Source organism: Flagellimonas crocea (assembly GCF_033441595.1).
GTDB classification, from domain to species: Bacteria; Bacteroidota; Bacteroidia; order Flavobacteriales; family Flavobacteriaceae; genus Flagellimonas; species Flagellimonas crocea.
Genome location: NZ_JAUZVX010000001.1, coordinates 719485 through 777155 on the forward strand (window position 1 = coordinate 719485; position 57671 = coordinate 777155).

Annotated in this window: 58 protein-coding genes and 1 other RNA gene (2 of these 59 only partly in view); 33 read left to right on the forward strand and 26 right to left on the reverse strand. The window is 42.7% G+C overall.

What is annotated here, in order from left to right; translation table 11 throughout:
- Nucleotides 1-290, reverse strand: the 5' portion of a protein-coding gene (locus tag SD449_RS03305) for a nuclear transport factor 2 family protein (protein WP_318308718.1). 190 nt of this gene lie to the left of the window's left edge; only the first 290 of its 480 coding nucleotides appear in the window; its start codon is at nucleotides 288-290; the stop codon falls past the left edge of the window.
- Nucleotides 291-359: 69 nt separating this feature from the next.
- Between SD449_RS03305 and panB the strand changes: the two genes are divergently transcribed.
- Together panB and SD449_RS03315 are read left to right on the forward strand one after the other, a co-directional pair.
- Nucleotides 360-1178: a 3-methyl-2-oxobutanoate hydroxymethyltransferase gene (panB, locus tag SD449_RS03310; protein WP_318308719.1), complete on the forward strand. Its 819-nt coding sequence runs from the start codon at nucleotides 360-362 to the stop codon at nucleotides 1176-1178.
- Nucleotides 1179-1198: 20 nt separating this feature from the next.
- Entirely contained in the window at nucleotides 1199-1903 is a 705-nt protein-coding gene (locus tag SD449_RS03315; protein ID WP_318309188.1) for an RluA family pseudouridine synthase, read from the forward strand.
- On the opposite strand, the gene SD449_RS03320 is transcribed toward SD449_RS03315, so the two are convergent.
- Complete coding sequence (locus tag SD449_RS03320) at nucleotides 1893-3437, reverse strand: hypothetical protein (protein ID WP_318308721.1); 1545 nt, start codon at nucleotides 3435-3437, stop codon at nucleotides 1893-1895. The genes SD449_RS03315 and SD449_RS03320 overlap by 11 nt on opposite strands.
- Before the next feature lie 147 nt (nucleotides 3438-3584).
- On the opposite strand from SD449_RS03320, the gene SD449_RS03325 reads away from it, so the two are divergent.
- Both SD449_RS03325 and leuB read left to right on the forward strand, forming a co-directional pair.
- Entirely contained in the window at nucleotides 3585-4757 is a 1173-nt protein-coding gene (locus SD449_RS03325) for a 2-isopropylmalate synthase (RefSeq protein WP_318308723.1), read from the forward strand.
- Between the two features lie 14 nt (nucleotides 4758-4771).
- On the forward strand, nucleotides 4772-5890 hold the full coding sequence (gene leuB / locus SD449_RS03330; protein WP_318308725.1) for a 3-isopropylmalate dehydrogenase: 1119 nt from the start codon (nucleotides 4772-4774) through the stop codon (nucleotides 5888-5890).
- Here the strand turns inward: leuB and SD449_RS03335 are convergent.
- On the reverse strand, nucleotides 5883-7136 hold the full coding sequence (locus tag SD449_RS03335; RefSeq protein ID WP_318308726.1) for a peroxiredoxin family protein: 1254 nt from the start codon (nucleotides 7134-7136) through the stop codon (nucleotides 5883-5885). The two genes, leuB and SD449_RS03335, sit on opposite strands and share 8 nt — an antisense overlap.
- Nucleotides 7137-7264: 128 nt before the next feature.
- Here SD449_RS03335 and pheT point away from each other — a divergent pair, with 128 nt between their 5' ends.
- The gene (gene pheT, locus SD449_RS03340; RefSeq protein WP_318308727.1) at nucleotides 7265-9676 is read left to right on the forward strand and encodes a phenylalanine--tRNA ligase subunit beta; all 2412 of its coding nucleotides are present in this window, start codon (nucleotides 7265-7267) and stop codon (nucleotides 9674-9676) included.
- On the opposite strand, the gene SD449_RS03345 is transcribed toward pheT, so the two are convergent.
- Nucleotides 9677-10204, reverse strand: a complete 528-nt coding sequence (locus SD449_RS03345) for a fasciclin domain-containing protein (RefSeq protein ID WP_318308729.1) — start codon at nucleotides 10202-10204, stop codon at nucleotides 9677-9679.
- A gap of 209 nt (nucleotides 10205-10413) precedes the next feature.
- Here SD449_RS03345 and SD449_RS03350 point away from each other — a divergent pair, with 209 nt between their 5' ends.
- Entirely contained in the window at nucleotides 10414-11133 is a 720-nt protein-coding gene (locus SD449_RS03350; RefSeq protein ID WP_318308731.1) for a hypothetical protein, read from the forward strand.
- On the opposite strand, the gene SD449_RS03355 is transcribed toward SD449_RS03350, so the two are convergent.
- Nucleotides 11130-12758, reverse strand: coding sequence for an ABC-F family ATP-binding cassette domain-containing protein (locus SD449_RS03355; protein ID WP_318308733.1), 1629 nt, complete (start codon nucleotides 12756-12758; stop codon nucleotides 11130-11132). The two genes, SD449_RS03350 and SD449_RS03355, sit on opposite strands and share 4 nt — an antisense overlap.
- A 172-nt stretch (nucleotides 12759-12930) precedes the next feature.
- Here SD449_RS03355 and SD449_RS03360 point away from each other — a divergent pair, with 172 nt between their 5' ends.
- On the forward strand, nucleotides 12931-14319 hold the full coding sequence (locus SD449_RS03360) for a TlpA family protein disulfide reductase (protein WP_318308734.1): 1389 nt from the start codon (nucleotides 12931-12933) through the stop codon (nucleotides 14317-14319).
- 53 nt (nucleotides 14320-14372) lie between these two features.
- Here SD449_RS03360 and fsa read toward each other — a convergent pair whose 3' ends face one another.
- The 3 genes from fsa to ffs form a co-directional block, all read right to left on the reverse strand.
- Nucleotides 14373-15029, reverse strand: coding sequence for a fructose-6-phosphate aldolase (gene fsa / locus SD449_RS03365; RefSeq protein ID WP_318308735.1), 657 nt, complete (start codon nucleotides 15027-15029; stop codon nucleotides 14373-14375).
- A 38-nt stretch (nucleotides 15030-15067) separates the two neighbouring features.
- On the reverse strand, nucleotides 15068-15877 hold the full coding sequence (locus SD449_RS03370) for an SDR family oxidoreductase (RefSeq protein WP_318308736.1): 810 nt from the start codon (nucleotides 15875-15877) through the stop codon (nucleotides 15068-15070).
- A 24-nt stretch (nucleotides 15878-15901) separates the two neighbouring features.
- An RNA gene (gene ffs, locus SD449_RS03375) (signal recognition particle sRNA small type) lies at nucleotides 15902-16000 on the reverse strand.
- Between the two features lie 98 nt (nucleotides 16001-16098).
- On the opposite strand from ffs, the gene SD449_RS03380 reads away from it, so the two are divergent.
- The 8 genes from SD449_RS03380 (at nucleotide 16099) to SD449_RS03415 (ending at nucleotide 22957) form a co-directional block, all read left to right on the forward strand.
- Nucleotides 16099-17142, forward strand: a complete 1044-nt coding sequence (locus SD449_RS03380; protein ID WP_318308737.1) for a glutaminyl-peptide cyclotransferase — start codon at nucleotides 16099-16101, stop codon at nucleotides 17140-17142.
- Nucleotides 17142-17531, forward strand: a complete 390-nt coding sequence (locus tag SD449_RS03385; protein WP_318308738.1) for an acyl-CoA thioesterase — start codon at nucleotides 17142-17144, stop codon at nucleotides 17529-17531. Before SD449_RS03380 ends, SD449_RS03385 begins: the two co-directional genes overlap by 1 nt.
- 431 nt (nucleotides 17532-17962) lie before the next feature.
- Nucleotides 17963-18697 (forward strand): LytR/AlgR family response regulator transcription factor, encoded by a 735-nt coding sequence (locus SD449_RS03390; protein WP_318308739.1) that lies wholly within the window; start codon nucleotides 17963-17965, stop codon nucleotides 18695-18697.
- Between the two features lie 138 nt (nucleotides 18698-18835).
- Entirely contained in the window at nucleotides 18836-19006 is a 171-nt protein-coding gene (locus SD449_RS03395) for a hypothetical protein (RefSeq protein WP_318308740.1), read from the forward strand.
- Nucleotides 19007-19029: 23 nt separating this feature from the next.
- Nucleotides 19030-19257, forward strand: coding sequence for a hypothetical protein (locus SD449_RS03400; RefSeq protein WP_318308741.1), 228 nt, complete (start codon nucleotides 19030-19032; stop codon nucleotides 19255-19257).
- A gap of 81 nt (nucleotides 19258-19338) precedes the next feature.
- Nucleotides 19339-21423, forward strand: a complete 2085-nt coding sequence (locus tag SD449_RS03405) for a tetratricopeptide repeat-containing sensor histidine kinase (RefSeq protein ID WP_318308743.1) — start codon at nucleotides 19339-19341, stop codon at nucleotides 21421-21423.
- 28 nt (nucleotides 21424-21451) lie between these two features.
- Nucleotides 21452-22120: a response regulator gene (locus SD449_RS03410; protein ID WP_318308745.1), complete on the forward strand. Its 669-nt coding sequence runs from the start codon at nucleotides 21452-21454 to the stop codon at nucleotides 22118-22120.
- A gap of 174 nt (nucleotides 22121-22294) precedes the next feature.
- Nucleotides 22295-22957 carry a hypothetical protein gene (locus tag SD449_RS03415; RefSeq protein ID WP_318308747.1) on the forward strand — a complete coding sequence of 221 codons (663 nt, stop codon included), beginning with the start codon at nucleotides 22295-22297 and terminating at the stop codon, nucleotides 22955-22957.
- A gap of 18 nt (nucleotides 22958-22975) precedes the next feature.
- Here the strand turns inward: SD449_RS03415 and glyA are convergent, their stop codons facing one another.
- Nucleotides 22976-24250, reverse strand: coding sequence for a serine hydroxymethyltransferase (glyA, locus tag SD449_RS03420; protein WP_318308748.1), 1275 nt, complete (start codon nucleotides 24248-24250; stop codon nucleotides 22976-22978).
- Nucleotides 24251-24500: 250 nt separating this feature from the next.
- Here glyA and SD449_RS03425 point away from each other — a divergent pair, with 250 nt between their 5' ends.
- Nucleotides 24501-25685 (forward strand): hypothetical protein, encoded by a 1185-nt coding sequence (locus SD449_RS03425; protein ID WP_318308749.1) that lies wholly within the window; start codon nucleotides 24501-24503, stop codon nucleotides 25683-25685.
- A 77-nt stretch (nucleotides 25686-25762) separates the two neighbouring features.
- Here SD449_RS03425 and ytxJ read toward each other — a convergent pair whose 3' ends face one another.
- The gene (ytxJ, locus tag SD449_RS03430) at nucleotides 25763-26146 is read right to left on the reverse strand and encodes a bacillithiol system redox-active protein YtxJ (RefSeq protein ID WP_207033206.1); all 384 of its coding nucleotides are present in this window, start codon (nucleotides 26144-26146) and stop codon (nucleotides 25763-25765) included.
- Between the two features lie 143 nt (nucleotides 26147-26289).
- On the opposite strand from ytxJ, the gene clpB reads away from it, so the two are divergent.
- The 5 genes from clpB to SD449_RS03455 all read left to right on the forward strand — a co-directional run bounded on the left by clpB (nucleotide 26290) and on the right by SD449_RS03455 (nucleotide 32626).
- Nucleotides 26290-28890, forward strand: coding sequence for an ATP-dependent chaperone ClpB (clpB, locus tag SD449_RS03435; RefSeq protein WP_207033205.1), 2601 nt, complete (start codon nucleotides 26290-26292; stop codon nucleotides 28888-28890).
- A 158-nt stretch (nucleotides 28891-29048) separates the two neighbouring features.
- A complete protein-coding gene (locus SD449_RS03440) occupies nucleotides 29049-30362 on the forward strand; it encodes a gluconate:H+ symporter (protein WP_318308752.1) in 1314 nt (437 codons plus the stop codon).
- A gap of 11 nt (nucleotides 30363-30373) precedes the next feature.
- A complete protein-coding gene (locus SD449_RS03445; protein ID WP_318308753.1) occupies nucleotides 30374-30838 on the forward strand; it encodes a RidA family protein in 465 nt (154 codons plus the stop codon).
- Between the two features lie 8 nt (nucleotides 30839-30846).
- Complete coding sequence (locus SD449_RS03450; RefSeq protein ID WP_318308755.1) at nucleotides 30847-31911, forward strand: dipeptidase; 1065 nt, start codon at nucleotides 30847-30849, stop codon at nucleotides 31909-31911.
- 118 nt (nucleotides 31912-32029) lie between these two features.
- Nucleotides 32030-32626: a TetR/AcrR family transcriptional regulator gene (locus SD449_RS03455; RefSeq protein ID WP_318308757.1), complete on the forward strand. Its 597-nt coding sequence runs from the start codon at nucleotides 32030-32032 to the stop codon at nucleotides 32624-32626.
- A 130-nt stretch (nucleotides 32627-32756) separates the two neighbouring features.
- Here SD449_RS03455 and SD449_RS03460 read toward each other — a convergent pair whose 3' ends face one another.
- Nucleotides 32757-34160: a PorP/SprF family type IX secretion system membrane protein gene (locus tag SD449_RS03460; RefSeq protein ID WP_318308759.1), complete on the reverse strand. Its 1404-nt coding sequence runs from the start codon at nucleotides 34158-34160 to the stop codon at nucleotides 32757-32759.
- Between the two features lie 71 nt (nucleotides 34161-34231).
- Between SD449_RS03460 and SD449_RS03465 the strand changes: the two genes are divergently transcribed.
- On the forward strand, nucleotides 34232-34756 hold the full coding sequence (locus SD449_RS03465) for a SixA phosphatase family protein (protein ID WP_318308760.1): 525 nt from the start codon (nucleotides 34232-34234) through the stop codon (nucleotides 34754-34756).
- 1 nt (nucleotide 34757) lies between these two features.
- Here the strand turns inward: SD449_RS03465 and SD449_RS03470 are convergent, their stop codons facing one another.
- Entirely contained in the window at nucleotides 34758-35495 is a 738-nt protein-coding gene (locus SD449_RS03470; protein WP_318308761.1) for a DUF6503 family protein, read from the reverse strand.
- A gap of 80 nt (nucleotides 35496-35575) precedes the next feature.
- Between SD449_RS03470 and smpB the strand changes: the two genes are divergently transcribed.
- Nucleotides 35576-36037 (forward strand): SsrA-binding protein SmpB, encoded by a 462-nt coding sequence (smpB, locus tag SD449_RS03475; protein WP_318308762.1) that lies wholly within the window; start codon nucleotides 35576-35578, stop codon nucleotides 36035-36037.
- On the opposite strand, the gene SD449_RS03480 is transcribed toward smpB, so the two are convergent.
- Nucleotides 36034-36675, reverse strand: coding sequence for a protein-L-isoaspartate(D-aspartate) O-methyltransferase (locus SD449_RS03480; RefSeq protein WP_318308764.1), 642 nt, complete (start codon nucleotides 36673-36675; stop codon nucleotides 36034-36036). The two genes, smpB and SD449_RS03480, sit on opposite strands and share 4 nt — an antisense overlap.
- Before the next feature lie 113 nt (nucleotides 36676-36788).
- On the opposite strand from SD449_RS03480, the gene SD449_RS03485 reads away from it, so the two are divergent.
- The 8 genes from SD449_RS03485 (at nucleotide 36789) to SD449_RS03520 (ending at nucleotide 44377) form a co-directional block, all read left to right on the forward strand.
- Nucleotides 36789-37754: a Gfo/Idh/MocA family protein gene (locus SD449_RS03485; protein WP_207033334.1), complete on the forward strand. Its 966-nt coding sequence runs from the start codon at nucleotides 36789-36791 to the stop codon at nucleotides 37752-37754.
- 53 nt (nucleotides 37755-37807) lie between these two features.
- Complete coding sequence (locus tag SD449_RS03490; protein WP_318308767.1) at nucleotides 37808-38695, forward strand: 3-hydroxyacyl-CoA dehydrogenase family protein; 888 nt, start codon at nucleotides 37808-37810, stop codon at nucleotides 38693-38695.
- A 179-nt stretch (nucleotides 38696-38874) separates the two neighbouring features.
- Complete coding sequence (locus tag SD449_RS03495) at nucleotides 38875-40110, forward strand: DUF1015 domain-containing protein (protein WP_318308769.1); 1236 nt, start codon at nucleotides 38875-38877, stop codon at nucleotides 40108-40110.
- A gap of 6 nt (nucleotides 40111-40116) precedes the next feature.
- On the forward strand, nucleotides 40117-40776 hold the full coding sequence (locus SD449_RS03500) for a YggS family pyridoxal phosphate-dependent enzyme (protein ID WP_318308771.1): 660 nt from the start codon (nucleotides 40117-40119) through the stop codon (nucleotides 40774-40776).
- A gap of 13 nt (nucleotides 40777-40789) precedes the next feature.
- Nucleotides 40790-42121, forward strand: a complete 1332-nt coding sequence (locus SD449_RS03505) for an exonuclease domain-containing protein (RefSeq protein ID WP_318308772.1) — start codon at nucleotides 40790-40792, stop codon at nucleotides 42119-42121.
- Between the two features lie 3 nt (nucleotides 42122-42124).
- Complete coding sequence (locus SD449_RS03510; RefSeq protein WP_318308774.1) at nucleotides 42125-42973, forward strand: ion transporter; 849 nt, start codon at nucleotides 42125-42127, stop codon at nucleotides 42971-42973.
- The gene (gene miaA / locus SD449_RS03515) at nucleotides 42970-43893 is read left to right on the forward strand and encodes a tRNA (adenosine(37)-N6)-dimethylallyltransferase MiaA (RefSeq protein ID WP_318308776.1); all 924 of its coding nucleotides are present in this window, start codon (nucleotides 42970-42972) and stop codon (nucleotides 43891-43893) included. The genes SD449_RS03510 and miaA overlap by 4 nt, the downstream gene beginning before the upstream one ends.
- Nucleotides 43886-44377 (forward strand): gluconokinase, encoded by a 492-nt coding sequence (locus tag SD449_RS03520; RefSeq protein ID WP_318308778.1) that lies wholly within the window; start codon nucleotides 43886-43888, stop codon nucleotides 44375-44377. The genes miaA and SD449_RS03520 overlap by 8 nt, the downstream gene beginning before the upstream one ends.
- A gap of 67 nt (nucleotides 44378-44444) precedes the next feature.
- On the opposite strand, the gene SD449_RS03525 is transcribed toward SD449_RS03520, so the two are convergent.
- The 13 genes from SD449_RS03525 to SD449_RS03585 all read right to left on the reverse strand — a co-directional run bounded on the left by SD449_RS03525 (nucleotide 44445) and on the right by SD449_RS03585 (nucleotide 56832).
- The gene (locus tag SD449_RS03525) at nucleotides 44445-45161 is read right to left on the reverse strand and encodes a response regulator transcription factor (RefSeq protein ID WP_166248288.1); all 717 of its coding nucleotides are present in this window, start codon (nucleotides 45159-45161) and stop codon (nucleotides 44445-44447) included.
- 8 nt (nucleotides 45162-45169) lie between these two features.
- A complete protein-coding gene (locus SD449_RS03530) occupies nucleotides 45170-46753 on the reverse strand; it encodes a sensor histidine kinase (RefSeq protein WP_318308781.1) in 1584 nt (527 codons plus the stop codon).
- Nucleotides 46754-46817: 64 nt separating this feature from the next.
- Nucleotides 46818-47411 carry a dephospho-CoA kinase gene (gene coaE / locus SD449_RS03535; protein WP_318308783.1) on the reverse strand — a complete coding sequence of 198 codons (594 nt, stop codon included), beginning with the start codon at nucleotides 47409-47411 and terminating at the stop codon, nucleotides 46818-46820.
- Complete coding sequence (locus tag SD449_RS03540; protein WP_318308785.1) at nucleotides 47408-48364, reverse strand: CdaR family protein; 957 nt, start codon at nucleotides 48362-48364, stop codon at nucleotides 47408-47410. Before SD449_RS03540 ends, coaE begins: the two co-directional genes overlap by 4 nt.
- 3 nt (nucleotides 48365-48367) lie before the next feature.
- Entirely contained in the window at nucleotides 48368-49375 is a 1008-nt protein-coding gene (locus SD449_RS03545) for a glycosyltransferase (RefSeq protein ID WP_318309190.1), read from the reverse strand.
- Nucleotides 49376-49430: 55 nt separating this feature from the next.
- Entirely contained in the window at nucleotides 49431-50243 is an 813-nt protein-coding gene (locus tag SD449_RS03550; protein WP_318308787.1) for an enoyl-ACP reductase FabI, read from the reverse strand.
- Nucleotides 50244-50316: 73 nt separating this feature from the next.
- A complete protein-coding gene (recN, locus tag SD449_RS03555) occupies nucleotides 50317-51969 on the reverse strand; it encodes a DNA repair protein RecN (RefSeq protein WP_318308788.1) in 1653 nt (550 codons plus the stop codon).
- A 46-nt stretch (nucleotides 51970-52015) separates the two neighbouring features.
- A complete protein-coding gene (gene porD, locus SD449_RS03560) occupies nucleotides 52016-52906 on the reverse strand; it encodes a type IX secretion system protein PorD (RefSeq protein ID WP_318308790.1) in 891 nt (296 codons plus the stop codon).
- Entirely contained in the window at nucleotides 52899-54104 is a 1206-nt protein-coding gene (gene coaBC / locus SD449_RS03565; RefSeq protein ID WP_318308792.1) for a bifunctional phosphopantothenoylcysteine decarboxylase/phosphopantothenate--cysteine ligase CoaBC, read from the reverse strand. The genes porD and coaBC overlap by 8 nt, the downstream gene beginning before the upstream one ends.
- 3 nt (nucleotides 54105-54107) lie before the next feature.
- On the reverse strand, nucleotides 54108-54434 hold the full coding sequence (locus SD449_RS03570; protein WP_318308793.1) for a DNA-directed RNA polymerase subunit omega: 327 nt from the start codon (nucleotides 54432-54434) through the stop codon (nucleotides 54108-54110).
- 24 nt (nucleotides 54435-54458) lie between these two features.
- Entirely contained in the window at nucleotides 54459-55295 is an 837-nt protein-coding gene (locus tag SD449_RS03575) for an outer membrane protein assembly factor BamD (protein ID WP_404828013.1), read from the reverse strand.
- A gap of 106 nt (nucleotides 55296-55401) precedes the next feature.
- Nucleotides 55402-56292: a 4-hydroxy-tetrahydrodipicolinate synthase gene (gene dapA / locus SD449_RS03580; protein WP_318308796.1), complete on the reverse strand. Its 891-nt coding sequence runs from the start codon at nucleotides 56290-56292 to the stop codon at nucleotides 55402-55404.
- A 6-nt stretch (nucleotides 56293-56298) separates the two neighbouring features.
- Nucleotides 56299-56832, reverse strand: coding sequence for a DUF6913 domain-containing protein (locus tag SD449_RS03585; protein WP_318308797.1), 534 nt, complete (start codon nucleotides 56830-56832; stop codon nucleotides 56299-56301).
- A gap of 112 nt (nucleotides 56833-56944) precedes the next feature.
- Between SD449_RS03585 and SD449_RS03590 the strand changes: the two genes are divergently transcribed.
- Both SD449_RS03590 and SD449_RS03595 read left to right on the forward strand, forming a co-directional pair.
- Nucleotides 56945-57661 (forward strand): 5'-nucleotidase, encoded by a 717-nt coding sequence (locus SD449_RS03590; RefSeq protein ID WP_318308799.1) that lies wholly within the window; start codon nucleotides 56945-56947, stop codon nucleotides 57659-57661.
- Nucleotides 57662-57671: the beginning of a metallophosphatase gene (locus SD449_RS03595; protein WP_318308800.1), read on the forward strand. 902 nt of this gene lie beyond the right edge of the window; the window shows 10 of its 912 coding nt (coding positions 1-10); it begins with the start codon at nucleotides 57662-57664; its stop codon lies beyond the right edge, outside the window.

Here is a 57671-nt window from a genome sequence, read left to right on the forward strand (position 1 = left end):
TCGAACTCCACCGATTCGGGTATGCCCACAATGGATTTTAAAAATTTCGAGAATTCTTCGGTTTTGAAAAGTGTCTTGCCTTCTGGGTTTCTTCCCGTGGTCTGTAGTACAATTTCATCTGCAACCGTATTTTTGATGATGGTGGAGTCTTGTTTGTGAAATCCATCAAAAAAAGTTTCGATAACTTGTTTGACCTCATTTTTGGCTTCTTCGTTTGAAGCATTTGGACCTTGGGCGTATCCAAACATACCCAAAGTGGACAACACTACGCAACAGAACAGTTTTCTCATTTGATTAGTTTTTTGATCAAAGCCTAAATTAAACAAATCTGCTTACTTTTAGCATCAAATACAATTTCGATGTCAACAGCTAAAAAAGAATATAAAAGGGTGACCGTAAAATCGTTGGTGGACATGAAAAAGCGTGGTGAAAAAATCAGCATGCTTACTTCCTACGATTATTCCATGGCCAAAATTGTGGATGGCGCCAATGTGGACGCCATTTTGGTCGGTGATTCCGCCAGTAACGTCATGGCAGGACATGAGACCACATTGCCCATTACCTTGGATCAAATGATCTATCATGCCACCTCTGTGGTCAGGGCGGCCAAAAGGGCCTTGGTAGTGGTGGATATTCCGTTTGGAAGTTATCAGGGCGACTCCAAGGAAGCTTTACGCTCCGCTATACGAATCATGAAAGAAAGTGGTGCTCATGCCGTAAAAGTTGAGGGCGGAGAAGAAATCAAAATATCCATTAGTCGAATTTTGGAAGCAGGAATTCCCGTAATGGGTCACCTGGGCCTTACCCCACAATCTATCTACAAATTTGGAACCTATACAGTTCGTGCCAAAGAAGAAGAGGAAGCCGAAAAATTGAAGTCAGATGCCAAATTATTGGAGGAACTGGGCTGTTTTGCCATTGTTTTGGAGAAAATCCCTGCAAAATTGGCCAAAGAAGTCGCCGAAAGCGTCTCTATTCCCATTATTGGAATCGGTGCGGGTAATCATGTGGACGGACAGGTATTGGTTGTGCACGATATGTTGGGCATGACCCACGAGTTCCATCCCAGATTCTTGAGAAGGTATCTCAACTTATATGATGAGATGAGCAATGCCGTTTCACAATATGTAAATGATGTAAAAAGCCAGGATTTTCCAAATGATGAGGAATCTTATTAAATCCCAATCAGCAATTGCCAATCAACAATAATCAACACTCTACCCCCTCCAATCTTCAGGTTCTGTTTGAAGACAACCACCTAATTGTAGTCAATAAGCGCGTAGGTGATATTGTACAAGGTGATAAAACAGGTGATGATCCCCTAAGCGAAGTGGTAAAGCAGTATCTGAAAGAAAAACACAACAAGCCAGGCAATGTGTACTTGGGCGTAGTGCACCGATTGGACCGCCCTACTTCGGGGATTGTGCTATTTTCCAAGACATCCAAAGCGCTGCCCCGTCTCAATAAAATGTTTGCCCAAGGGGATACCAAAAAATTATATTGGGCAGTTGTAAAAAATGCACCCCCGCAAGAAAGCGGGACTTTGACCCATTGGCTGGTACGCAACCCGAAACAGAATAAATCGTATGCCCACGAAAAGGAGGTTCCCGATAGCAAAAAAGCGGTTTTGGACTATAAAATCATAAAAAAGCTTGACAATTATTTTTTGCTGGAAATTGATTTGAAAACGGGCAGGCACCATCAAATCAGGGCGCAGCTGGCAGCTATAGGCTGTACCATAAAAGGAGATTTAAAATATGGTGCCGACCGCAGCAATAAGGATGGCGGCATCCACCTACATGCCCGAAGCTTGGAAATAATGCATCCTGTTCAAAAAGAACCCATGTCGTTTTTGGCGCCACCACCCAAGGACCCCGTTTGGAATGTTTGTCTTAGCGAGTAAGTGCCAATGCCTTTTCCCTGATTATTTCGGAAACAGGTTTGTTCTGTAGATGACTTTCCAACCAGGAAAGGATGTCCAAATATAAGAACGCCCGTTTTTCGTAGGGATGGTTCTCGTATTTTTTCAACTCGTTGTACAACTTCTGGAATTCTCCTTTTAGGTCTGTCGGATAAATGTCGCCAAGATTCCTGAGGAACTTGATCATCTCCTTTTGCACCTCGTGCAAGTCGTTCATTTTCAACAAGAACTTATACGTGCTTTTAAGCTGGACTTCCAAATGGTAATCCATTCCAGCTTCGTAATGCGCTACAAGGCTCAATACCCTGGCAAAACACATGAGATCTTCGCGCATCTTCAACTTTTTGTTGGAGATGATCTTTTTGAGGTAAGCGATACAGTTTTTATTGTCCCCGTTACCAAAATACAGACATGCAATTTTATAGTAGAGTAACATTACATGATGCTCATCAATCTGCTGTTTGTGCTTTTTGATGCCATATTCGATGATATTAACCAAGTAGATGCCCTTATCAAACGTACCTTCCAAAAAGTGAAGGTTCAATTTGTTGGTGTTGATGTACAAAAAAGCCAGGGAGCTGATGTTGTCATTTTTGGGAAACTTTTCGTCCTGTACCTGTGCTTCCAAACGTTCCAAGGTTTCCCTGAACTGAGAGGAATATTTAACAAAGAAGAGGGATTCCAACAAATAATGGTTGCCTTTTAAAAAGAACACCGGATTTAACGGAATCATATGTTCGTTCTCATAGAAAAGGTCCACCCACTTGCTGGCATATTTGTAGGCTGACAAAAAGTCCTGAATCAAAAGGCTGTACCACAAATGGGCCTTGTACAACCATAATTTTTCCCTAAAGCCTAAGGTCTCAATATCATATTTGGGTAAATGTTCCTCAAAATAGCTTTTGACCTTTTGCAAATCCTCATCACTACGTACATAACCCACTTTCAGCATCATCCCATACAATTGAAGGGAAAGATTGGAAAGTTTGCTCGTCATTACATTCTGTGCGGAGAGCTCCTTGGCCTCCACGGCCAGCTCGTCCGCCCTATCGGGTATACTTCGGGTGATATATTGTGTTTCGATGACTTTTTCCAGCTCAACGATTTCATAGGCAACGTTCTTCTCCTCGTTTTCAATGGCAAAGCTCTTGGCCTTTTCCAAAATCTTCAAACTCTGTTTGTACAATCCCTTTTGATACAGAATGGTGGCAAAGTCCAGTTGCTCCCTGATCTGAATGCGCACGTTCTGGTTTACGGGGTTCAATCGTAAGCTTACCAAAATTTGTTTGTACAGGTGTGCCTTGAGGTTGGAAAGCTGGGATTTTTTTACGATGCCGCTATCCAAAATTTGCTTTTCATCGTACTTCCGCATCTTATCCAACAGGTTAAAAAGAGCCAAAAATTTTGCATCTGTATTCACCCCCAAGCGGCCTACATACAATTTAAATTGGCGCTTTTCCGATTTGGAAAGCGATTTCACCAAAACAAACAAAGCATCATTATGGGCATTTGTCATCGTAAAAAATATTATTTAAAACATTGTATTTCAATTATTTATATGATTGAAAAAGCGGTTAAACGTTGTAACAGGTTTCAACCCACCTTTCATCTTCAGCCTTCCTTCCCTATTTTCGTGAGTCACAGAAAAAAACAGGTTGAAGTAATGGGTAAAGATAAGGTAGAAATTTTTGACACAACACTTAGAGATGGAGAACAGGTACCGGGCTGTAAACTGGATACCGAACAAAAATTGATCATTGCCGAACGACTGGACGAACTTGGAGTTGATGTGATCGAGGCAGGGTTCCCCATATCAAGTCCAGGTGATTTCAAATCGGTGAACGAAATCGCAAAATTGGTCAAAAATGCAACAGTATGTGGTTTGACCCGAGCAGTTAAAAAGGACATCGAAGTAGCTGCTGAAGCTATAAAAAACGCCAGAAGACCAAGAATACATACTGGAATTGGAACTTCCGAATCACACATCAAATACAAGTTCAATTCTACCCAGGACAAAATAATAGAACGTGCCGTTGAAGCCGTTGCATATGCCAAAACATTTGTGGAAGATGTTGAGTTTTATGCCGAAGACGCCGGACGTACAGACAACGAATTTTTAGCACGAATCTGTGAGGCGGTGGTGAAAGCTGGCGCAACCGTGCTCAACATTCCAGATACCACCGGTTACTGTCTCCCCGAAGAGTACGGTGCCAAAATGAAATATTTGAAGGAAAATGTAAAAGGGATCGATAGAGCGATTCTTTCCTGTCATTGCCACAACGATTTGGGGCTGGCCACAGCAAACTCCATTGCTGGTGTGGTAAACGGTGCCAGACAAATTGAATGTACCATAAACGGTATCGGTGAACGAGCTGGGAACACTTCCTTGGAAGAGGTGGTAATGATCATGAGACAACACCCACACTTGAACTTGGACACCAACATTAACAGTAAATTACTTTGGGACACCAGCACCATGGTTTCCCAAAAAATGGGAATGCCGGTCCAGCCCAATAAAGCTATTGTGGGGTCCAACGCATTTGCCCATAGTTCGGGTATTCACCAAGATGGGGTAATCAAACAACGGGAAACCTACGAAATCATCGACCCTAAAGATGTTGGCGTTAGTGAATCCTCTATTGTTTTGACAGCCAGAAGTGGACGTGCTGCCTTGGCCTACAGAGCTAAAAAAGTAGGTTACGAACTCACAAAACTGCAATTGGACACGGTGTATGAAAACTTCTTGAAATACGCGGATGTGAAAAAGGAAATTTTGGATGAAGATATCCACGAAATCGTGGAAACCAGTAATATTGGTATGAAAAACTTGGCGTAGACTACGATTACTTTATGACTTTAAAAATTGCTTTGCTTCCTGGAGATGGCGTTGGACCTGAAGTGTTGGCCCAGGCAGTGAAATGTTTGGAAGCGGTCGAAGAAACCTGCAATCAACACTTTATTTATAAAGAGGCCCATGTGGGTGCCATTGCCATTGACAAAAAAGGTGTGCCCCTGCCCGACTCCACTTTAAAATTATGTAAGGAATCCGATGCCGTACTGTTCGGTGCCATCGGAGATCCAAAATACGACAATGATCCAGAGGCCAAGGTAAGGCCCGAACAAGGTCTTCTGCAATTGAGAAGGGAACTTGGATTGTTTGCAAACATACGGCCTGTACTTTCCCATCCGTCGCTGCTGGACAAATCACCGTTGAAGAAAAAAGTAATCTCCGGCACCGATTTTGTAATTTACCGGGAACTTACGGGAGGTATATATTTTGGCGAAAAGAAATTGAACGAAGAAGGCACAGTGGCTTCCGATCTATGTGAATATTCGGAATACGAAATAAGCAGGATAGCCCATTTGGCTTTTAAGGCTGCCAAAAACAGGAAAAAGAAACTTACCCTTGTGGATAAGGCCAATGTACTGGAGTCCTCGCGGCTTTGGCGCAAAGTGGTCTCCAAAATAGGTGAAAGTTATCCGGAGGTTGCCCTGGACTTTTTGTTCGTGGACAACGCTGCAATGCAGATCATCCTTAATCCAAAACAGTTCGATGTTATTTTGACGGAGAATATGTTCGGTGATATCATTTCGGACGAAGGCAGTGTTATCGGTGGTTCCATCGGCCTTTTGGCTTCGGCATCCATAGGTGATGAAAATGCCCTGTTCGAGCCCATACACGGGTCGTACCCACAAGCCAAGGGCAAGGACATAGCCAACCCCATTGCCTCTATTCTATCAGCTGCCATGCTCTTGGAACATTTTGGTATGAACGAAGAGGCCATGGCCATAAAAAAGGCGGTGGACAAATCATTGAAAAAAGGTGTTGTTACCCCAGACCTAAGGGAAAATAGTCAATACGGTACCAATCAGGTCGGAGATTTTATTGCCAATAATATCGTGGATATTGAAGATGATTTCCTAATGAACGATGAAAACATCGATTTGGGCAAATCGACCATTATTTAGCATTATCCGCAGTTCCGGTTTCCTCTGAGGTCAATTCCTCGATGGTTTTATTGAATTTTTTCTTGAACTCTATAAACTTGTCACCAGTTGCAGGCCCGTTGAATCCCGTGTGGATTTTACGTACCTCACCGCTCTTATCAATATAAATGGTAGTGGGATATGATAAAATATGATTGAGCATCGGCAGTTTTTCATTGGCCTTTTGTTTATTCGATGTACCATACTGGGCCAAGAGAATAGGATAAGGAACATTTTCCCGTTCTTTTAGTCTTTGTATTCCCTCAAAAGCCTTCTCCTCGGTTTTGGCATATTCAAATGCCAGCCCCACAAAAGCTATATCCAAATCCGGGTTGTTCTTTAAAAAGTCAACATAAAATCGTGTTTCGTCCAAACAATTGGTGCACCAGGTTCCCATAATCTGGACAAGAACCACCTTATCCTTGAACATTGGGTCCTGTAAACTTACCATTTCACCATTTGCATTGGGAAAAGAAAAGTCGAACTTGTCATACCCTTCCCTTAAAAAAGTTAGTTGATCGGAATCCGGCAGCTCAAATGCTTCGTTCCTCGCCCCCATAAATTCTTGTACCGCGTGCCTGCCCGAATAAAACTTACCATCCAACGTGCTATCCGTTACCTGGGCCAAAAACAAGAAAACATGCGACCCATCAAACGCAGAAAGCTTTAAGCTGTCACCAGTGACCACCCCATCCAAATAGCGGTAATCTCCCGTTTTGGTCCTAAAAGTACCTTTCACGTTGTTGCCGCTCTGCATAAAAATTCCCTTGGCAGGATATTCTCCATTGGTATTCACATTAAAATAGGTTTCCCAAATACCGGAAATGTTTACATCGGCGTCCTTACTTACATCAAAACGGTCCTGTTTACCGTGGGTGGCCCTAAAAGGAACTGATCGCTCCTTACTTTCCTCAATAAATTCTCCTATAATCTCATTTTCGGTGTAAGTACCGGCAATATGGCCTTCAAAAATCGGCATCCGTATATCTATGGAATCCCCTTTGAAGGTAAACTCATCAATCGTGACCTCTTCCTCCCCGTTGTAGGCCTTCATCACATAACTTCCATCGGCATTTTGGGAAAGTGTAAATTGAAAAGGCAGCTGTTGGGATTCGGAAACTTCCATTTTCGCCAACCAATCCCCGGTGGACAACTGTTCCCTCCCCATGTTTTTGCAAGAAACAACCATGAAAAATAACCCTATCGCTGCGATACCTATTCTGTTCATAAAGTGAAGATTTTACTTAAATGTAGGAAATAGAATCCAAAACAAACCAATCCCTCCTTTTTAACGTCGTTATAATCGTTGAATCTGTTCCCCTATTGTTATATATTTGTGCCCTCTAAAATTGGGGTATGAAGATTTCTTATAACTGGTTGAAGCAATTTTTGCAAATTGATTGGGATTCTCAAAAAACAGGTGAACTTTTAACAGATTTGGGCCTTGAAGTTGAGGGAATATCACAATTTGAATCAGTTAAGGGTGGATTGAAAGGTATTGTAGTCGGACATGTGCTGACTTGCGAAAGTCACCCAAATGCGGACAGGCTAAAGCTTACCACGGTCGATATTGGACAGGAGGAGCCTTTACAGATTGTTTGTGGTGCGCCCAACGTAGCAGCTGGACAAAAAGTTCCCGTGGCAACGGTAGGTACCACACTTTACACCAAAGAAGGCGAGGCTTGGATGATCAAAAAAGGAAAGATCCGCGGCGAAGTAAGTCAGGGAATGATCTGTGCCGAAGATGAAATAGGCCTTGGTGATAGCCACGATGGGATTATGGTCCTGAACGCGGAACTGGAGCCCGGGACACCATGTTCCAAGGTTTTTGAAATTGAGAATGATGAGGTTTTCGAAATAGGCCTTACCCCTAACCGCGCAGATGCCATGAGCCATTTTGGTGTGGCACGCGACCTAAAGGCCGGTTTGGAACAAAAAGAGATCCAAAAGGAATTGGTGACCCCATCGACCAGTAACTTTTCCATAGACAACAGATCCTTAAAGATTGATGTGGAAGTGATGGAGAACGATTTGGCACCAAGATATTGCGGGGTTACCATCAGCAACCTGATTGTTCAGGAATCGCCGGATTGGCTAAAAAATCGTTTAAAGTCCATTGGTTTGGCACCCATTAACAATGTGGTCGATGTTACCAACTACGTACTCCACGAATTGGGACAGCCGTTGCACGCGTTTGATGCCGCAAAGGTCAAAGGCAGTAAGGTAGAGGTCAAAACCTTGCCGACAGGAACCAAATTCACCACATTGGATGGAGTAGAAAGGGAATTGCACGAAGATGACCTTATGATCTGTGATGCCGACAGCCCCATGTGTATCGCGGGAGTTTTTGGAGGCCTCCATTCCGGAGTTACAGAGCATACGACCTCCATATTCTTGGAAAGCGCCTATTTTGACTCGGTTTCCATAAGAAAAACCGCAAAAAGACACGGACTCAATACCGATGCATCCTTCCGTTTTGAAAGAGGCATCGATATCAATATGACCAAATATGCCCTTAAAAGGGCCGCGCTTTTGATACGGGAAATTGCGGGAGGCTATATCAGTTCTGAAATCGTTGACCTGTTCCCTAAAAAGCCGCAAGAAAGACAGGTTTTCTTGACGTTCAACAAAATCAACTCATTGATCGGGCAGGAAATCCCAAGAGATACGATAAAATCGATCTTGTCTTCGTTGGAAATACGCATCAACAACGTGACCGAATCAGGTTTGGGCCTTACCATTCCAACGTATCGGGTGGATGTTACCCGAGAAGTCGATGTCATCGAAGAGATTCTACGAGTTTACGGATATAACAACATCGATTTCAAGGAAAAACTAAACGCGTCTATTGCCAAGTCGTCCAGATTTGAAAATCACAGGATCCAAGATGTTATCGGTAATACCTTGGCGGCCAAAGGTTTCTTTGAAATAATGACCAATAGTCTTGTTTCCGCGGATATTACCTCTAGTGATTCCAGTGCGGTTCAAATGCTAAATCCATTGAGTTCCGACCTTTCGGTGCTGAGAACATCCATGTTGCACTCCGGGCTTCAAACCGTCAGCTATAACCACAATAGGCAGAAAATAGACCTGAAACTGTTTGAATTCGGTAAAACCTATCACAAATTGGATGGCCAGTACAGTGAAAAAAGACATTTGTCCATTTTTATATCCGGAGACCGCAACCAAAGCAGTTGGGCCATTGCTTCTAGAAAATCTGAGTTCTTCTATCTAAAAGGTATCGTGGAGAATGTTTTTGAGCGTTTGGGACTTCGTGATATGGACACCAAACCTTTATCCGATGCTGATTTTGCGGAAGGAATGTCCTACGTGAAAGATGATACCGTTTTGGCGTCATTAGGTCTGGTAAGCAAGAACGCTCTAAAAAGATTTGACATTAAACAAGAGGTCTTTTATGCCGATTTGGACTGGGACGGAATTCTAGAACTCATCAGCACCACAAATGTATCTTTCAAGGAAATACCCAAGTTCCCGGAAGTGACCAGGGATTTTGCTTTGTTACTGGATGACTCCGTGTCTTTCCAAAAAGTGTACGATATTGCCTGGAACACAGAGAAAAAGTTGCTCAAGAAAGTAAATTTATTCGATGTGTATACCGGTAAAAATCTTCCTGAGGGCAAAAAATCCTATGCGGTCAGTTTTACCTTGATGGATGAAAAGAAAACCTTGACGGACAAACAAATCGATAAGATCATGGGCAAACTATTGGCCCAGTATCAAAGTGAATTGGGAGCGGAACTTCGCTAATTACATTTGCGTGGGCAGGATAACACTGTCAATTTCGTGCACAACGCCCTCATTTTCCAGGTTAAGATCGGCTGCGGTGATTCTTGCCGTATTACCAACAGGGTCGGTGAGCACAATGTCATAACCATCCAAGTGTGCCGTCAACTTTTTGCCCTGTACGGTCGTGAAGCTGGCTTTGCCATTGCCCCTTCCAATCGCGCGCAACATACGTGATGCTGTCAATTGGCCCGCCACAATGTGGTAGGACAATAAAGATTTTAGGGCACTTTTGTCCTCCGCCTGTATAAGCTCTGCAATTTTATTATTCGAAAATTTTTCAAAAGCCGCATCCGAAGGCGCAAAAATGGTAAAAGGTCCGGATTTTTGTAGCAATATGCCCAACTCTGTGGCGTTTACTGCACTCAACAAGATTTTATGATTGTCCAACTGGCCTGTGTAGGTAAGGGCATTGGAAGTGTTTTGGGATTTGGCGCATATGGAAAATGCAAAGAAAAGACCTAACAAGATTTTGGTTACGGGGGTGTTCATGTGGTTGATCAAATTTAGGGCTTGAGCTTTAGTATGATTATACGATTAACTACCAAAAACTTCGATAAGATACATCTTTTTTGATGACATCTGTGCTTATTTCCGCTTCCAAAATTTCATTTAACAAAAACTTAACATTGTGTTTTTATGACAAATGTCAGTATCGAAAATTCAAATCCTTAAATTTGAGTAGATTACTAAAAAAAAGCATGATTTTGAAAGGAACCAACATTGAGCAAAAGCTACGAACCATCAAGAAAAAGAGAGGGAACGGTGATGAAATTTTAGCTGAAGTCGAGCGCATATTGAAGGAGGATTCCCGCAAAGAAAAGGCAATCTCCCATGAACTCGCTAGAAAAAATGGGGCCCTCTCCAACGATTTTCAATTTGAACTCTTGGAAAGTGATAAAATCTATCACATTGATCAAATCAAAGAAATTTGTATCGATTATAGACTTCGCTTTTTGGACAGTTCCTATTTTAAGGGCAAGATTCCACAGTCGGCCATTTCAAAAATCAAACATTTGGAGGCCGCACATGACATCACAATCAATGGGTTCAAGATCATGGCCCCGTCCAAATTGTTCAAATTGGAAGATAAGGACGATCCTTTGCTCTTTGCTCCCATCGGAAACGATTATTTCTACTTGATACACAAGTGGGGCAATGACCTGCACCCCATGCGCAGATTGTTTGCATGGCCCTTTAAAAATGTGGCCAATTTAGCCCTTGTGGTACTTTTGGCAAGCTATTTGGTCACGCTTATGGTACCCGAAGGTTTGTTCTCCAAAAAGAGCTCCACCGCAGAATTTTGGATCATTTACTTTTTTATGTTCAAGAGTATCGCCTCCATTGTAATTTTCTACGGATTTGCACTCGGTAAAAACTTTAACCCCGTTATTTGGAAAAGCAAATATTTTAATGCCTAGGCGGTAACGGCGTACATTTTATCACGTTGTTCCTTGATGGACTTATCGGACATGTAGTCGTCAAAGCTCAAATAGCGATCAATGGCGCCACTTGGGGTCAGCTCTATGATTCTGTTGGCCACGGTGTTCACAAACTCGTGGTCGTGCGTGGTAAGCAAAATGGTTCCCTTAAAATTCTTCAACGAGTTGTTGAACGCGGTAATACTTTCCAAATCCAAATGGTTGGTGGGTTCGTCCAACATAAGAACGTTGGCGCGGAGCATCATCATTCGGCTAAGCATACAACGGACTTTTTCCCCTCCGGAAAGTACGGTACATTTTTTAAGGGCCTCTTCTCCACTGAACAGCATTTTCCCCAAAAATCCACGAATGTAAACTTCCTCTCTTTCTTCTTCGGTCTTTGCCCATTGGCGCAACCAGTCCACAAGGTTTACGTTATCTTGGAAAAATGATGAGTTATCCGCCGGCAAATACGATTGCGTGGTGGTCACTCCCCATTGGAACTTACCGCTGTCCGGCTTTATTTTATCGGCAATGATATCGTAGAAGGCCGTAGTGGCACGTGAATCCTTGGACAGGATGGCCACTTTATCGCCTTTGGCCAAATTGATGTTCACATCTTTGAACAACAGCTCGCCATCTTCCGAGGTGGCCGTAAGTTTTTCTACGTTCAAGATTTGGTCCCCGGCTTCACGCTCACGGTCAAATATAATGGCAGGGTACCTCCTACTTGATGGTTTGATATCTTCCACTTTAAGCTTGTCCAGCATTTTTTTACGTGAGGTGGCCTGCTTGCTTTTTGCAACGTTGGCACTGAACCTTAGAATAAACTCTTGAAGTTCCTTGGCCTTTTCCTCGGCCTTTTTGTTCTGTTGGGCTCTTTGTCGCGCCGCTAATTGGCTGCTCTCGTACCAAAAGGTATAGTTCCCGGAGAACAAGTTTATTTTTCCAAAATCGATATCGGCAATAGTAGTACATACGGCATCCAAAAAGTGCCTATCGTGGGAAACTACGATTACGGTATTGTCGTAGTTCGCCAAGAAATTCTCCAACCAGTTGATGGTCTCATAATCCAGGTCGTTGGTAGGCTCATCCATGATCAGCACATCCGGATTTCCGAACAGTGCCTGTGCCAAAAGAACCCGAACCTTCAATTTGGAATCCATATCGCCCATATTGGTATAGTGCAGATCCTCTGTAATACCAAGGTTGGAAAGCATGGCTGCTGCATCACTATCGGCGTTCCATCCGTTCATTTCTTCGAACTGTACCTGAAGCTCCCCTATTTTTTCGGCATTCTCGTCCGTATAATCTGCATAAAGTGCATCGATTTCTTTCTTGATCTTAAAAAGCGGTTGGTTTCCCATCACCACGGTTTCCAAGACCGGATACTCATCATAGGCATTGTGGTTCTGCTCCAAAATGGACATCCTTTTTCCAGGCTCCAAATGTACATGGCCCGAAGTTGGGTCCATCTGACCGGACAATATTTTTAAAAATGTGGATTTTCCGGCTCCGTTGGCGCCAATAATTCCATAACAATTGCCATAGGCAAAGGTTACGTTAACCTCATCGAACAAAACTCTTTTGCCAAACTGTACGGATAAATTCGATACTGATAACATGCAACTATCTTTAATTTTTGGCAAAAATAGCTAAATACGATTCGTAATTCTAATTTAAGCGCGCATATTTAAACGATGGAAAATCACCGTTTAACAACATTTAACTAGCCCTTAACAAGTTTAGCTTACAGGGTTGCTTATTTTTGGTAGTCAAATGAATCGTTCCCTGTATATGGTAAGATTTTTACTCGGCCTCACCTTAACATCTTTTATTGTATCGTGCTCTGATTCTCCAGAAAACGGTTCCTCTGTATTTTTCGGTGGCGAAATTGTAAATCCGACCAGCGATTATGTGGTGCTTTATCACAATGATACTTATGTGGACTCCGTAAAGCTCGATGACAAAAATAGGTTCGCCTTTACTTTGGAAAACATTGATGATGGGCTTTATCATTTTGACCATACCCCGGAACTTCAATATGTATATTTAAGCAAAGGCGACAGTCTTTTGGCAAGATTGAACACCGTTGAGTTTGATGAATCCCTTGTATACTCAGGAAAGGGAAGCGAGATAAACAACTTTTTAATGGAGGTTTTCTTGGAATATGAAAGGGAAAAACCTTTGGTAAAGAGCTATTACGGCCTCGCCCCTGAGATTTTCAGTAAAAAAATTGATTCCTTACATTCACTCAAGGTAAAAATGCTGAACGAGTTGAATGTGGATGGAGAACTTTCTCCGAGCTCGCTCGCCATGGCAAAGGCCTCCGTGGATTACAACACCTATATCAATAAAGAAAAATATCCCTTCTACCACAAAAAGGAAACCGGAGAGGAAACTCTTCATAAGCTTCCGGATTCCTTCTATAGTTTTTGGAAAAACATAGATGTAGATAATAAGGAACTCACCTATTTGAAGCCATATTTTGATTTTATGAAATGGCATGTCGGCAACCTATCCTACATGACCTGCCTGGAAAACTGCTCCGACAATAAAAAACCGGTAAACGATCGCCTGCATTTCAACAACCATAAGCTGGCCCTGGTAGATAGCATAATCGTAGAGGAAGAGCTCAGGAACAATCTATTCAGGAACGTGGCCGTGGACTATTTAATCTGGGAACATCATCCCGATGAGGAATCCATTGCGTTCATCGATAAGTTCAAAACGCTATCCACCAATCCAGAACACAAGGAGGAAATTGACCTGCTGTACAATGGCATCAAAAATTTACAGCCCAATACCGCCGTTCCTGATATCAACGTGAAGGATTTTGGGGACAATTATATTTCTTTGAGAGATTTGGCGAACGATAAGGAAAATACCGTATTCTATTTTTGGACCGCTGCCCAGAAAAAACACTTTATCAACGTAAGCAAGCATATTGCCCTACTGGAAAAGAAACACCCCAATCACAATTTTGTAGGCATCAACCTTAGGACCAGCCACGCTCAGTGGAAACAGCTCATGGAAGAGTATAAACTTGACAAGAGCAAACATTTCTACGGAGAGGATTTTAAACAGCTTCAGATGGCCATGATTATTGACGGACTCAACAAATGCGTTATTGCGAAGGACACTGTTGTGGTCGATGGCTTCGCCAACCTTTACACTTCTTTATAAAAAAAGCCCCGAATTTTCATTCAGGGCCTTTGTATTTCAATTCGGTACCGAGTTTAGGAATTTCCTTTTTTGTAATCTTCCAAAAACTTCGCCAATCCAATATCGGTCAATGGGTGCTTCAACAATCCATCAATGGATGACAATGGTCCTGTCATAACATCTGCCCCAAGTTTGGCACAATCGATCACGTGCATGGTGTGACGGATGGATGCGGCCAATATTTCAGTTTCGAACCCGTAGTTATCGTAGATCAAACGGATCTCGGCGATCAAGTTGAGACCGTCGGTGGAAATATCGTCCAATCTCCCCAAGAAAGGAGATACGTAGGAGGCTCCCGCTTTGGCGGCCAATAACGCCTGACCTGGTGAGAATACCAAAGTACAGTTGGTACGAATGCCCTTATCCGAAAAATATTTCAATGCTTTTACACCATCCTTGATCATAGGGACCTTCACCACAATTTGCTCGTGCAGTTCGGCCAGTTCCTCTCCTTCTTTGACCATTCCATCAAAATCGGTGGCCACTACTTCGGCAGAAACATCGCCATCCACAATATTGCAGATATCCACATAGTGTTTTAAAATATTATCCTTTCCTGTAATACCTTCTTTCGCCATTAGGGAAGGGTTGGTGGTCACGCCATCCAACACGCCCAGTTCTTGGGCTTCCTTAATTTGGTCAAGGTTGGCAGTATCAATAAAAAACTTCATTTCTAAGTATTTATAATGGTTTGCTAATAAGTGTAAAATTACAACTTATAATGGTTGAGGAGCAATTTTTCGTAGACTTTGTCCGGTAAAATCTTCTTTAACCTAAGGGAAAACTTTTGTAAAAATGCCCCGACCGGATTATGCACCCTAGGTTTTCTCTGATTGATGATCCTGTAAACGGCCTCGGCCACTTGGATCGGGTCTCCCCCACTATCTACATCCTCATCTATTCCTTTTAGGGTTTGACCATACTTTTCTTCGTAGGCAGAACCCTTGATCACGGGCGAATGGTACCTGCCCGAAGCTATATTTGTGGCAAAATCACCGGGGGCCACATTGGTTATGGTAATCCCAAAATCCTTGGTTTCCATCCGCAGGGCTTCGGTAATAAGTCCCAAAGCACCTTTGGTGGCTGAGTAGAAACCGCGAAAGGGCAATCCCATATAGCCTGCAATAGAGGTAATGTTGATGATGGCTCCACTTCCCTGCTTGCGCATTTGAGGTAAAACGGCCTTAATTACATGTACGGGACCATGAAAATTGGTATCAAAAACATGGAGAATCTCTTCGTGAGGGGTTTCTTCAATGGGCCCTGTGATGCCCACGCCCGCATTGTTGATCAATACATCCAATCTGCCTTCTTTGGAAATAACATGGGAAACCGCTTTTTGAATGCTCTCTACATGCTTCACATCCAATTGGATAAGCTCAAAATCCTTAAAGTTTGGATAGTTTTTTGGATTGCGGGTTGTACCATAAACGGTAAATCCCTTTTGGGTCAAATAGTTTCCGATGGATTTACCAATACCTGAAGAACCGCCGGTGATCAGTACAATTTTTTTATCCATGATCATCTGATTTTTGGGTACAAAAAAAGGCAAGCTACCTACATCGCACCGCTACGACCACATACCCTTGCTGCGTTCCCGCCCTGGGGGATTCTGCAGGAGCTGGTCGTGTAGGACTTGCCGGTTGCAAATATACGACCTTTTAAATTTGTGACAATCCCAATTCATTCTTAATTTCGGAGTTTTACGATCAACGATTTATGATACAAGCATTACGAACAATGGGCAAACTTTTTTCCATAACCGGCGCACTGCTCTTCTTTTTGGCCTGTGGCGGAAGTGCAGACCCCGCCAAACATTTTTCCATTCAACTGGAAAACAAATCCATACAGCAAAACCAACAAGTGGGTGTCGCACTGAACAATAAAAAGGATATCGAGATCTCGGACCTGCAGTATTATATCGACGGAAAGGAAATGCCCGTTGAAAATGGCAAATTGACCATGGACCTGCCCACATTGGGCAACAAGACCTTGGTCGCCAAATTCAATATCGAGGAACATGTCGTGGAGGTGGAAAAAGATTTTAGGTTGCTGGCGGATGCCGCCCCAGAAGTTTATACGTATGAAATTATAAACAGCTATCCCCACGATACCGGTGCCTACACCCAAGGTTTGGAGTTTCACAACGGCACCTTGTATGAGAGTACAGGTAAAAAGGGTGCCTCAACGGTTCGAAGAGTAAATTTTGAAACCGGCGAAGTGCTTCAGCGAATAGATATGGATGCTTCCGTATTTGGGGAAGGCATCACTATAATGGACGATAAATTGTACCAACTTACGTGGCAGAGCGGTATGGGCTATGTGTACAATATTTCCAATCTGGAAAAAATAAAGAACTTTACCTATGGTAAAAGCCGCGAAGGATGGGGGCTCTGTAATGATGGCAAAAAGATCTTTAAGAGCGACGGCACCGAAAAAATTTGGTTTTTGGATCCAGAAACCTTGGAAGAACAAGGATATATAGAAACGGCCACCAACAAATCCATATTCAACCGTGCCAACGAACTGGAATATGTGAACGGTAAAATATATGCCAATGTATACCAGAAAGAGAGCATGATGATCATTGATGCTTCATCCGGTGCCATTGAAGGGGTCATCAACTTTGGAGGACTAAAGAGCAAAGTGAACAAGGGTCCTGAATGGGACGAGGGAAATTCGGTACTGAACGGAGTGGCCTATCATCCTGAACGGGAAACATTCTTTGTGACAGGTAAAAACTGGGACAAGGTTTTCGAGGTGAAAATCCTTAAAAAGGACTGATGAAGGACTATACCGAAGTTTTTGATGTTGTACCCGAGGATCTGGACGAACTGAACCATGTCAACAACATTAGATATGTGGAATGGATCCAGGATATTTCCAAAAAACACTGGACGAAGGCCACTACCGACGAAATCAGGAAATCGCTCATCTGGGTGGTCCGGAACCATAATATTACCTATCACAAGTCAGCACTATTGGGCGATACCATAAAATTGCACACCTATATCCAGAGCAATCAAGGGCCCATTTCCATACGTGTGGTGGAAATACGGGACAACGCTACGGACGAAATCCTGGTAAAGGCCATCACCGAATGGTGCCTTTTGGATGCAAAATCCCTTCGTCCCAAAAGAGTTCCCAAAGAGGTTGAGGCTATTTTTATGTAGTTCCAAAGCGGTCCACAGCGCCTTAAAACCTGTTTTTTTCTTCTTTGTTGGCCACTTCCCGTGCAGTTCGTCGAATATTGAGCCAAAAATCCAAAAAGCGGAGAGCAAAATTTTGATGCATTCCACACATGTCGTATTATAGTGGTAGACCAAACCAAATTTTAACCAACCAAACACAAACTTACCATTCCTGACACACAATGTTTTTCTTAATTCCGCAGTTCAAAAGCTTTGGCTTTTTTGCGGGTTATGTTCTGTAATTGACCGCCTTGAAAATCTTTGAAAGGGTGGGTAGAAATTTCGTTTTAACGATTTTTTATGGAAAATTGTAAGAAAATAACCCGTTTTAGGAAGAAACCCCTAGTTTTTTTAAGGGAAAACTGCAATGAGATTTTTTTGTGCGTTAGTAACTTGCATTCAGCAAATTGCACATGGAATACACGTACAACATTATCGACTCGAATGCGTCCTCAAAGCTTCAGTTACAGCTTTATTTGGAGGAGTATGAAGATTTGGTATGTGCAGGGGTGGATGTCAACGCTACGGCGGGACTAAATTCCATATTAAAATACAATCCGGACCTGGTGCTGATCAACCTTGGGGAAAATGGCATGGACTACTTCCAAATGGTGATGGAACTCAACCAATACATGCAGAGCCTTCCCCTAATAATAGGTTATGCCAAATCAAAAAAGTATGCCTACAATGCCATTAAGAGCGGCTTTTTTGATTATTGGATCTTGCCGCACAATGAATTTGATATCAGAAAAACCATACTGCGGTTAAGAAAACTGCACCCCAAACAGGATTCCCCGTCCACCATTTGCCTTAAATCCTACAAGGATTATCGCTATTTGGACACCAAGAACATTCTTTACCTGAAATCCGACAACAACACCACCGATTTTTTTATGAAAGATGGTAGTGTGATCAGTGCATTCAAGACATTAAAGTCATTCGAGGGAAAATTGCCCAAGGATTTTATCCGCGTGCACCAGAGCTACATTCTCAACAGCAGGTATGTTTCCCGTATCAATTATGGCAAGTCCATTTGTAGCCTCAACTGTGGAGAGGAAGAGGAACTGCCCTTTTCCAAAACCTATAAGGACAAGATCGACCAGCTGAAAGAAAAGCTCTCCAAAACGGCCACAAAGGCACTTAATTAGCAAAATTCTTGCAGATTTCCGTAAAATTCTTGCAGATAGGGTACGTACACTAACCCCTCTCCAAAAAAACGCCCAACATCCGAAATGCCTGATACTTTAGCAGTATAAACCTAATATTTATACTTAACACCCCCTATTATGAAAAAAGTACTTAGCATTTTCGCTTTAGCATTATTGACCACTGGATTCTACTCCTGTGAAACCGAGACCGATGTACAAGACACAGAGGCCATGTTCCAACAACTGCAATTGGACGAGAGCGCAACTGATGGTGAAATCATCAATCCTGATGACCGTGGAGACGATTAACAGGTTATACAAATAAGTCTTTAATGAAAGAAATTTTACAGAATAGCACCTTATATGTTCTTCTATTTTTTTGTTTATTCTTAGGCCATGGAGATGAAATAAGGATACCTAAAGAATCTGAAAATTATAAGAAATCAAATGGCTTCTCATCATCAAAAAAACCTGATTTTGAACAAAGAATACGGTTAGGAATTGACAACAAAATATTGAATAGGTTGGACGACAGCTTTAATGACCAGCGTGTTCTGTAGAAACTCCATATAACAGAGCCTCAAATTTCAACGAATTTGGGGCTTTTTTGTTAACTTGGTTATACATTAACCATTATTATTTTGAAGAACAGAGCCTACATATTTATTCTTATGCTTCTATGGGGATGTACAAAGCAGAACAAGCACAATGAATCCATTTCCAATCCCCAAATAGATTCGATTCAGCAATTGGTCAATTTGGTGAAAACAGCAAAGGAATTGTCTATTGAGGACCAAATTACCTACTTAAAAATTGCCGAAACCCAATTGAATGGTATTGAAAATGATTCCATTCAATTAGATGAATTGTCCAAAATATCCTTGGCCTATAAAAGAATCGGGGATTCCATAGGGTTTCGAAAATCCAATGCGGTATTGCGTGATAACTCGAAGGAAAAAAAGCTGAACCAAACATTGGGATACTCCAATTGGGATTTAGCTGCTTTTCTGCAATCCAATGGTGTTTTGGACAGTGCATTCTACTATTACAATAAGGCTTTGGATAACTTTGAGCAATTACCTGTAGATTCCACTTCTAAATCCTTAAAAGCAAGAATGTTATATAATATGTCCAGAATACAGGATTCTTATAAGGATTATTTGGGAGGTGAAATCAGCACTACCACCGCCATAGAAATCTTTGATGATCTGGGCGACGATTACAGGCTCTATAATTGTTACAATGTGTTGGGTGTTTTGGCCAGCGGTATGGGAGACCCAAAAAAAGCTAGGGAATCCTACGAGAAAGCCAGAGAATACCTAAACAAATCCAATGTTTCCAATAAAACACAACTGGGTTGGTTGAACCAAAACAATATTGCAAGTATATATTTGAACAGTGAAGATTTTGAAAAGGCAAAAGAAGCCTATTCGGTCTTACTCACTGACAAAGACTTGGAAGAAAAATCACCAGGCATCTATGAAAAAGCACTTGGAAGTCTGGCTTATTCTTTTTTAAAAGCTGATGGTAACATTGAAAAGGCCGAAGAGCTTATCGATGAAGCTTTTGAGGTCAATTCCGAATCAGGAGATTTACAGGATAGGGCCCGGCTCAATTATTTCTATTCTGAAATTTTGGCCGCCAAAGGCGATACCACTAAGGCCATTGCACAGGCGAAAGAGTCTTACGCCATTGCTACGGAAACCTATAACAACGACCGCTCTCTGGATGCGCTACGTTTGCTGAACACATTGGACCCCAAAAATTCGAACAACTATTTTAGCGAATACTACCAGCTCAATGAGGCCATCAAAGAAGAAGAACGCACCAAAAGGGACAAATTTGCTCGAATCCGAATGGAAACGGACGATATTATCGAGGAAAACCAGATCTTAATGAAGGAAAAGGAATTGTGGGCGGGTGCCTTTTTGCTCATCATCCTGTTTAGTATCACGGCCATGGTCATCATTTCCCTATATGTGAGCAACAACCGTTTAAAATTCAAACAAAAGCAGCAGGAGAGCAATCAAGAAATTTACAACCTCATGCTCTCCCAGCAAGGTAAGTTTGAAGAAGGCAAGCAATTGGAGCAAAAGCGTATCTCGGAGGAACTTCATGATGGTATCCTGGGCGAGATGCTGGGCATCCGTTTGATATTGGGAGGGCTCAACGAACGTGAAGACCAAGCCTCCGTGGAACAACGGGCGACCCTCATTGAAAAACTCAGGGATGTTGAAGAGGAAATACGCACCATTTCCCATGAACTGAACCATTCGTCCTATGAAAAATTTCATAATTTTATCGTATCGCTGGAAAATATGATCGACGGCATCCAAAAATCCTCAGGTATTTCCTGCACCTTTACCTACGACAGCAAGGTGCCTTGGGACAACCTGTTGGGCGATATAAAGATCAATGCCTACCGTATCATTCAAGAAGCACTTAAAAACTGTGTGAAACACGCAAAGAGCAAAAATGTATCCATTTCGTTCCAAACCATGGATGACAAATTGAAACTTATTATTCAAGACGATGGTGTAGGATTTGACACCTCTAGAAAAAAGAAAGGTATCGGCCTTAAAAATATTATATCCAGGGTCAAAAAAATAAAGGGCGCTTTGGATATAACGAGCCAGCTAGGAAAAGGGACCGCTATAAACGTGACCATTCCCGCCAAGTACGTGGAAGCCAAAATTCCCGAAGAAACAAATGTTTTAAATGCTTAATCCCCCAAACATACTAATAGAACCTACAATGAAAACACTGAGAATACTCGCAATTGATGATCATGAGATGACCATGCTCGGGTACAAGTTCATACTCGAGGGCATGAAGTTCGATGACCACAATATAATTGTGGACACAGCCACCTCGTATGAGGCCGGAAAAAAACTTATAGAGGATTCCGTCAACACCTTTGCCTACGATATTTTGTTCTTGGACGTGCAATTGTTTGCACCGAACGAGGATCAACCGTATACCGGGGAGGACCTAGGATTGCTCGCCAGAAAAATTGTACCGGAAAGCAAAATAGTTTTCATGTCCTCTTTTAGTGATAATTTTAGGATCAACAGTATTTTAAAATCAGTGGATCCCGATGGGTATTTGGTAAAAACGGACATTGACCCCAAAACCTTGGAAGATGCGGTGAAGACCATAATGACCGACCCGCCCTATTATTCCTCCAAGGCACTTGGGGCCATCAGAAAAAAGATGGCCAACGATATTGAGATTGACGAAAAGGACAAACAAATACTCTATCATCTTTCCAAGGGAACCAAAAACAAGGACCTAGAGAAATTCATAAGGCTTTCCCCCTCCTCCATCGAGAACAGAAAACGACATTTGAAAACCTTGTTCGGAACAGAAAACGAGAACGATCTTGCCTTGATATTGGCCGCAAAGAATAGGGGCTTTATTTAGGCGAAACACTTTGGGAAATACTTCAACATTCCTTTTGTAGGCTTTTTAAACCAATTGAATCCTACAAATCCTACAAACAAGGGAAAAACCCCAGAATTTTTAAGGGTAAACTACAATGCTGTCCAAAAGATTCGTCCTAACTTTATGTTGAAAGAAAATTAGAATTCAATAAACATGGCGTTCTCGGATGAATACAATAGTAAACGAAACCCTCGAGGCCCAAAAGTTTTTGAGGCCACAGAGGGTTTGGACGATTTCCTTAAAGCTTTGGAAAGATATTTTTTTGCCACCGCCAAGCTGCGTTGCAAACAAGATATCATAGAAAATAGGCTAAATTTGATCGTAGAGCTTGATTTCAATTTTGGAATAGCCGATTGTCTCAGACATTTTAACAATGGAGATTGGAGCAGTGATGGTTTTACCCAAGAAAGCGGAGAAGACATTTCACTGTCCGTGACCAACGCTTTGGACAGCTTGAACGAAAAAAGTACCTACCCCGCCGATATTATGGAAATATCGATGCATTTTACGGATACATCGATCATAATTTCCAGACTGTACCACAAAAGTATTTCGGAGCACATCGGCAATATATTAACGACGCTAAGCCGACACTTCATTTATTTCACCAAAGGATTGACCGAAATGCCCTATGAGATATTTGTGCCCGTTTTTGAGGACATATCCTTGGAAATAAGCTCCGTCAAAATCAATACAAACTATAGTTACTTTAATTATTGGGGACTTTATTTTGACAAAGGCCCAGAGCACGAAGCATTGATCTATTCACTTGAAAAGAAGAAATTATACGAAGAGAATATTTTTCTCTTGGAATAACTTACCCCCTAGCAATTACTAAGCACTGAACAGAGGTCGCGATTTCATCAAATCGTTGACCTTTTGTTTTATTTGGGCCACTTTGTCCTGGTTCTCGGGATCGGTGATGATCTCATCGATAAAACCAACAATCGTCTCCATGTCGCTCTCTTTTAGACCCCGTGTAGTTATCGCAGAGGTCCCAAAACGTATCCCGGAAGTGATGAAAGGCGATTTGTCATCAAAAGGGACCATGTTTTTATTGGCCGTGATATCCGCTTGCTCCAACACCTTTTCGGCATCTTTACCGGTAATGTCCTTGTTCCGCAGATCGATCAACATCATGTGGTTGTCCGTTCCACCGGAAATTACTTTGTAATCCCTATCCATAAAAGCCTTGGCCATAGCTTCGGCGTTCTTTTTCACCTGAACCATATAATGAAGAAAATCATCGGAAAGCGCCTCGCCAAAAGCAACCGCCTTGGCCGCAATAATATGCTCCAATGGACCTCCTTGGTTTCCTGGGAATACAGCCAAATCCAAAAGGGCGGACATTTTCCGCAAGTTTCCGTTCTTCAGTTTGATACCGAACGGGTTATCAAAATCCTCTCCCATCAAAATCAATCCACCGCGTGGGCCACGTAGCGTCTTGTGGGTAGTAGTGGTAACAATATGGCAATGTGGTATGGGATCGCTCAAAATTCCTTTGGCAATCAACCCAGATGGATGCGAAATATCCGCCAACAAAATCGCTCCGACACTATCGGCAATCTCGCGAAAACGTTTAAAATCCATATCCCTGGAATATGCAGAAGCACCCGCAATGATCAATTTGGGTTTTTCCTTGTCCGCAATCTCTTGGATTTTATCATAGTTCAACAAACCTGTTTCCTCATCCACTCCATAAAAAACGGGATTGTACAATTTTCCGGAGAAATTCACGGGCGAACCGTGCGTCAAGTGTCCCCCATGCGATAAATCGAAACCTAAAATTTTATCTCCCGCGTTAAGACAGGCATGATAAACGGAAGCATTGGCCTGAGAACCCGAATGTGGCTGAACGTTGGCATAAACTGCCCCAAAAAGTTCCTTGGCACGGTCTATCGCCAATTGTTCCACTTGGTCCACCACTTCGCAACCTCCATAATAGCGCTTCCCTGGGTATCCCTCAGCGTATTTATTGGTAAGAACAGAGCCGGCGGCTTCCATTACTTGTGGACTTACAAAATTCTCGGAAGCTATCAATTCTATCCCGTGAGTCTGTCTTTCCTTTTCTTGCGCTATCAGTTCAAAAACTTTATGGTCTCGTTGCATTTGCCCTTTGTTTGATTTAAGGGTGTAAAATTACAAATTGAACATGGATTTATCCGTAAAAAAAAGGAAGTACCCTTGAATTTTATCAAACAGAAATTAACAATTATGTGAAAAACAAAACCTTTGGAAGACCAATATATATCTAGGCTTTACGAAGAAATATACTAGCAGACTTTCTTTTTCGTTTATAGATTGTGGATTTTTGGCACAGCTATTGAATTCCCAAATACAACCAATAAAGTTGACCAGTATGAAAAAACTTTTACTCTTAACCGCGATTTTAGTCTTTGCCGCATGTGGCGGTGTCAAAAAGACGCAGGAAGCCATTAACACAGGAAATTATTCGGCCGCAATGAACAAGGCCATAAAAAACCTGGCAGAAAACAAGACCAAGAAAGGGCATCAGGAATACATTATCCTTTTGGAAGAAGCATTTGCCAAAAATACCGCTAGGGAACAGCAGGAAATTGCTTTTCTTCAAAATGATGGGAACCCGGCCAACTTGGAGACCATCTACAACAAATACCTGCAGCTAAAACAAATCCAACAACGGATCAGGCCATTGCTGCCATTGTACATTAACGATGAACGAAGAAACGCCGAGTTCAATTTTGTGGACTACGACAACAGCATTTTGAACACTAAGGATGATCTTTCCGAACATCTGTACCAAAACGCTTCCAATCTGTTGGCATCGGCCAAATACAAAGCGGATTACAGAGCTGCCTATGATGATCTGAAATATTTACAGGAAATAAATCCGGGGTATAGGGAAACAGTATCCAAAATGGATGAAGCCTATAATAAAGGACTGGAATTCGTAAGGGTGGATATCTCCAACCAAACACAGCAGATCATTCCAGAGCGTTTGGAATCCGAACTTTTGGATTTTAATGCCTTTGGCATCGATAATTTTTGGCTGCAATACCATACCAGTCCATTGGCCAATGTAAAATATGATTACGCGATGAACCTTGATTTTATGGAAATCAACGTGTCGCCGGAAAGGATCAACGAAACACAAGTGATCAAGGAAAGACAGATCAAAGATGGCTGGGAATATCTTTTGGACCAAGAAGGCAATGTGGTAAAGGACAGTTTAGGCAATAAGATAAAAATTGACAAAATGCGCACGGTAACCTGTAAATTGTTTCAGTTTACACAGACCAAAACCGCACAAATCGGCGCTAAGGTTAGTTTCACGGATTTACGGAACGGGCAGGTAATCAACTCCTACCCTTTATCCAGTGAGTTCTTGTTCGAACATATTTTCGCCAATTACCAAGGTGATAAAAGAGCTTTGGAAGACGATTTAATGTTGTACCTGAACGCAAGGGAAGTACCTTTCCCTTCCAACGAACAAATGGTCTACGATGCAGGTGAGGACCTTAAACTTCGGCTGAAGAGCATCGTCTCAAAATATCAATTTAACTAAAAGATTGTGTCACATCGAGCTTAGTCGAGAACTTAAAACATCTCGACTGCGCTCGAACTGACATGAACTTCTTTTTTTTATAAATACTTTGTAAAGTCCATTTCCGAAATGGCCCCGTGCGAAGTGTGAAAAACCACCTCCCCGTTTTTGATTACCAATAATTGGGGTGACTCGTGCCTAACCTCAAATTTATCCGCTATGGTGTTGGACACATCCCTGTGGTTCTGTATCGTTAAAAAATATAGGTCAACATCCGTTTCCATATCAAAAGAATCGGTGAACATACCCAAAACCATCCTACTGATTCCACAAGTACTGGAATGCTTGTAGATGACTTGGGATTTGTTTTTTGATTTTTTCACGATTTCCTCCAATTGGGCAACGGATTCCAATGTAATCCAAGGCAATGCTTTCTTTTCCTTTTTCTCTTTCTTTCCGAAGACGCTGTCAAATATTCCCATAATACAAATTTACAGGATAAGTCGGGAGCGACCAAAAAGCTTACAACTGACGAAATGTCTTGCTATTGTTGGTTTTTCAAGACATTTTGACCGTAAACCTGTATTGGTAGGATTGTTGACATTCCTTTAGAAAAACAACAGCAATGAACTTTAATAATTTTACCATAAAATCACAGGAAGCCATTCAAAGGGCCCAGCAATTGGCCCAAGAATTTGGGCATCAACAAATAGAAAACGAACACTTGTTCAAGGCCATCGCCGAGGTCGATGAAAACGTGCTGCCTTTCATTTTGAAAAAATTGAACGTCAATACCAATCTCATCAACCAAATATTGGACAAGGAACTGCAGAGCTTTTCAAAAGTATCGGGAGGGGAAATCATGCTTTCCAGAGAAGCTGGAAAAACCGTCAACGAAGCGAGCATCGTGGCCAAAAACATGGGCGATGAATACGTTTCCGTTGAACACCTATTATTGGCCATTTTCAAATCCAAAAGTAAAATCGCCCAAATCCTAAAGGATCAGGGAGTGACCGAAAAAGATTTGAAAGCAGCCATTGAAGAACTACGCAAAGGCGGTAAGGTGACTTCACAAAGCGCAGAGGAAACCTATAACTCCTTGGATAAATATGCGAATAACCTCAACCAAATGGCCGATAGTGGCAAATTGGACCCCGTAATCGGTCGGGACGAGGAAATCCGTAGGGTTTTGCAGATTTTGTCCAGACGCACCAAGAACAACCCCATGTTGGTGGGTGAACCTGGTGTGGGTAAAACCGCTATTGCCGAAGGCTTGGCACATCGAATCATTCAAGGGGATGTACCCGAAAACCTGAAGGATAAAGTCATTTATTCTTTGGATATGGGTGCGCTTATCGCAGGGGCAAAATACAAAGGTGAGTTCGAGGAACGCTTGAAAGCCGTAATCAAAGAGGTAACCTCATCGGATGGAAACATTGTGCTCTTTATTGATGAGATCCACACCTTGGTGGGTGCAGGTGGCGGACAAGGGGCGATGGATGCCGCAAACATCCTGAAGCCTGCTTTGGCCCGTGGCGAATTGAGGGCCATTGGTGCCACTACATTGGACGAGTACCAAAAATATTTTGAAAAGGATAAAGCCTTGGAGCGTCGATTCCAAAAAGTGATGGTGGACGAGCCCGATACCGAGAGTGCCATTTCCATCCTTAGGGGAATCAAGGAAAAATATGAGGCACACCATAAGGTCCGCATCAAGGACGAAGCTGTAATTGGTGCCGTGGAGTTATCACAACGCTATATTACCAATAGATTCTTGCCAGACAAGGCCATTGACCTTATGGATGAGGCCGCTTCCAAACTTCGCATGGAAATCAACTCCAAACCCGAGGAATTGGATGTGCTCGACCGTAGGATAATGCAGTTGGAGATTGAGTTGGAGGCCATCAAAAGGGAAAACGACACTTCCAAATTGAAAACGTTGAATTTGGATCTCGCCAATCTTAAAGAAGAACGTAACGAGATATTTGCCAAATGGGAAAGTGAAAAAACCGTGGTGGACAACATCCAAAAAACAAAAGAGGACATTGAAAACTATAAGCTTGAAGCAGAACGTGCCGAGCGAAACGGCGATTACGGAAAAGTGGCCGAATTGCGCTACGGCAAAATAAAAGAGGCCCAAGAACGATTGGAAAAACTTCAAGATGAGTTGGCAGAGCAGCAAACTGCGGGCACTTTGATCAAAGAGGAAGTCACTTATGAGGACATTGCCGAAGTGGTTGCCAAGTGGACAGGCATTCCCGTGAACAAGATGATGCAGAGCGAACGGGAAAAACTCCTGAAACTGGAAGATGTACTGCACAAACGCGTAGTAGGTCAAGATGAGGCGATTATCGCGGTATCCGATGCCATCCGAAGAAGCAGGGCGGGATTGCAGGACGCCAAAAAGCCCATCGGTTCGTTCCTATTCTTGGGTACAACTGGTGTAGGTAAGACCGAGCTGGCCAAAACCTTGGCCGCCTATCTGTTCGATGATGAAAATGCCATCACACGGATAGATATGAGCGAATACCAAGAGCGCCACTCCGTAAGCCGATTGGTAGGTGCGCCTCCAGGATATGTGGGTTATGATGAGGGAGGTCAGTTGACCGAAGCCGTGAGAAGGAAACCCTATTCCGTCATCTTGTTGGATGAGATTGAAAAAGCACATCCTGATACCTTCAACATACTGTTACAGGTGTTGGACGAAGGTAGGTTGACCGATAACAAAGGTCGCGTAGCGGATTTCAAGAATTCCATCATTATTATGACGAGTAATATGGGAAGCCACATCATTCAGGAGAAGTTTGAAGATGCCGTAGATGTGGAAAGTGCTTCCGAGGCAGCAAGGGTAGAAGTGCTGGGATTGCTTCGCAAAACCATCAGGCCCGAGTTCCTCAACCGTATTGATGACATCATCATGTTTGCACCATTGAGCAAATCGGACATCAAGGATATTGTGGGATTGCAATTGGAAAACTTGAAGAAAATGTTGGGCAAGCAAAACATTACCCTCGATGCGACCGAAGAAGCCATTGCCTACTTGGCCGCAAAAGGTTTCGACCCTCAATATGGTGCTCGACCTGTTAAACGATTGATTCAGAAAGAGGTCTTGAACAACCTTTCCAAAGAGTTGTTGTCAGGAAAAATAACCTCCGATAGCATAGTGCTCTTGGATTCCTTTGACGATCAATTGGTGTTCAGAAATCAAGATGAATTGGTAGAATAATTCTCCAAATAAATTTCAGTCATGAAATCCCCTCCCCTAACTTCTCGGGAGGGGATTTTTATTTATATCATATTTTATTGTCAAAATTTTAGAAATCTACAACTTTTGAATGCCATTACATTTAAATCCTTATTTTAGCTCAAAACCATATCCTAAATATGCCACTGATCATTGCCGTCCTAGGTATTTTACTGCTCTTCTTGCTTATCGCAAAATTTAAACTCAATGCATTTCTGTCCTTTATCATCGTTTGCCTGTTCGTTGGTATTTTCCAAGGGATGGAACTGGCAAATTTGGTGCAATCCATTCAACGGGGAATAGGAAACACATTGGGCTTTCTGGTACTTATTCTAGGGCTCGGGGCCATGTTGGGAAAATTGGTGGCTGATAGCGGCGCCGCTCAACAGATTACCACGCAATTGGTCAACAAATTTGGCGTGAAACACGTGCAATGGGCCATGGTGGTCACTGGTTTTATTGTAGGTATCCCGATGTTCTATTCGGTAGGCTTCGTTATTTTGATACCTCTGGTCTTTACCGTAGCTTTTTCAACGGGATTGCCCTTGCTTTATGTGGGATTGCCCATGCTTACCTCTTTATCTGTAACGCATGGCTACCTTCCTCCCCACCCCGCTCCAACGGCCATTGCCGCCATGTTCAATGCGGATATTGGCAAAACATTGATGTACGGCCTTATCGTTGCCGTACCAGCAATAATAGTAGCGGGACCCTTGTTTGCCCGTACCATAAAAAAAATTGAGGCAAAACCATTAAAAGAGTTTTACAATGCCGAGCCCATACCCCAGGAACAGTTGCCATCGACCGCAACAAGTATTTTAACCGCCCTGTCCCCAATCATCTTTATCGGCGTCGGTATTGCTGCCGAGCAATTTTTGGAAGAAGGCGTAATCAGAAATATACTCACCTTTATAGGTAATCCCGTGATAGCTTTGCTGATTTCGGTACTTATTGCCATCTACTCACTTGGGCTGGCCAAGGGCAAGGAAATGAGCACCATTATGGATTCCCTGTCCACTTCCGTTTCCAGTATCACCATGATTCTTTTGATCATTGCTGGAGCTGGGGCATTAAAGGAAGTTTTGATAGACAGTCAAGTAAGCGAATATATTGCCGATAGCTTAAAAGGTTCCAGTATTTCACCTTTGGTACTGGCCTGGCTCATTGCCACCGCCATACGCGTTAGTGTAGGGTCGGCCACCGTTGCAGGACTTACTGCCGCAGGCATTGTACTTCCGCTGGCTTCGGGCACGGGAACAAGTCCAGAGTTAATGGTTTTGGCCATCGGCTCAGGAAGTTTAATGCTTTCCCACGTCAACGATACAGGCTTCTGGATGTTCAAGGAATATTTTAACCTATCAGTGAAAGAAACCCTTTCCACTTGGACCGTTATGGAAACCTTGGTGGGCATTATGGGACTCTTGGGCGTTTTGGCCATCAATAGTATAATCTAACAATAAAACTCATGGAATCACCATCAAAAAGAATGGAGGCATTGAACCTCCAATTACCTCCTGCCCCGCCACCTGCGGGCGTGTATCGACCTGTTTTAGTGGTCGGTAATTTTCTGTACGTATCGGGTCAAGGGCCCGTTAATTTGGATGGCTCCCTAATAACTGGGCGTGCTGGGGACGACCTTGATGAAGATCAGGCCAAACTGGCGGCTCGTCAGGTGGGATTGACCATGCTATCCACGATTACGACACACTTTGGAAGCTTGGACAAAATCAAAAGAATGGTAAAAGTATTGGGCATGGTGAATTGCACCCCCGACTTTGGCAAACAACCCTACGTGATCAATGGTTTTAGTGAATTGATGGCCGATATTTTTGGAGAAGAGAACGGAATCGGAGCGCGAAGTGCGGTCGGTATGATGCTTCCAGGAAATATTGCCGTAGAAATTGAAGCTATTTTTGAACTTCACCAATAATACCCCTCATGTTTATATTTGATGCCCATCTCGACCTTTCCATGAACGCAATGGAATGGAACAGGGACCTTACCCTTCCAGTTGCCGAAATACGTGAACGTGAACAGGGAATGACGGACAAACCAGACCGTGGCAAGAATACCGTTTCCTTGCCCGCTATGCGAAAAGGCAACATTGGCCTCTGCATGGCCACCCAAATTGCACGTTTTGTAAAAAAAGGTAGTTCCTTACCTGGTTGGCATTCACAGCATCAAGCTTGGGCTCAGACGCAAGGGCAACTGGCATGGTACAAAACCATGGAAGCGGCAGGTGAAATGGTTCAAATCAGGGACATTGAAGGCTTGGAATCCCACCTCAAACTCTGGAAGAGCGATGCACCGAAAAAACCTATCGGATATATTTTAAGTTTGGAAGGGGCGGACTCCATCGTAGATTTGAGCTATTTGGAAAAATCCTACGAATCAGGCCTCAGAGCTATCGGTCCAGCTCATTACGGTCCTGGGATTTACGCTCATGGCACCGATTCGGTGGGAGGAATAGGTCAAAAAGGAAAAGATTTGCTCAAAAAAGTGGAGGAACTCAATATTATCTTGGATGCCACCCACCTTTGCGATAAAAGCTTTTGGGAAACCATGGATGTCTACAATGGACCTGTTTGGGCCAGCCACAATAATTGCAGAGAATTGGTGGACCATAATCGCCAGTTTTCCGATGAACAGATCAAAGAGCTTATTAGCAGGGACGCTGTAATCGGCGTTGCATTGGATGCCTGGATGATGGTTCCGAATTGGGTACGTGGTAAGTCCACTCCAAAAGAAATGAACGTAACCTTAGAAATCGCGGTGGATAATATAGATCACATATGCCAGTTGGCAGGGAATACCGACCATGTTGGTATTGGAACCGACCTGGACGGTGCCTTCGGGAAAGAACAGAGCCCATATGACCTGGACACGATTGCCGACCTTCAAAAAATTCCAGATCTATTGACGAAGAGAGGTTACACAAGCTTGGATATTGAAAAAATTATGAACCAGAATTTCATCAACTTTCTTAAAAAAGTTTGGTCTTAGACAATAAGCTAACCACAAAAAAGCCAGAAACATGTTAAAATATAGGCTTTCGGCGGCTTAAATACCAAACAGTATTTGATTTTTTATATCTTAGTTTCGACCAACAGCAACCTATCCCATGTCCAAGAAAGCAGAACGAACCACCGCTTATATTATTGAAACCGTAGCGCCCATATTCAATAAGCACGGCTATATAGGTACAAGCATGAGCGACCTTACCGAGGCCACAGGGCTTACCAAAGGGGCCATATATGGCAATTTTGAAAATAAAGAGGCACTGGCGCTATCGGCTTTTGAACACAATCGGAACATGTTGTTGCAAGCAGTTGATGATAAACTTAGCACTGGAACCGAAGCGTTGGCCAGGTTGTATTCCCTATTGAATTTTTACAAGCAGTACGACGTTTTTACCCTTCCCATGGGTGGATGCCCACTGTTGAACGTGGGAGTGGATGCCCAGGGCAACAACAAGCTTTTGGCCGCGGCCGTAAAAGAAACCATTAAGGATATTGAAGGAAAAATTGCCCTTATCTTGGAAAACGGCGCCAAACAGAACGAAATTAAACTTCCCGTCCCCCCGCTACAATTTGCAAAGCAACTGTTTACCATGGTTCAGGGTGCGGTGGCCATGAGCACCATGACCCAAGACCGAAAGTATTTGGTCAACACCATTACGTATCTGGAGTTTTTGGTAAAGCAGGAGCTGAAAAAGTAAAGCACCCTATCCAGCTTTTAAAATTTAAACCGTTTGTCATTCCGACAGAGTGAAGCGACGAGGAGTCTCCCATCATTGAATTTGAGAAGAGATTTCTCACCAGATTAGAAATGACATTATACCCTAAGAATCAATTGCCCTTCACCCTAAATATCCACGTTGTATCCGCATACTTGCCAAAAAACTTACTGTCTCGGGCTTTTCTGGCCTCATCCATGGTATCGTATCTTTCCAGATACACATAATTATACTTGTTCAAGCTCCTATAAAAAGATTTCGGTTCCATACCTTTTTCACGAAGTGTCCTCATGAAATTGTCGAAGTACTTTTTGGTACCGTACACATTGGCAATCAGATAAAAGCCAGGTTCCAGACCGTCCTCATTTTCAACTTCCTCATATCTTTCATTGGGCTTCACCTCTACTGTCTGATTTTGTAGGCGCTCAATACTATCCTTCTTTCTTTGTAGTTCCATTTGCTCTTTGAGGCGTTGTACCTCTGCCAAGGAATCCTTCTCTCGTTCTATCCGTTTTCTGGCTTCAAGCTCCCTTTGTTCCTGCTCCAATCTTTGTCTCTCGACCTCTTCTTCAAGCGTATTCGATTCTTCAATCTTCTTTTTCTTCGGTTTTGTTTTTCCAAAATGATAGGAGGCCAATATTTCTATGGAGGGTTCTTCCTCGCTCAAGGAACTATCGGTTCCAAATTCCATCAGCCCTCCAATAGAAAAAGAATTCGCAATGGTAACACCTAAACCCCCTGACGGGCCATAAAAACTATTATAACCGCCCTGCACCCAGAACTTTGAAGTGGAGAACAATCCGTTTAGTCCAAATTGGGTATCGGCATTGGGCACCGTTTTGACATAGAGTAACGGGCGAATATAGCTCGCGCCAAGACCTGGGGAAAGTTCAACCGGAAAATCATTGCTCAATGTACCCGTAATGCTCTGAAAGTTGCCCACACTGCCGCTATCGTTTCCTGAAATATTGAATCCGATGGCATTTTCAAAAGCTATCCCAGCACTGAATCTATCTATCAACAACCGCAGCCCGGGGGAAAATTGAACCTTAAGCCCCTCCAAATCCTCCAATGCAATGGGGTCCAGCTGATCATCTGGAACATATTGCTCATCCGCCACTGTTTGTTGATAGACGAATGTATTCAAGCCCGCCATCAACTTGATTCCCTCATCAAGTTCAAAGCTTTGGGAAAAATTCAAATTGCCCCCTGTAAACAAAAATATGCCCGTATTGTGCTGTAAAAATCCGATTGATGCCCCCGATGAAGTATTGAATTGATGCGTATAATTGGCAAAAATGGTCGTCGGGTCCCCATCAATAGTTTGCCATTGCCAACGTGTCCATACCGATAGGGAGTTCGGATTGTTCCAATCCAAAGCGTATGTGGGATTGAACAAACTTGCATTATATTGTGTCAACGAATGCTGCCTGAAATCGGACGGCAATACGGATTCTTGGGCCATGCCCCATGTGCAAATTGCTAATCCACAGAAAAAAACCAAAAACTTTGGCATACGAGAAAATGAAAATTAAACGTTACTTTTAAACTGATTAACAAAAATACACGGGAACTTTGAATAGAACTATGCGAACCATCAAACCTTTAATTGCCCTTGCAGTTTTACTCCTTGGAAGTATCGGCTGCAAAAAAGATACGAAAATTGGGGAATATCCCATTGTTTCCACCTTCTATTTTATCCGACATGCCGAAAAGGACAGGACGGACCCCGAAAATCCAGATCCGGAACTCAACCAAAATGGACTGGACAGAGCTATACGCTGGGCAGAGGTTTTTGACCCGATTCCTTTGGATATGGTATACTCTACCAATTACGAGCGCACTTCAATGACCGCTGCACCAACATCCATAAAAAAAGATATCGACATTGTTTACTACGACCCAAATTCTCTCGACATTGAAGAGTTTAAGGCAACCAATGAAGGCAAAAATGTGTTGGTCGTTGGACACAGCAATACCACGCCCATGTTGGTGAACAAAATGATCGACATGGAAAAGTACAGTCCAATGGACGATACGGACAACAGCAGTCTTTTTATTGTCAGGATCATTGATGGAGTCCCCACGGATATCCGCTTAAAAATGGACTAAATTATTCCACTACAATATTTTTGAGCTCAATTTTGCTCAAGAGCTCCAATTCTCCTTTGTCATACAATTGACCAATCTCTAAGATGTCAGTGCCATCTTTTTTGGGCTTATAGTTTTCATAATCCACAAATCGGATACCATTTACGTAGCGTTCGTTATACGCTTTTCTGAAACGTTGCCCACCTCCGTTCACATGAAAGTCATACGCTAAATAATCAGGTTTAAATGATTCTATATCAAACCAATACAAATAAGTGTCCTCAAAATCGTCACCACCGCCCTGTTGGTCAAACGTTACCTTTACTTTGTAATATTCTTTGTTTTTGATAGTCTCCTTGCCCAAAAGTTCTTTGTTGACGGCTGCATCGTTCAATCCATAGGGCAACCGCACAAAATAATGCACCGAATTGATGGAGTTGGCGTATTTCACCGCCATGGTATCGTGGACCATCACCAAGGAATCGTTCATATAACGTTCAAAATCGTCTCCTCGTTTCACATCAATAATGGTAGTGGAGTCCAAATCTGAGATTCGTTTATACACACGTTGCCCATCCATATTTTCAGAAACATATCCTTTGTCCCTAAAATCAAAAGTCACTTTATGATCGTCAAAACGTTTTCCTCCGCTATCGGTAATGGAATTATCCACGATTTGCTGCACTGTCAATTCTTTTTTGGGTTCTTGCTTGCATGAGATGACAAAGACAAGCATCAGGGGGATTAAAATTCTTTTCATGAGTTGGTTTTAGTAGTTATTCGTAAAATCTAGTGTAACATTACAATATTCTTGGCAAAGAGTTTATATTTTTGTCCACGATGCAGAAAAATATCAACATAAAAAATAGAAGGGCCCGATTCGATTACGAAATTTTGGACACCTATATGGCAGGTATTGTTTTAGGTGGTACCGAAATAAAATCACTCCGAGAGGGCAAGGCTTCCATTTCCCAAAGTTTTTGTGAGTTTAATGACAAAGGGGAACTGTTCGTCGTCAACATGCAGATTGATGAATACAGCCACGCAAGTCACTTCAATCATGCTCCAAAGGCAGTACGTAAATTGTTACTGAACAAGCGGGAACTAAAAAAGCTCCATAAAGAAGTGGCCACCACAGGGCTCACCATTGTCCCCCTGAAGGTTTTTATAAATGATAGAGGTATCGCCAAAATGAACATTGGCCTGGCCAAGGGTAAAAAGTTGTACGACAAACGGGAAACCATTAAAAGCCGTGATAGCAAACGGAACTTGGACCGAATCAAAAAAAGTTTCAACAACTAGTTCTTGTCTTCCAACAAGGGAACAAAACGGAACGAACCGAATTCCTTCTTTTCAAATTCCTTTTCGGACTTTCGTACGAACAACGTCATGATTTGTTCATCCACCCCTACGGGAATTACCAACTTTCCCCCTACTTTTAATTGGGACATTAGCGCTCTGGGTACTTCGGGTGCGCCAGCCGTCACGATAATACCATCAAATGGAGCCTCTTCGGGCAATCCTTTGTAACCGTCACCAAAAATCATTTTTTTTGGGCGATAATGCATTTTATTGAAGAACAATCGGGTTGTTTTGAACAGTTCCAATTGCCGTTCAATGGTGTACACCTTGGCCCGTAAATGCAATAAAACTGCTGTTTGATAGCCACTGCCCGTCCCAATCTCCAAAATTTTGGCATTGGGCTTCACCTCCAACAATTCTGTTTGAAAAGCCACGGTATAGGGCTGCGAAATGGTCTGGTCGGCACCTATTGGGAACGCCTTATCCTGATAGGCATGGTCTTCAAAACCACTATCCAGAAACAAATGTCTTGGTATGGTTTTAATGGCTTCGAGCACCTTTTTGTCCGTAACACCCTTGGCAGCGACTATTTCTGCCAAGTTGTTGCGCATTCCCCTATGTTTTAGCGTATCCTTCATGGTCTCTGGTCTGGTGCACGAATTTAAAAAGTTCCCAAAAATATCACCGCAGTATACTACAATTTTTTATGGAAACTGCCCTCATATCCGTATTTTTGACGAAAACAGGTATTATGCTAAAAGTTGGTGTCCTGGGAGCAGGACATTTAGGAAAAATACACCTAAGGCTCTTAAACCAATCGGATAAATACGAACTCGTTGGATTCTACGATCCTGATGAGATCAATGCAAAAAAAGTAGCGGCAGAATTTGGATACACCCACTACGATAACATCAACAATTTGATGGATGCCGTGGACGTTGTCGACATTGTAACACCCACCTTGTCCCATTTTGATTGTGCCAAAAAGGCCATCGAAAAAGGCAAACACATCTTCATAGAAAAACCCATTACCAATACGCTGGAAGAAGCGGAGCAATTATTGGAATTGTCCAAAAAACATGGTGTAAAAGGCCAAGTTGGACATGTGGAGCGCTTTAACCCTGCATTTTTGGCGGTAAAGAACAAAATTGAGAACCCCATGTTCATCGAAACGCATCGTCTGGCGGAATTTAATCCCCGCGGAACCGATGTACCCGTGGTCTTGGATTTGATGATACACGACATCGATGCCATATTGAGCGTTGTTCCTTCGGAAGTGGATAAAATCAATGCGAGCGGGGTCTCCGTGATAAGTCAGTCTCCAGATATCGCCAACGCGCGCATACAGTTCAAAAATGGTTGCGTGGCCAACCTTACCGCCAGCAGAATCTCTTTGAAAAATATGCGAAAGTCCCGCTTCTTTCAGCGTGATGCCTATATCTCGGTGGATTTCTTGGAGAAAAAAGTGGAAGTGGTAAAGATGAAGGACGCTCCAGAAAAGCCTGGGGATTTTGATATGATCCTTCAAAATGCGGAAGGCGAGAAAAAGCAGATCTATTTTGAAAACCCTGAAATAGACGTCAACAACGCCATTTTGGACGAGTTGGAAACCTTTGCAGATGCCATCAACAACGATACTACCCCAATCGTAAGTTTGGAACAAGGCACCAACGCCCTACGCGTGGCCCTTCAGATAATAGAATCTTTTGATCAATAATCGTTGTCCTTCTCTAATTTTTTCGAACTGACAACAGTTTTAAATACTATACTATGGAACAAATAGCAGTAATCGGTGCTGGAACCATGGGTAACGGAATTGCCCATGTTTTTGCCCAAAACGGATATAAAGTAAATCTAGTGGATATTTCTCAGGCCTCTTTGGACAAAGGAATGGCGACCATTACCAAGAATTTAGACCGAATGATTTCCAAAGAAGTCATTGATGGGGCCAAAAAGGAAGCTACGTTGTCCAATATTACCACCTATACCAACCTTGAAGAAGGTGTTTCTGATTCAGATTTAGTGGTTGAAGCCGCAACAGAGAACTTGGACATCAAACTGAAGATTTTCAAGGACTTGGACGAAGTCTGCAAAGCAGAAGCCATTTTGGCCACCAATACCTCCTCTATTTCTATCACGCAGATTGGAGCCGCCACCAATCGTCCCGAAAAAGTGATTGGAATGCACTTTATGAACCCCGTACCCATCATGAAGTTGGTGGAGATCATTCGTGGGTACAGCACATCGGACGAGGTCACGGAAACCATCATGGGGCTTTCCAAAAAATTGGGGAAAACCCCGACCGAGGTAAACGATTACCCAGGATTTGTGGCCAATCGTATTTTGATGCCGATGATCAACGAATCCATAGAAACCTTGTACAATGGCGTTGCTGGCGTTGAAGAAATCGATACCGTAATGAAATTGGGCATGGCACACCCCATGGGTCCGCTCCAATTGGCCGATTTTATTGGGTTGGATGTATGCCTTTCCATTTTAAATGTGATGTACGATGGATTCAAAAACCCTAAATACGCTCCGTGCCCCCTACTCGTCAATATGGTTATGGCAGGTAAATTGGGCGTGAAATCGGGCGAAGGTTTTTACGATTATTCCGAATCCAGAAAAGCGGAAAACGTTTCCGCACAATTCAAATAGGATTCAAAGGACGTGGTCGTCATTCCGACAAAGCATGCGACGAGGAATCTTTTAACTTTAAATCTATAATGAGATTTCTCACTATGTTCGAAATGACAAAAGACACTAAGTGTTCTAAATTTAAGTAGCAATAATTAATCATAAGGGCAACCATCCCTTCTAACCAGATAACGAATTTCATGGCCATTGTAAAACCTTTTAAGGCCATTCGCCCCACAAAGGACAAAGCTTTTTTTGTAGCATCGCGCTCCTACGAAGAATATTCCAAAGAGGAGCTGAAAGCGATATTGCAATATAACCCGTTCTCGTTTTTGCACATCATCAACCCAGGTTTCAAGTTTGAAAAGACTATCAAAGGTAAAGAACGGTTTGGTTTGGTTCACAATCGATATTTGGAATTTTTGGAGGAGAACATTTTTCAGAAAGATGAGGAGCCCAGCTTTTATTTATATCAAATTGAAAAAGATGATTTTAAGAGCCTGGGATTCTTTTGCGCCTGCAGTGTGGATGATTACAGGAGGAATTTCATCAAAAAACACGAGGACACCATTCAAGATCGCGAAGAGCTTTTTGCCGACTACCTGCACACCGTTGGCTTTAATGCGGAGCCCGTTTTAATGACCTATGAGGATAATAAAACGGTGGATGAAATCTTTCAGCGTAAAATCGAACGGACACCCGAATACGATTTTACCACTACGGACAGAGTGAACCACAAACTTTGGAAAATCTCGTATCCCGAAGGGATTGAGAAACTGGAAAAGGCGTTTGGCGAACTCAACGCGCTTTATATCGCGGATGGACACCACCGTAGTGCATCCTCCAGTTTGTTGGCCGATGTAAAGAAGTCCGAAAATGAGAATCACACAGGTGAAGAGGCCTATAACTATTTTATGGCCTACCTGATTCCTGAATCGCAAATGCGGATTTCTGAGTTCAATCGAATGGTCAAAGATTTGAACGGCTACTCAAAAAAGGAGTTTCTGATCCAACTGGACGAGCATTTCAGAATAGAAAAAAGGGAGGACGGACTGTGCAAACCATCCAAAAAGCATGAATTCAGTATGTATTTGGAAGGAGAATTCTATACGCTGCATTTTAGGAAAACCAATCATGAGTTTACCGATGCGTTGAGCAAATTGGACACACAAATCCTGTACAAAACCATTTTAGAGCCTATTTTGGGCATCACAGACCTCAGGAACGATAAGCGGATTTGCTACGGTTATGGCAAAAACAACCTGATCAAAATGAAGGATTTAGTAGATTCGGGAAGTTATGCGGTAGGTTTCAGTTTGGTTCCTACAACAGTTGAAGAAATCAAGGCAATTGCCGACGCAGGTTTGGTAATGCCCCCAAAAAGCACGTATATTGAGCCTAAGCTCCGTAGCGGGCTGGCTATTTATGAATTATAGAAAACTATGTCCATAAAAGATAATCTCAATCAAATAAAATCAGAGCTCCCCGAGAGAGTTACTCTGGTCGCCGTTTCCAAAACCAAACCCAACGAGGATATTTTAGAGGCCTACGAAGCGGGGCAACGCGTATTTGGAGAGAACAAAGTTCAGGAGATGGTCCAGAAATGGGAAGATTTGCCCAAGGACATCGATTGGCATATGATCGGCCACGTACAACGGAACAAGGTCAAATACATGGCCGAATTTGTTTCTTTGATTCATGGGGTCGACAGCCCTCGATTATTAAAAGAAATCAACAAGCAGGCAAAAAAGTACAATCGTGTGATCCCATGTTTGCTACAAATCCATATTGCCGAGGAGGACACCAAATTTGGTCTGGATAAAGCAGAATTGGAGAAACTTATCGAGTCTGATGCATTTAAGGCGATGGAAAACATAAAAATTGTCGGTTTGATGGGCATGGCCACTTTTACGGATGACGAAAACCAGGTACGAAAAGAGTTCGCCCAGCTCAAATCCATGTTCGAGAACCTTAAAACAAAATTGGACGATATCACCATACTTTCCATGGGAATGAGCGGAGATTACCAGATTGCCATTGAGGAAGGCAGCAACATGGTACGAATTGGAAGCAGTATATTTGGAGCTAGAAACTATTCATAACCAGTAATTTTCCATGTACGCGATACTTGACATTGAAAGCACGGGAGGAAAATACAATGAGGAAGGCATCACCGAAATTGCCATCCACAGGTTTGATGGGCACCAGGTGGTCGACAAATTCATTTGTTTAGTCAATCCCGAACGGGAAATACAGCCTTTTGTGGCCAAACTCACGGGCATCAACAATAAAATGTTACGTTCGGCACCCAAGTTTCACGAAGTGGCCAAACGAATTGTAGAAATTACCGAAGATGCCGTTTTAGTGGCGCACAATGCCCAGTTTGATTATAGAATCCTGAGAACCGAGTTTCGGCGTTTGGGGTACGATTTTCAGCGCAAGACACTTTGTACGGTAGACCTTTCCAAGCAGCTTATCCCTGACGCGGAGTCGCACAGCTTGGGAAAATTGGCCCGTTCGCTCGGCATACCGATGAGCGATAGGCACCGTGCCAATGGTGATGCACTTGCCACCTTGAAGCTTTTCAAATTATTATTGGACAAGGATTCGGACAAGAAAATCATTACCGAGGTCATCCGCGAAGAGACCCACGGGGAACTTTCCCCCACCCAGTTGGATATGGTCTTTGACCTGCCATCGGAAACTGGGGTCTACTACATGCACGACAAAGATGGACAGATCATCTTTATAGGGAAGACCAAGGACATTAAAAAGCGGGTGAACCAACATTTTACCAATGTGGGGAAGGTCGCGCGCAAACTTCAAAAGGAAACCAAGAAAGTTACCTACGAAAAAACAGGAAGCGAACTCATTGCCATTTTAAAGGCGTATTTGGAACAGAAAAAGAACAGACCCAGATACAATCACGTTTCCAAAGGAAAACTCTTTACGCACACCATAGATTTTAGTCAAAACGCAACCGAGCATATCATGTTGGCGCCGGAAAAGAACCGGTCGCTCGAACATAAAAAGTTGGCCTTTAATGGAATCGAATCGGCGCGAAGCTTTGTAAAAAAGGTTTCCGAAGAGTTTGATTTCTGCCCGGCCTCATTGGAAACGGACAATAAATGCCAGAAGGCAATTAATGCTCCAGGTGCTTTGGAATGTAACGAAAAAGTACTGTCCGCGTTTGAAAAGTACAGCATCCAGGATAAAAACGTGGCCCTGACCGATCAGGGCAGACATGTTGGGGAGCGAAGTTTTATTTTAATAAAAAATGGTAGACTCCAAGGGTTTGGATTTGTGGAACTCAACCATCAAATCAATAATATTCATATCTTAGAATCCATAATGACCCCGATGCGGAGCGATGAAAATACGACCTTCATCATAGAAACTTTTTTAAGAAAAAACAACCGACTCAAAACCATACCACTAACTTCTTGATCATTGAAAGAATTCAAACCACAAGCCAAATGGAAAAGCAAGCTTCATGAAGTCATTTATGAGGCCGATACACCAGCAGGCAAGTCTTTTGATATTCTTCTGTTCATATTGATTATCATCAGTGTTATTTTGGTGATGTTGGAGAGCATTGATGAGTTTGATGCGCGTTATCATAGTGAACTATTGACCCTCGAATGGGTGGTCACCATCTTTTTCACGTTAGAGTACATTGCACGCCTAATCAGCATTAAAAAACCATTGAAATACGTTTTTAGCTTCTATGGCATCATCGACTTCCTGTCCACAATACCTCTTTACCTTTCCTATATTCTGGCAGGCTCCCAAGTTTTGTTGGCCGTAAGGGCCTTTCGGTTGCTACGGATTTTCAGAATATTAAAGCTCGTCAAGTTCATGGGCGAAGCTTCGCAGCTTCAATCGGCGTTAAGGGCAAGTCGTGCCAAAATTGCAGTGTTCATTTATGTGGTTTTGATTCTATCCGTTATCATGGGCACATTAATGTACATCGTGGAAGGAGATGATTCTGGGTTTACAAGTATTCCCAAAAGTATCTATTGGACCATTGTTACACTCACCACAGTCGGCTATGGAGACATTGCTCCCCAGACCAATTTAGGACAATTTTTGGCAACGGTGATCATGGTTTTGGGTTATGGAATAATTGCAGTGCCCACAGGCATTGTTACAGCAGAATTCACCAAAAACACGAAAGACAATACAAGTGATGATGATGGCTTTCTGGTTCATGTAAATACGCAAGCCTGTCCCAGCTGCTCGGTTGAAGGACATAGGGATGACGCCACCCATTGTTATAATTGTGGACATCCATTATGAGCGAAAAAGTATTACTTGCAGTGGTTGGCCCCACGGGCATTGGAAAGACCGCTTTGGGAATCCAACTGGCGAAACACTTCAACACAGAGATTGTTTCCGCAGATTCCAGACAGTTTTTCAAGGAAATGGAAATTGGGACCGCTGTTCCATCAAAAGAGGAGCTGGAACAAGCACCCCATCATTTTATTCAACACAAAAGTATTTTTGAACCTTATTCTGTGGGTGACTTTGAGAAGGAAGCAATTTCCCTGCTCGAGGATTTGTTCCAAAAAAAAGATGTGGTGGTTATGGTCGGCGGTAGCGGACTTTATGTAGACGCTGTCATATCTGGCCTTGATGAATTCCCAGAGGTTGATTCCGAGATACGCTCCAAATTAAACCGACGATTGGAAGATGAAGGCTTACAAAGTCTTCAAAAAGAATTAAAACAAAAAGACCCAGAATATTACAAAAGCGTGGATTTAGAAAACCCACACAGGCTCATAAGGGCGTTGGAGGTATGCCATGCATCGGGCAAACCCTACTCATCGTTCTTGAACCGGCCAAAAGCAGAAAGACCTTTCAAATCATTTTATATTGGACTGGATGCGCCTAGAAAGGTCATTTACGAGCGAATTAACACACGTGTTGACCTCATGATGGAAGCTGGCCTTCTGGAAGAGGCACAAAAACTTTATGGCCACCGAGACCTCAATGCGCTCCAAACAGTTGGTTACAAAGAACTTTTTGAATATATTGAGGGGAATTGCACTTTGGAATTTGCCATTTCGGAAATCAAAAAGAACACAAGACGATTTGCAAAACGGCAACTGACTTGGCTGCGAAAAAATGATGCCATTTTGTGGGTGCCGTACAATGCTGAACCAAAAGAGATGCTGCAAATGGTAACAAACCAACTTAAAACCAACCTTTATGCCTAACGGTAAGACTGTTCTCGTGGTCATGGGAGTCAGTGGTTCCGGTAAATCAAGAATCGGAAAGCTACTATCGGAAAAACTATCCAGACCCTTTTTTGATGGTGATGATTTTCATCCTGAAGCCAATGTAAAAAAAATGAGTTCGGGCCAGCCTTTGAACGATCAAGATCGTAAGGAGTGGCTCATCACCCTAAACAAACTGGCCATTGAACATCGGGAGAATGGAGCCATAATCGCGTGTTCTGCCCTAAAAAAAAATTACAGGAGCCTACTGCGTGCCGGAATGGGCAGCTGCATGGGCTTTGTTTATTTAAAAGGTTCTTTCGAATTGATACAATCGAGGCTTGATAAGAGAAAGGAGCATTTTATGCCCGTACATCTTTTAAAATCGCAGTTCGATACCTTGGAGCCTCCCTCCAAGGCAATCATAGTTTCAATTGAAGAAACTCCCAATAACATTGTTCAAGAGATTATTAAGCAACTATAGAGGGCGGGCAAAATATGATATAAAAAAAGCCACCAAAAAGGTGGCTTTTCTTTTTATAACAAAATTATTATTGCTCATTCTCTGCCTTCACTACCAATCGGAATCCTTCTCCGTGGATGTTAAGGATTTCGACCAAATCGTCTTTTTTAAGATATTTTCTCAATTTGGCAATGTACACGTCCATACTTCGGGAAGTAAAATAGTTATCGTCCCTCCAGATTTTGGTCAATGCTAGTTCCCTTGGCATCAAATCGTTCTCGTGCAAGGCCAACAATCTAAGCAACTCATTCTCTTTGGGGGATAGTTTAATGGGCTCTTCTTCTTTGTATTTCAAGAAACGTAGTTTTGAATTTAAATGGAAGTTTCCTATTTCAAATTCAAATTGTTTGCTGTCCGCCAATGAGCCTGATGCTTTTCTTTGAAGGATTGCTTTTAGTTTCATCAAAAGCACTTCGGAATCAAAAGGTTTGTTCAAATAATCATCTGCACCGGCCTTATATCCTTTGAGCACATCTTCTTTCATTGTTTTGGCGGTCAGAAAGATGATAGGAACGTTCTCATTCTTTTCACGGATTTCCTTTGCCAAGGTAAACCCATCCTTGTAAGGCATCATAACATCCAAAATACAGACATCATAATTGTCCTTTTTGAACTTCTCGAAACCTTCCATTCCATTTTTGGCCAGAACCACATCAAAATCGTTCATGGTCAGATAATCTTTCAGGACTATACCAAAATTTGGGTCGTCCTCCACCAATAGTATCTTCTTTTTCTCTGTTTCCATAGTTTGCTTTAAATTAAAGGTAGTTTTATGAAGAAAGTACTTCCTTTTCCTTTTTCACTTTCTGCATATACTTCGCCTTGATGATCATCAATAATGCGTTTTACGTAGGCCAAACCTAAACCATGACCCTTAACGTTATGTATGTCGCCGGTATGTTCCCGGTAAAATTTTTCGAATACTTTTTTCAGGACGGCTTTGCTCATGCCTGCACCTTGGTCCTGTATTTTTATTATGATGCTGTTTTTCGCCACTTCGGTGAAAACATCAATTTTAGGGGTCTCCGGGGAATATTTCACGGCGTTGTCCAAAATGTTGACCACAACATTGGTCATGTGCATCTCGTTGGCCAACACCTCTGACCGTTCAGCATCCAAATGGGCATTTACATAGCCTCCCCTATCTTGTACGATCAGTTCTATATGAGTGATCGCATCTATGATAAGGTCATGCATATTTACCCTGTCCTTACTGATATCCAATTGATTCTTCTCTAGCTTGGATATCCTCAAAACGTTTTCCACTTGGGCGTGCATACGTTTATTTTCATCACGAATCATGCCCAAATAGCGCAGCACCTTTTCTTTATCGTCAAACGATTTTGGATTTCGAATGGCCTCTACCGCCAAGTTAATGGTCGCAATCGGTGTTTTGAACTCGTGCGTCATATTGTTGATGAAATCCGATTTGATCTCAGAAATACGTTTTTGTTTGATCAACTGATAAATGGCGCTGGAATATGTCAGCATGATGACCAAAGTAAATACCAACGAAAGCAATGCCATTCCCATCACAGAGCTGAAAATGTACCGTTTCATGCTGGGGAATGTAAGCAACAATGAAAAGTTGGATGAACCTTCACTGTCCTTGAATATGGGTGCCTTATAGATTTTGGAGCCAGAAAACTTAAATTTTCTAGATCTTACCTTGGTAGGATATCCTTGACTGTACACCCCGTACTCGTATTCAATATCTATGTTCCGATTATTGAGCTCTTGGCTTAGGAGCAGTTCCAACTCTTGCTTGGTCACCCTTTTATGAATGGGCCTTGTTTTGGCAGCTTCCATAAAAACGTCCTCCCAAGCAGCTTTGTCAATACTGCTCAACCCACCAATTTTTTCAGCTCTTTGTATGGGCGTAAGACTGTAGCTCTTTCCATCCAGACCATACTCTTCCTTGAAAACGGCTTTGGTGCGCTTACTTGTAAAATTTTTAATAGTGGTAGTATCCTCACCACCAGTATTGATATCAAAGAACGCCGAGGTTATATTATAATCTTCTTCCAGAATTCCATGGGAATAAAAAAGAATCTCATCAGAATTCAAATCACGGTCCACGAACAAAAAATTCTTGTATTGGGTGCTTTTAGGTTCGCCTATACTATCCGCCAGAGAAGCCAAACGATCGGAATATTCCTTCATCTCACGCTTCTCCACCCTGTTCGCCACTTTGTCCAATATGTCCGTGACTGTCCTCGAGAATTGTTCTTCCTTATCGTTTATGGACGTTCTAATCCAATAAACCTGCACAAAAATTATCCCTAAAAGGGATAAGCTCATAAGAACAACCAGAAGAACGAATAGCTTCTTGTTCATTGGTGTAAAATTAAAAATTTAACATTTAGTAATTTGAGCGTTTAACCAAAACTTAACATAAATGTTAAAATTTAGATGACATCGCTAATAGTTTGAGGTGTAGTTCTTTAACCTTTTTTTTGGTTTTGTCCAAATCTAGGTTTTTGATGGAATAATCTGCTAAATCCAACTTTTCTCCATCCTCCAGTTGGTTTTTCATGCGGTCGACAACGGCGTGCCTTTCAACGCCATCCCTGTCCATGACCCTTTGTATGCGTGTTTTGGTGGGTGCTGTTACTAAAATAGTACAATCATATGTATTCTGGGCATTGTTTTCAAAAATCAATGCCGTTTCTTGGATTACATAAGGCGAATCCTGATGCGCCGCCCAATCCAAGAAGTGTTCCCGGACCGCTGGATGCACTATGGCATTGAGTTTTTCAAGTAAAGGTGGGTTATTGAAAACCTTTTCTGCAATATAGGACCTGTTCAAAACATCTTTGGTATAGGCCTCCGTCCCAAGCAATTCGATTATGGCCGATTTTACCTCTTTGGAGGATGACATCAGTTTTTTTGCTTCGAAATCGGAATTGTACACTGGAACACCAAGCTCTGAAAACATGGAGGCCACCGTGCTTTTTCCACTGCCAATACCCCCTGTAAGACCTACTATCATCATTGCTGTTCCAAAACAAAATTAACCGTATTCTCCTCCAGTTTTACATCATATACCTTTTGCGGTCTCTCCCTGACCTCCAAAAACAAAGAGCTGCTTTCCGAGCCATCCAATTGACCATAATCCGCAACTACCTCAAAATCGGAAACGGATATTTCCTTCAAACGTTCTATCGTGGCCTTGCAAAATATGGTCACTGAATTGGGAAAGGTTCTAATCTGGTAACCTTCGGGCACATTGAGCACTTGTATCGGCACCTCGAATACCTTTTCGGAAAATTTGGAAACTTTACCAAAAACGGTGGCCTTTCCCACTGAAAAAATGGTATTGTCCAATCCTTTTGGAAAAACCAAAGAGACCTCATTGGAAAAATCACTGTTGATGTTCGACAACTGTATCCGAGAAGTTTTTATTACCGTTATGGTATCAATTTCTGCCTTGGGGCCTTTAACCTGAATGGAATCAGGCGAGACCTGGACTTTTCCGTCCAAAATATAATTTTGCTCAAGTTTTAGGTCCAAATTGGGACGGACGGGTATTTTTTTTGAGTCGACTTGATACAGGTCTACCTTCAACAAAGGTCTGTCCAAATCCAAAAGTGAAATATTCTGGGATAGTTGCTGGTCCATCTGTCTTTTTAGCACGTCATCGCTCATCACATATCCGCCATTACGATATTCCGCCTGGGAAACATCAATATCGACGCGATGCTTAAAGATTTTATAATATAAAAACTGAAAGCCACTGGTCCTTAATTTGACCTCGATAAGCTCATCCGAATTTTTTCCCAACAATAACGAATCCGGCAGGTTACGATAATTAAGGGTGAAATATGCCCTGGACTCGTAGGTTTCGGAAAGATTACTGATGAACCATGCCAGAAAAGAGCATAGCAAAAAGAGTAAAAATATTTTTACTTTCTTCTTGTTGAGCCCTATCAATATCTTTTTGAACACGCGCTATTTTTTCTTGAAAAATAATTTTGGAAAAAGTTTCTCTGGTTCTTCCTTACTAAAGTTAAGCAACATTGTGGACTTGAAAAAACCAATTCCATATCCCGTAAACTGTGTCAAAGCGGCATAGATCGATAAAATAGCGACCTTGAGGTTTTTATTCTTGATCAATGCATCCAAAAACAGAATGGAAAAGTAAAACACATAGAGCATCAACGGGAGCCAAAGCCCCACCACGGCCAGAACAAGCGCTGCACAAAGTCCCAACATGAACAACGTTGGGAACCAATAGGTAGGTTTTGCCGTTCCAGGATGCCATTTGTTCAAAATTGGGCGTACCATGCCAAATTTATTCACCTGTATGTAGAACTTTTGCCAATCTATCCTTCTTTTATGGTAAACAAAAGCCTTTGGAAACAATCTGGTATCGAATCCGGCCTTCCAGATTCTAAAGGTAAGGTCCGGGTCCTCTCCGGGGTGGATTCTTCCAAACCCGCCAGCTCTCTCGAATGCCTCTCTGGAAATACCCATATTAAAACTTCGGGGCTGAAACTTGCCGACCGCCTTTTCTCCTCCACGAATGCCACCAGTGGTCAAAAACGAGGTCATCACATAATTGATGGCCTTTTGAACCGTGGTAAAGGAAGTGTCCGCAGCATCCGGGCCTCCAAAGCAATGTACAAACTCCTTTTGTAGCTCCTTGTCCACTTCGGAGAGATATTGTGGGGGAAGTATACAGTCGGAGTCCAAAATGATAAAATAATTGCCTTTGGCCTTTTGCATCCCGTAGTTCCTGGAGTCGCCAGGGCCTGAATTTTCTTTATAGAAATAAGAAATCTTGAGGTTTTCCCGAAACTTTTTTACAACCTCCTCGGAGCTTTCAGAAGAACCATCTTCCACAAGGACGACCTCAAAGTTTTGCTGAAAATCCTGTCTTTGTAGACTTTCCAGCAGCTCCCTCACTTCTTCCGGCCTATTATATACCGGAACCACTATGGAGAAAAAAGTATGCATCACAAATAGAAAAGCCACCCCTAAAAAGAGTGGCCTCCCCTATATTTATTTGGTTTTACTCGGAAAATTCATCGATTACTTCTTGGCTAACGCCCGTGTTGGAGAATCCTCCATCATGGAAAAGGTTTTGCATCGTTACTTTTTTCGTTAAATCGGAGAAAAGCGATACGGTATAGTTGGCACAGTCATCTGCAGTAGCATTGCCCAAAGGGGACATTTTTTCCGCATAATTGATAAATCCGTCAAATCCTTTTACTCCTTGCCCCGCAGTTGTTGGTGTCGGTGACTGGGATATGGTATTCACCCTTACTTTGTGTTCTTTTCCAAAGAAATAGCCAAAACTTCGGGCAACGGACTCCAAATAAGCCTTGTTGTCGGCCATATCGTTATAATCGGGAAAGGTTCTTTGGGCTGCCATATAGGTCAGTGCAACAATGCTCCCCCACTCGTTCATGGCCTCCGCCTTATATAGCGATTGCATCACTTTGTGAAAGGAAAGTGCGGAAACATCCCATCCCTTAGCGGTAAAATCATAGTTTTCATCCGTGTACAGTCTTCCTTTTCTAACGTTTACGGACATTCCGATAGAGTGCAGGACAAAGTCCAGTTTTCCACCCAAAATCTCCATGGACTTTTCCACCAAGTTTTTCAGGTCCTCCTCGTTAGTGGCATCTGCTGGAATAATTTCCGAATTGGTTTTCTCTGCCAGTTCCTTTATCTGGCCCATGCGCATGGCAATGGGCGCATTGGTGAGCACAAACTCTCCACCCTCTTCATGAACACGTTCTGCAGTTTTCCAAGCGATGGAATTCGCATCCAAAGCACCAAAAATGATTCCTTTTTTACCTTTTAAAAGATTGTATGCCATAATTTATTGCAATTGTTGATTGTGTGACAAAGATATTTAAACTAATTGAAGTTTGGGAAGCCGCTTCTTGGTTTTATTGCAACAGCTCCTTGGCGTGCGCCAAAGCAGACTCCGACAAAGACTTGCCGCCCAACATTTCGGCCAGCTCCCGAATACGTTCGTCCGTGTTCAATTGTTTGATGTGGGTACTGGTACCTTCCGCACCTTCTTCCTTATACACCTTGAATTGATACCGTCCCTTGGAGGCAACCTGCGGTAAATGGGTGATGCTGAACACTTGCATGTTTCCGCTCATTTGCTGCATTATTTCACCCATTTTATTGGAGATTTCTCCCGATACCCCTGTGTCAATTTCGTCGAACATCATGGTAGGAAGGTTTTCGTATTCCGCCAAAATGGATTTTATGGTGAGCATAATTCGGGAAAGTTCCCCGCCCGATGCCACTTTTTTAAGCTCGCCATAGTTTGACCCCTTGTTTGCCGAAAACAAGAAGGCCAAGTCATCTTTTCCATTGGTTTTGAATGCTTTGGATGGATTTACCTCTATTTTAAAAGTAGCCGAAGGCATCCCCAAAGATGATAGGCTGGACTGAAGCCTTTCGCTCAATTTTGGGATGACGGCCTTTCTTCCATCACTGATTTTTTTGGCCCAAATATCCACCTGTTTGGTAATGGATTCCACTTCTCCCCTTTTCTCCTTGATCTTGGATTCAATATTGGCCACGGCATCCACTTTTTCATTCAATTCCTCACGGATGGCGATCAAATCTTCAACAGAATCGGTATGGTGTTTTTTCTGAAGATCGTACAGTTGCTGCAATCGGCCGTTCACTACTTCCAAACGCTCTGGGTTCGCTTCAACAGTATCCTTTAACTGCTCAAGTTCCGAGGCTATATCATCAGTTTCAATAAGAACGGATTGAATTCTATCGCTCAACGACTTATAATCAGCACCAAAATCAGTCAAGCCGTGGAACGCCCTTTTTAAATCCGTGAGCCTGCCAACTATGCCCAATTGTTCATCGTTCAACAACTGGTGCCCTGCGGACAGCTGTTCTATAATCTGCTCTACATTGCTCAGCTGTTCGTACTCCTCCTCCAGTTCCTCCTGCACGCCTTGCTTGAGCTTTGCATCTTCCAGCTCCTTTAGCAAAAAACTGTTGTAGTCGTGTTCCTTATCGGCATCGGCCTGAAAATCTTCCAACTTTTGAAGCTCTTTGGAGGCCGTCCTCAGCTTTTCAAGCTCCTCTGTATAGCCTAAAAGGTTTTTGGAATTATCGGCCAAGGCATCCAGTACTTTCATCTGAAAATCATTGTCCGTAAGTTGCATGGTCTGGTGCTGGGAGTGCACATCCACCAGTTGGTCGCCCAATGCCCGCATCACATCCAAAGTAACGGGGGAATCGTTTACGAAAGCCCTTGATTTGCCACCTGGCAGTATTTCTCGACGTAGTATGGTGGTCTGTTCGTAATCCAAATCGTTTTCTTCAAAAAATGTCTGGAGCTGGTATTTGGACACATCAAACTCTGCCTCTATCACACATTTTTGTTCCGTGTTCTTCAAAGATGATAGGTCGGCACGTTTTCCCAATACCATGGAAAGACCTCCCAAAAGTATCGACTTTCCAGCGCCGGTTTCTCCTGTGATGGTGGTGAACCCGTCAGAAAAAGACACGCTCACGTCATCGATCAGTGCATAATTTTGAATGGATAGATTTACTAGCAATACTGAAGATTTTACCCGTAAAGATAAACCTCTTTGGAGAACTGCACTAGTAATTTATTTCATTCCAGGTGCTGGAATAAAACGGGGCCACTTTGTTCAAGGTTTCTTTGAGTTTGACAATGTCCACCTTGGGGCCGTCCGAGAAAATATTCTGGATCTCTTCCGATTTGGCATCAAAAAAGGTCTGGATCAAGAAAGCATTGGGCCTACGGCTAATGAGCGTCTCGAACAAACGAAGGCTTCCCGCTATTATTTGTTTACCTGTACTGTTATTGTCCGCCAGTATATCGAGACCTTTTCTATGGTAATTGTACATGGCTATGCGATACTCCCTAAAAGAATTGCTCAATAGGTTGTCCACCAATTCAAAACGGCTTCGGTCTCCGGTTTCCTGACTCCAGCCACCATAACTGGAACTTTGTGCCTGAGTGACGATATTCTGTGCCCTTCGATAAAAATCGTTACCTCCCTCCAAAGAAAAAGTATCGGCATCCAGACCTAAAATAATGTAGGCGTAGTAGGAAATGACCCCGACCAAATTGGAATCAAAATTATTGGGATTGTAGACCAAGGGCTGAAATTCTTGGTACTGAAAATTGAAGGAGTTGTCCTTATAATTGAACACTGGGCTTTCGTAAGAGGTATTATAAACGGGACGTGTAGACTGAATCTGGATATTGGCCTCAAATCGGTCGGATTCATATTGGGTAACCGTAATGAACATACGGGCGTTCACCCGTTCATTTTCCCGATACACCCGGTTCGTCCATTTATTTTTATTGACAAAATCGTTCAAAGAACGCTCTAAGGTCTTGAAAATTTGCTGGTTCGTCTGCCCTACCTGGTCGGAGTTTACCGTGACCACACAGTTGAGTTCCTGTGCCGGAACAGTGAGAACAGTGAACAAAAGAATAATAGCAAAAAGTATGTTACGCATGAATCCTGGAGATGATTTCTTCCCAAATATCCGAAGCCACTTCCGGCTTCGTCTTCAACTCAAACGTTTTAATCTGCGAATTCTTATCTATGAAAGTGATTTTATTGGTGCCTTGACCAAAACCGGCGCCATCATCCTTTAATGAATTGAGGACAATACCGTCCAAGTTCTTTCTTTTGAGCTTGCCCTTGGCATTCTCCAGTTCATTTTGGGTCTCCAAGGCGAAACCGACCAAAAACTGGCCTTTCTTTATTTCCCCTAAAGACATTAAAATATCAGGGGTTCGTTCCAATTCAATGGACAATTCACCGTCCTTTTTCTTGACTTTTTCCGCAGCAATGGTTTTAGGTCGATAATCTGCCACCGCGGCGGCGCAAATCGCAATGTCCATGTTCTGAAAATGCTTATGGCAAGCATCGTACATTTCCTGCGCGGAGGTAACCCGAACCAGTTGGATGGAACTGTGTTCAATGTTTAGGTGTGAAGGTCCTGAAACCAATACCACATTTGCTCCTAGGTCAGCTGCTTTTTTGGCCAGTTCAAACCCCATGGTGCCGGTAGAACGGTTTCCCAAAAAGCGGACCGGGTCAATGGCCTCTTGGGTGGGGCCAGCGGTAATGAGCACTTTTTTTCCGGAAAGCGTAAGTCCTTTTTTTAAATCTTCTTGGATAAATGCCAAAATGTTCTCGGGTTCCGCCATGCGTCCCTCTCCTTGCAATCCACTTGCCAGCTCTCCTGACTCCGCTGGAATCATGGTGTTACCAAAGGACTGGAGTTGGTCCAACGAATTTTTTGTGGAGGGATGTTTGTACATATCCAAATCCATGGCCGGTGCAAAATAAACAGGGCATTTAGCGGACAGGTAGGTGGCCAAAAGTAAATTATCGCAAGTACCATTGGCCATTTTGGACAAGGTGTTGGCCGTTGCCGGAGCAATCAGCATAAGGTCGGCCCAAAGTCCGAGTTCCACGTGATTGTTCCATGAAAGACTTCCATCCTCTTCATTGACGAAATCCATCAAAACTGGATTTTTAGAAAGGGTGGAAAGTGTAAGTGGAGAAACAAAAGAGCCGGCGCTCTGGGTCATAACAACTTTGACCTGGGCGCCAGCTTTAATCAGTAAACGAACAAGAAATGTGGTCTTGTACGCGGCAATTCCCCCGGAAACTCCCAAAAGGATATTTTTACCGCCAAGCATTTCTTAAGCGTCTTTCTCTGTATTCCTGTAGTAGATTTTATCTTCCAACCACTCTTGTACGGCCAATGCGTGTGGTTTTGGCAACTTTTCGTAGAATTTGGAAACCTCGATCTGCTCTTTGTTCTCGAACACTTCTTCCAAGCTATCGCTATAAGTTGCAAATTCTTCAAGCTTTTCCAACAATTCCTTTTTGATTTCAGAATTGATCTGGATAGCTCTTTTTGAAGCTATGGAGATAGCTTCATAAATGTTTCCGGTACTTTGGTCAAACTCGTTTCTGTTAAGAGTTTTTGTGGAAACCGGGGCCTTTGTGTTTTTCAAATCTTGCATGTGCAGTGGCTTAAAAACTTGTTTCTATTTAGATAGGGTCGTATCGGTATATGCGCTAAGTTCATCCTTGATCCTCTCCGAAAGCTTATCGGCTTCCTTTTTGAACTGGGTTTCGGGATAATAACGCATTAACGTATTGTATGCATCAAGAGCTTCTTGCAGTCGCTCCTTCTTTTTGTTCTCTGTACTATTGATTGCCAATTCGGTAGCGGCCTCTATGCGGTAATAAAGTGCTTCCTCGCGGAACACCGATCCTGGATTGTCCGTAATAAAGTTGTCGAACGCGGCTATGGCCGAAATCAATACTGGCAAATTGAACTTGCCCAATTTATTGAACTGCTTGGCTATCTCTATTTCTTTTTTCTCTTTTTTGGTGGTCAGCTCCCTGGCCATGGCATTGGCCTCTTCAAAAAATTCCGATTCGGGGTAGTTATTGATAAAGGTTTGGAGCTTTGCCAACGCCTTGTCCGTTTCGGTCTGGTCCAAAGAGTACCTTGGAGAGAGCATATAATAACTTTTTGCTCCCAAAAAAGTGGCTTCTTGGATTTTATCACTTCGGGGATACGACTTTACAAATCGTTCAAACTGGTATCCTGCCAAATAATAGTCCTCATTTTTGAAATAGCTGTCCGCAAAAAAGAACATTACCCTTTCTCCTTGGGGTTTTCCCACGTATTGGGGCGCAATCTGTTCGTATAACCGAACCGCCTTTTTGTAGTTCCCTTCGTTGTACAGTTTTTCGGCCATTTCATATTTGGCCTTTACATCGGTTTCCTTGAGTACTTTTTGGTACTCGCTACAGGATACGAGAAAAACTGCTGCACAACAAAAAAAGAGTATTGACCTCATTCTCAAAAACATTTTGCAAAATTAGTGATATTGAACGGATTTAAAAAAAGAATTTTACCGCCCAAATTAACGGGTACTTTGCAGAATCCCCAACTATTTGGCCAACATTTAACGAATTTTAAACATGTGCCCTATCCAAGGATTTCAAGGAAATACTGATTTTATCCTTGAGTGATGCAGTGGCCTGTACCAATGGAAGCCTTACCACTGCACGGCAGAGGCCTTTTTCTTCGAAAACACTTTTGATGCCCGCGGGATTCCCTTCCTCAAAAATGAGCGACATTAGAGAGGACAGTTTGTGATGTATCTCGTATGCTTCCTTTGCATTGCTTTCCAATCCCATTTTTATCATTTTGGAAAAAAGTGCGGGAACTCCTTGTCCAAGTACCGAGATTACACCTGCCCCACCGGCCAAAACTGTTGGCAGTGCGGTGGCATCGTCCCCGGAAATCACCAAAAAATCCTTGGGTTTGTTCTTTATGATCTTTTCAATCTGAACCAAATCCCCGCAAGCTTCTTTGATGGCTATAATTTTTGGAAAATCGTAGGCCAACCGCAAGGTGGTTTCGGGCAACATGTTGCTTCCGGTACGGGACGGTACATTGTACAGTACTATAGGTACGGGTGAAGCTTCGGCTAGGGCCTTAAAATGCTGGTATATTCCCTCTTGAGTGGGTTTACTGTAATACGGCGACACGGAAAGTATGGCATCAAAATCGGACAGGTCCAGTGATCTTAGCTCTTCCACCAACTCCATGGTGTTGTTGCCACCAACACCCAGTACCAACGGGAGTCTCCCTGCATTGGTACGTACCACGACATCCACGACCAGCTGCTTTTCGGTTTTGGAAAGTGTGGCGGTTTCTGCAGTGGTTCCCAGCGCCACCAAATAATCCACCCCACCTTGGATATTGAATTCGACGATCTGTTCCAACGCATCCACATCTACCGATAAATCTTTTCTGAAAGGAGTCACCAAGGCCACTCCCGTTCCCATCAACTGTTCCATTTTTGTTTAAATTTCGTTCAAGACCTTCAAATATTTTTTCAGTTCACTCTTAAAGAGTTTAAAATCCTTTAAGGGTGTGTTCAAGATCAAATCATTCACCTTTTCGTCCTGCGGAGCCAAACCTACCTTTAGTCGTGCCTGGGTTTTAACGGACAATAGCTTCATTAATAAATTGTCCTCCTCGTAGTAGCTGATCAACATATCGTACTCCCTTCCCAAAAATTCCAGCACGTAGCCATTTTCAATATGTCCTTTCCAACCAAGATCTTTGTCCGAGAACATCTGGATGGCATACGGCGAATTTTTGTCATATTCCCGTTTGTACCCGATGATCTTGATGGCGTTCGGCCGCAAGGAAAATTCCTCGATCAATTCATAAAAGGCATCCGCTTTCGGAAAGTTGTCCACATCCACTATGCAGCCAACGCTGGTAACCCCTTTTTCCCTTGCCACCGCATGGGAAGGCTTTTCCATTTCCTCCTTTAAATATCTAAGCCCGGATTTAACCTTAAATTTGTCTTGGAATCCTTTCAAAAACATATTTTTGTTGATTTTTACAAAGGTAAATATTCTACCAAGACGACTTAACAAAGATACGCCTGTGAATAATTTAAATTTCAAACAATTTGTTGTATTTACAACTTTTTGTTTTTTGATTTCTTGCAAGACCGATACTGGAAAACTCACCGAAATCCAAGGCAAACAAATCCCGATCGATTCCACCGTGTCACCCAACGATTCCATTGCCAGTTTTGTGGCCCCTTATAAAATGAGAATCAACGAGGTATTGGACAGCACCCTCACCTACGCGCCAAAACCCCTTTTACTGGACGATGGCGACCGAAACACCTCTATGGGCAACCTTATGGCGGATATTGTTTTAGATGAAACTGCCCCGATATTTAAATCAAGGACCGGAAACGAGCTGGATTTTGTGGTGCTCAATTATGGCGGGGTCCGTTCCGTAATCTCGCAAGGAAAGGTAAGTGCACGCAATGCTTACGAGGTTATGCCTTTTGAAAATTATATCGAAGTGGTGGAGCTCAGCGGTTCCGCGACCCGAAAATTATTGGATTTTTTGGCCAAGGCCAGCCGTTCCCATCCTGTAGCGGGCATTCAGATAGTAACGGACAGAAATGGTTCCCTGGAATCCGTGAACATACAGGGGGAGCCTTTTGATGAAACTAGAAATTATTTTGTGGCCACATCCGATTATTTGGTAAACGGAGGCCCAAGCGTAGGCTTTTTTGATGAGATCATATCGACCACCGATACCGATTACCTGTTACGAAATGCCATCATAGATCATTTTAAGAAAGTGGATACCTTAAAGGCCACCGTGGATGATCGTTTTATACAATTGGATTAGATGAAGAGAA

Bases quoted from the DNA above. Each gene is read 5' to 3' on its own strand.
- SD449_RS03525 (WP_166248288.1), bottom strand. From the start codon at position 45,161: ATGGAAACAGAGAAAAAGAAGATACTATTGGTGGAGGACGACCCAAAT.
- SD449_RS03350 (WP_318308731.1), top strand. From the start codon at position 10,414: ATGATTTTGAAAGGAACCAACATTGAGCAAAAGCTACGAACCATCAAG.
- SD449_RS03410 (WP_318308745.1), top strand. From the start codon at position 21,452: ATGAAAACACTGAGAATACTCGCAATTGATGATCATGAGATGACCATG.
- SD449_RS03440 (WP_318308752.1), top strand. From the start codon at position 29,049: ATGCCACTGATCATTGCCGTCCTAGGTATTTTACTGCTCTTCTTGCTT.
- porD (WP_318308790.1), bottom strand. From the start codon at position 52,906: ATGCGTAACATACTTTTTGCTATTATTCTTTTGTTCACTGTTCTCACT.
- SD449_RS03585 (WP_318308797.1), bottom strand. From the start codon at position 56,832: ATGTTTTTGAAAGGATTCCAAGACAAATTTAAGGTTAAATCCGGGCTT.
- SD449_RS03495 (WP_318308769.1), top strand. From the start codon at position 38,875: ATGGCCATTGTAAAACCTTTTAAGGCCATTCGCCCCACAAAGGACAAA.
- coaBC (WP_318308792.1), bottom strand. From the start codon at position 54,104: ATGCTTGGCGGTAAAAATATCCTTTTGGGAGTTTCCGGGGGAATTGCC.
- SD449_RS03485 (WP_207033334.1), top strand. From the start codon at position 36,789: ATGCTAAAAGTTGGTGTCCTGGGAGCAGGACATTTAGGAAAAATACAC.
- SD449_RS03490 (WP_318308767.1), top strand. From the start codon at position 37,808: ATGGAACAAATAGCAGTAATCGGTGCTGGAACCATGGGTAACGGAATT.
- SD449_RS03360 (WP_318308734.1), top strand. From the start codon at position 12,931: ATGGTAAGATTTTTACTCGGCCTCACCTTAACATCTTTTATTGTATCG.
- SD449_RS03355 (WP_318308733.1), bottom strand. From the start codon at position 12,758: ATGTTATCAGTATCGAATTTATCCGTACAGTTTGGCAAAAGAGTTTTG.
- panB (WP_318308719.1), top strand. From the start codon at position 360: ATGTCAACAGCTAAAAAAGAATATAAAAGGGTGACCGTAAAATCGTTG.
- SD449_RS03455 (WP_318308757.1), top strand. From the start codon at position 32,030: ATGTCCAAGAAAGCAGAACGAACCACCGCTTATATTATTGAAACCGTA.
- SD449_RS03450 (WP_318308755.1), top strand. From the start codon at position 30,847: ATGTTTATATTTGATGCCCATCTCGACCTTTCCATGAACGCAATGGAA.
- SD449_RS03550 (WP_318308787.1), bottom strand. From the start codon at position 50,243: ATGGCATACAATCTTTTAAAAGGTAAAAAAGGAATCATTTTTGGTGCT.
- SD449_RS03385 (WP_318308738.1), top strand. From the start codon at position 17,142: ATGAAGGACTATACCGAAGTTTTTGATGTTGTACCCGAGGATCTGGAC.
- ytxJ (WP_207033206.1), bottom strand. From the start codon at position 26,146: ATGGGAATATTTGACAGCGTCTTCGGAAAGAAAGAGAAAAAGGAAAAG.
- SD449_RS03520 (WP_318308778.1), top strand. From the start codon at position 43,886: ATGCCTAACGGTAAGACTGTTCTCGTGGTCATGGGAGTCAGTGGTTCC.
- SD449_RS03545 (WP_318309190.1), bottom strand. From the start codon at position 49,375: ATGCATACTTTTTTCTCCATAGTGGTTCCGGTATATAATAGGCCGGAA.
- SD449_RS03480 (WP_318308764.1), bottom strand. From the start codon at position 36,675: ATGAAGGATACGCTAAAACATAGGGGAATGCGCAACAACTTGGCAGAA.
- SD449_RS03400 (WP_318308741.1), top strand. From the start codon at position 19,030: ATGAAAGAAATTTTACAGAATAGCACCTTATATGTTCTTCTATTTTTT.
- smpB (WP_318308762.1), top strand. From the start codon at position 35,576: ATGCAGAAAAATATCAACATAAAAAATAGAAGGGCCCGATTCGATTAC.
- SD449_RS03395 (WP_318308740.1), top strand. From the start codon at position 18,836: ATGAAAAAAGTACTTAGCATTTTCGCTTTAGCATTATTGACCACTGGA.
- SD449_RS03320 (WP_318308721.1), bottom strand. From the start codon at position 3,437: ATGACAAATGCCCATAATGATGCTTTGTTTGTTTTGGTGAAATCGCTT.
- coaE (WP_318308783.1), bottom strand. From the start codon at position 47,411: ATGATGATAGTAGGTCTTACAGGGGGTATTGGCAGTGGAAAAAGCACG.
- SD449_RS03325 (WP_318308723.1), top strand. From the start codon at position 3,585: ATGGGTAAAGATAAGGTAGAAATTTTTGACACAACACTTAGAGATGGA.
- fsa (WP_318308735.1), bottom strand. From the start codon at position 15,029: ATGAAGTTTTTTATTGATACTGCCAACCTTGACCAAATTAAGGAAGCC.
- SD449_RS03500 (WP_318308771.1), top strand. From the start codon at position 40,117: ATGTCCATAAAAGATAATCTCAATCAAATAAAATCAGAGCTCCCCGAG.
- SD449_RS03570 (WP_318308793.1), bottom strand. From the start codon at position 54,434: ATGCAAGATTTGAAAAACACAAAGGCCCCGGTTTCCACAAAAACTCTT.
- SD449_RS03460 (WP_318308759.1), bottom strand. From the start codon at position 34,160: ATGCCAAAGTTTTTGGTTTTTTTCTGTGGATTAGCAATTTGCACATGG.
- SD449_RS03575 (WP_404828013.1), bottom strand. From the start codon at position 55,295: ATGTTTTTGAGAATGAGGTCAATACTCTTTTTTTGTTGTGCAGCAGTT.
- SD449_RS03335 (WP_318308726.1), bottom strand. From the start codon at position 7,136: ATGAACAGAATAGGTATCGCAGCGATAGGGTTATTTTTCATGGTTGTT.
- SD449_RS03465 (WP_318308760.1), top strand. From the start codon at position 34,232: ATGCGAACCATCAAACCTTTAATTGCCCTTGCAGTTTTACTCCTTGGA.
- dapA (WP_318308796.1), bottom strand. From the start codon at position 56,292: ATGGAACAGTTGATGGGAACGGGAGTGGCCTTGGTGACTCCTTTCAGA.
- SD449_RS03370 (WP_318308736.1), bottom strand. From the start codon at position 15,877: ATGGATAAAAAAATTGTACTGATCACCGGCGGTTCTTCAGGTATTGGT.
- leuB (WP_318308725.1), top strand. From the start codon at position 4,772: ATGACTTTAAAAATTGCTTTGCTTCCTGGAGATGGCGTTGGACCTGAA.
- pheT (WP_318308727.1), top strand. From the start codon at position 7,265: ATGAAGATTTCTTATAACTGGTTGAAGCAATTTTTGCAAATTGATTGG.
- SD449_RS03390 (WP_318308739.1), top strand. From the start codon at position 17,963: ATGGAATACACGTACAACATTATCGACTCGAATGCGTCCTCAAAGCTT.
- miaA (WP_318308776.1), top strand. From the start codon at position 42,970: ATGAGCGAAAAAGTATTACTTGCAGTGGTTGGCCCCACGGGCATTGGA.
- SD449_RS03505 (WP_318308772.1), top strand. From the start codon at position 40,790: ATGTACGCGATACTTGACATTGAAAGCACGGGAGGAAAATACAATGAG.
- SD449_RS03470 (WP_318308761.1), bottom strand. From the start codon at position 35,495: ATGAAAAGAATTTTAATCCCCCTGATGCTTGTCTTTGTCATCTCATGC.
- SD449_RS03380 (WP_318308737.1), top strand. From the start codon at position 16,099: ATGGGCAAACTTTTTTCCATAACCGGCGCACTGCTCTTCTTTTTGGCC.
- SD449_RS03425 (WP_318308749.1), top strand. From the start codon at position 24,501: ATGAAAAAACTTTTACTCTTAACCGCGATTTTAGTCTTTGCCGCATGT.
- SD449_RS03345 (WP_318308729.1), bottom strand. From the start codon at position 10,204: ATGAACACCCCCGTAACCAAAATCTTGTTAGGTCTTTTCTTTGCATTT.
- SD449_RS03445 (WP_318308753.1), top strand. From the start codon at position 30,374: ATGGAATCACCATCAAAAAGAATGGAGGCATTGAACCTCCAATTACCT.
- clpB (WP_207033205.1), top strand. From the start codon at position 26,290: ATGAACTTTAATAATTTTACCATAAAATCACAGGAAGCCATTCAAAGG.
- SD449_RS03530 (WP_318308781.1), bottom strand. From the start codon at position 46,753: ATGAACAAGAAGCTATTCGTTCTTCTGGTTGTTCTTATGAGCTTATCC.
- SD449_RS03415 (WP_318308747.1), top strand. From the start codon at position 22,295: ATGGCGTTCTCGGATGAATACAATAGTAAACGAAACCCTCGAGGCCCA.
- glyA (WP_318308748.1), bottom strand. From the start codon at position 24,250: ATGCAACGAGACCATAAAGTTTTTGAACTGATAGCGCAAGAAAAGGAA.